Here is a 57,671-nt window from a genome sequence, read left to right on the forward strand (position 1 = left end):
TCCCCACAAATCAAAGAAGCCTCTGAATCGCAGATCAGGCGCTATGCCGTAAGTGTGGGGGAGGCGCACCGCTTACGTCGCATTGAATGGGTGCCGTAAGCAGTTACCTCCAGCCCAATCGAAGACACCCAGTCCCGCACGATACGGGCATACTGGCGCGTTGGAATATGAAGGCGCTCGTGGAAGCGCCCCGGCCAGAGAAATTCGGACCCGACCATCAGCGGATCTTTCATCCACGTCGCGACCGATGCCCGTGTGCCCTCCGAGATTTCAAACCGAACCGGTTTTTGGGTTTTGCTTTGCAGAACGGATGCGCGGGCTTTGATCTGCCCTGAAGCCATTACATCCACGACTTTCATCCGGACGAGGTCGCAGCCGCGCAACTTGCTGTCGATGGCCATATTGAACAAAGCCAGATCGCGATGGTTCTCGGCCAATTCGAGCCGGACGCGGATGGCCCAGACATGTTTGGGCTTCAGCGGGAGCTTTTGACCGACGATGCGACCTTTGTTCCAAGCAGTACGAAGTGCGCGAATGGCCGGTAAATTTGGTGTTTTCATGATAGATCCTCCGATCCACCATTCCCTCCCATAGCGACAACCAGACGTTGACAGCGCTTTATATCACAAGATGTGCAAAAGCAGCAAAGGTCCGAAAAGAGCCCAAACTGTTAGGTTCTGCACTACCCACTAATGGCAGCTTGTCGGGAAATACGAACTATGATTGGTTGTTCGCCTATCACACGGGAAGGTACTGAATGCACAGCGATTTGGATATTGTCAGGCAGATTGCAAAATCTCTTGAGGACGAACTATCAAAACACCCGTTTCTAATAGTGAATGAATCAGAACTACAGGCTTATCTTCAACAAAGCTTATTGGAGGCATTTCCTGAGATGCCTAATCTCACCCTACATGAAGATGTGATTGACCGACGGCTGGGCAGCGATAAACGATGTCGAAGAGTTTATCGTGAGGCAAAGATCAAACCTGGGAGAAGTGCAGAACCTGATATTGTCGTTTTAAGAAATGCACCTCAGGTCATTTTAGGAAAGGGAAATGGCGCACCATCTCGGTTCCTGACGCCGTACTCACTCATCATCGAAACCAAAATGGATGCTTCACCCAACGACGTTCTGGCGGGAAAAAGTGGGAATCTCATAAATCAACTTACCCTCCGCAATGACCTAGGGAAATGGCACGTTCCATCTGAAGCGCAAGATGTCATCAGCGTAGTGTACACCGCACAACCCCAAAAATACGAGGATTGCAGCAATACAGTTGTTATCAAGCGCACTCTACCAAAAAATCGTGCTAAGGCAGCCACTGTCGAGGCGACCCACAACGCATGCCAAGCCTACAAAGAGGTAGAGACGGCGCTTTTTGAAGAGTTCCGGCGAGAGCCGTTCAAGTTTCTGCGCGAAAAAGATTTTGAAACGTACCTATTTGTTAAAATGCGAACAGCCGTGGACGTCAATCCAAGTGAACTCCATCCTGTCCACACGCAATGGTGGTCGGCGTGGAAAAACTTGCTGGGACGAAAAAGGCGTCACGACCTTGTGGTCCTTGCGCCAAATCGAGAGGATCTTGCGCTGGAAGTTGAACTTAAGACATCACATTCGGATCAACACAATTGGTTCCGCAAACAGCAATTACATGGCGAGTGCGACGCGATGCATCGACTTGTCGAACACGGGAAGTTGAATCGTGCTGTTTTTCTTATGTATCGTTTCGGAGCACCTAAATGGGAACCCGACGCTGAAGAAGTTTGCAATCGGTTTCCAAATGTATCTTTGGACTATCGCTGCTCAGATTGACGCCTTTCGCGTAGCCCCAATGGCCATTAGAGGGTGCCGCTAGTTTGATTGGCGAGAAAATTGGGATTATCCCAGATGAAGTGAGCAGTATTCGGGTATTTTGGATCATATTTTCCTTCGGCCTATGTGCCCTCAGGAAAGCTGCCATTGGCGCAACCGCAGCGAAAGCCCGTTCCGTCCCGCTGACCGACGTTTCTGCCTACCAAAATGCTGCACCATGCACCAATGGCCGCTTCGACGGGCCGCATCGCAGCATCTTGAGGTGGTGATGAAAGGCAGCAATGGTGAAGGTTTTCTGATGCGGGTCGCGGCGGAACGGAGCGATTTTGCGCGACCACGACCCGCGTTGGAAAACCTCCCAAGGTGGAAGCCGCGGGGGTCTTGGCCCCGTCTATGGGGAAAGTGTGCAGTCGGTTGGGGCGACCGTTGCATCAGTGCTGTGGCTGAAGTTGTGCATGGTGCCCGATGCGCTCGTGCGGTCGGCTGGGGATGCCGAAGAAGCTGTGTGTTTCGGTGTCATGGCCGCCTTTTGTGACGCTGGAGATGAACAACCACACGCCGTTCGGACCAAATCCGCGGAGTGCAGTTGGTCGTTTTCCGTGACGACTGACAAGCGATGTGTCATGCTGCCTGCTCCCTTGGTGGTGCGCGCGACATCGGTTTTTGCCCGCGTCGGAATATCTCGATGATACGCATGGCGCCGCCACAGCAGGGACATGGCTCGCGCAGGGTGAGTGGAGCGATCTCTGGCTCTGTTTCCGGCGCTGCCACCTGTTCAGGCGGCGGGACGTAAATCAAGGCGCGGATATTCCTAATGTTGGCTTTGCGGGTTGTGTTGGCCAGCAAACCGTAGTGCCGGATGCGATGGAAGCCGTCGGGCAGGACGTGGATAAGAAACCGGCGGATGAACTCCGGTGTCGCCAGGCGCATGACCTTTTGGCGGATGCCCGATTTGATGCGGTAGTCCTTCCACCGAAAGGCCACGGTCTCGGCATCCGCACTGACCAGGCGGGTGTTGGAAATCGCGACGCGATGCGTATAGCGGCTCAGATAGGCCAGCACCGCCTTTGGACCCCCGAAGGGCGGTTTGGCATAAACCACCCATTCGGCTTTGCGGAAGGGGGCAAGCCAGGCCGCGAAGGGTTTAGCATCTGACAAACCGGCCAGATCGCCGAAGAAGGTGAGTTTGCCTGCGTGATGCAAATCCATCAGCCCCTCCAAAAACAGACGTCGGAACAGCCGGGCCAGCACCCGCACATGCAGAAAGAACCCCGGGCGGCAGGCGACCCACCTCGTGCCGTCAGGCGACAGGCCGCCACCGGGGACGATCATGTGGATGTGGGGATGATGGGTCAGCGCCGATCCCCAGGTGTGCAGCACGCTGGTCATGCCCACCCGCGCGCCCATGCGCTTGGGGTCTGCCGCGATGGTCCTCACCGTCTCGGCGGAAGCCTTGAACAACAGCCCATAGATGGCCTTCTTGTTCCAAAACGCGATCTGGGCGATCTCGGCTGGCAGGGTGAAGACGACGTGGAAATATTCCACCGGCAGCAGATCCTCGGCCCGCGCCTCCATCCAGTCGCGTGCGGCCGGGCCCTGACATTTGGGGCAATGTCGGTTCTTGCAGGAGTTATAGGAGATATGATGGTGGCCGCACTTGGTGCAGCCCGCCACATGCCCCCCGAGCGCTTCGGTTCGGCAGGCTTCAATCGCCGACATCACCTTGAGCTGGGTCAGGCTGACATGCCCCGTATTGGCCTGCCGCCACGCAGGACCGTGAGCGCGAAAGATGTCAGCGATCTCCAGCCTGGGCCGGGGCAACGCCCGGACCGGTCACTCCAGACTTCGCTTCACCGTCTGATCCTGCAATTTGGCCAGCATCTCGTAAGGGCTGACCGTGTCGCGGATCGTCTTGGTGGCGACATGGGTGTATCGCGCGGTAGTCGTCAGCTTGGCGTGGCCGAGAAGCACCTGGATCACCCGCACGTCCGTATTGGCCTCCAGCAGATGCGTCGCAAAGCTGTGCCGCAATGTGTGCAGGGTCGCGACCTTCTTGACCCCGGCCATATGCTTGGCCGAGGTGAAAGCGCGGTTCAACTGCCGTGGCGAAATCGGGTTGATCTTGGGCTTGCCAGGGAAGAGCCAGCCTTCCGGTCGTGCCTCGCGCCACCAGGCACGTAAAAGCTCCAACAATCCTGGCGATAGCATCACCTTGCGGTCTTTCTGCCCCTTGCCCAGCTCGACATGGATCAGCATCCGGTCGCTGTCGATGTCGCCGACCTTGAGGTTGCAAACCTCGGCGGCGCGCAAACCTGCGCCATAGGAAATGCTGAGCGCGGCGCGATACTTCAACCCAGGCCCGGGTGCGGCCATCAGGATGTCGGAAACCTCCTCGACGCTGAAGACCACAGGCAGTTTGCGCGGTTCGGTGCGGAATTGCATGTAGCGCTTCATCTCTTCACGCCCGCAGGTCATGCCGAAAAAGAACCTCAGCGCCACGATGCGCGTGTTGAAGGTCGATGGTGTGACTCCAGCATCCGTCATATGGAGCTGATAGGCGCGTAGATCCTCCGGCGTCGCCGTATCTGGTGATCGCCCAAGGAACGCCGCAAAATCCTTGATTGCCCGAATATGAGACTTTTGGTGTTTGTCACCCATCCCACGGATGCGCATGTCCTCGATCATCCGCTGGCGCAGCGGGCTCATCTTCTCCTGTGTCATGGGAACCTCCTGATTGACGAGTGAGAAACCCCAATCGTCAGGCAGGTCGGTCAGATCGCAAAATGCACATCGTTATGGGGCGTGTCACGCCATCAGCCAAATGTGCCAATGCCGCGGAGCGGCTTCGTCCTTGGGCCGGTCGCGCCAATTGGCTTAGCTCGGCCTTCTCGACTTTGCAAAGGTCACTTTCTGCGCATTGCTGCCGTTCGTGGCGGGTGCAACGAATGACGGCTCACCGTCCTGGTGTTGATGGACGCGAACGGCCCATTGCTTCCGCTTACGACGCTATTCGTCACCGCAGCGCAGCATTCGCATTGCTGCCATTCGTTTCTCTTGCAGCACTTACTAGCGAGAACAGACGATGCAGGCGCGCTTCATGACGAAAACTTCCAATTGCGTATCAGTCGGGAGAGCGTGCCTCGTGTTTCAGCCACTCCGCAAACAGATCAATTCGCGGGTCCGAGATTCGGCTGTCGGTCACGATGTGGATACCGTGAGGCCGTTCCACTGTAAGCGGATTGAGGTGGATCAGTCGCCCCGCCTGCTCGTCCGCTGAGGTCATGCGGGGGTCGGCCAGTATCACGGATTGGCCCGACAAGGCTGCGTCAAACATGAAGGCCCGGCTTTCGTATGTGAATGCGTCGACACTTTTTCTGGTCCCCGCACCGGCCGCTTCGGCCCAAGCCACCCAGTCATCGCGCCAATGATGCGCACAAGCAAGGGGTAGGCCAAGAATATCCTCGGGGGCCATCGGCAGGCCAATGCCTTCCACAAGTTGCGGCGCGCAAACCGGACGAACTTGGTCCCGGAAGATCAGGGTGGAGGAAAGGCCTTCCCAAGCCCCGGCGCCAAATCGAACGGCCGCATCGAAATCCGTATTTCCCAGATTTTCATAGTCGAAGGACAGGGATGGCTTGATCGTCATGCCCGGATGCAATGCGAGAAATCGTGGCAGTCTCGGCAAGAGCCAGCGATTGCCGAAGAAGGGCGCGACGGTGATCCTGAGGCAGCCGCTCAGATCTGACGTGCGGGCATTGGCAGCCGCTGTTTCGAGATCGTCCAACGCCTGCCCGACGGTTGCGGCGAGGGCACGCCCGGCGTCGGTCAGAATGATCTTTCGGGTCTTTCGATGAAACAGGGCGGTGTTCAGTGATTGCTCCAGCGCCTTGATCTGATGTCCTACCGCAGCCGGCGTAACGCAAAGCTCTTCGGCACCGAGCTTGATGCTCTCATGTCGCGCCGCAGCCTCAAAGGCTCGGAGCTGGTTGAGGGATGGCAGGCGCCGGCTCACGAAAGAGATACCTTAGATTTTCTAAGTCATCCGTCAAACTAAGTTCGTTTGCCACGAATAGCCAGCAGAACCTATCCTTGGCTCAAGGCCTGAACGGGCCATGCACAGGAGGTTCTCATGCCAGACGCCCCCCCGGAACTGCCACATCACTCTGCTGATATATTCCTGACTGATGGCGGGACGGAAACTTGGCTGATGTACAAGCGCGGGTTCGAGTTGCCGGAATTCAGCGCCTTTCATCTTCTCAACGACAAGAAGGCCACCTCAGCCATACGCGAATATTACCGGGCTTTTGCCGATATCGCCGTGACCCTCGGAACCGGATTCATATTCGATAGCCTGACCTATCGCGCCAGCCGGGATTGGGGCCAACTTCTTGGCTATTCCGAAGAAGGTCTGGCCGAGATGAATCACAAATGCCTTGATCTCTACCGCAACATCGCGATTGAGGCCGGGCTGGCGCACGAACACGTCGTAGTCAGCGGATGCATCGGCCCAAAAGGTGATGCCTATCATTCCAACAAGGAATTGACCGCCGAAGGCGCTGAAGCCTATCACACCGCGCAGATCGAGACCTTCAAGGCAGGCGGCGCGGACATCGTGACCGCTCTGACCTTGAACGCTACCGCCGAGGCCATCGGTATCGCCAGGGCCGCTGCAACTGTCGGGGTGCCGTCTGTAATCTCCTTCACGCTTGAGAAAAATCGCAAGCTGCGCAGCGGTGAAACCCTCCGCCAAGCTATCGAGGCGGTGGACGCCGCGACCGGTAACGCGCCCGCCTATTACATGATCAACTGTTCACATCCGGTGGACTTCGGACCAGCTCTGGCCCCCGAGCCATGGGCTGATCGGATCCGCGGCTTGCGGGCAAACGCATCGTCCCTCGATCACGGAACGCTCTGCCAACTGGGGCATCTCGAAGAAGGCAATCCGGACGAACTGGCGCAGCAATATCGAGCCCTCAAGGTGGCCTTCCCCCGGCTGAACGTGTTTGGCGGGTGCTGTGGCACCGACTTCGTTCACGTGAGGGAAATCGGTAAGGCGATACTCGCCTCCTGATAACTGCACTGTCCGAGCCAAACCCGTGTCTTGGTACATGAGTGGCTGCTTTCGTCCTGCTCTAGCATGACCCGAAAACTTGCAGCGAATGACCAATCTCCGCCCCTTTAGGAACAGCTCCGTTCGGCCCGTCGCAGTTAATCAACGCAATAGCAATATGCTGCGGTGCAGCCCGCCATTGCTGTCATCCGTTCTTCGTGCCGCACTGTGCCAACTCAATCCTCGATGAACCAACAACTTTAGCAGCTATAGCTACGGCGCTTGCCTTAGCTGGATAGCCCAACGGTTTCGGAGTGCGTGATAGTGCCGACGAAGCAAGCCTTCTCAGTGACCCTGCTTCAGGTAGCTTGGACAGGGTCACGTCCAACCGAGCGCAACAGCACCGCGGCGACCAGATCGCCCGTGACGTTGACCGCCGTGCGGCTCATGTCGAGCAGACGGTCGACGCCCAGAATAATCACCATACCCTCGACGGGAATGCCCATGTTGGTGGCGACGCTGACCAGAATGGCGATGCTGACCCCCGGCGTGCCGGGCGCGCCGATGCTGGAGGCCACAAGAGTGCCCACGATCACAGCGATCTGAACCGAGGTCAGTTCCACACCGGAAAGCTGCGCCAGAAACAGGATCGCCACCGCCTGATACAAAGCGGTTCCGGCCATGTTCATTGTCGCCCCAAGCGGCACGACCAAGTTGGCGATGCCCTCGGGTACGCCAAGTTCGCGAGCAGATTGGATTGTCACCGGCATCACCGCTGACGAGCTTGATGTCGAAAAGGCCAGCAACAGGTTGCTGCCCGCCGCCTTCGTAAGGCGCAGGGGCGTGATCCCGGCAAAGACCAGCGCGATCAGTAAGTAGAGGCACAGCAGCACCGCAAGCCCCAGCAGCACGGTCCCGACATAGCCCGAGATGCCCAGCATGGTTTCGAACCCCATGCGCATCACCAGTTGCGCCATCAGGCCGAAAACTGCGAAAGGTGCCAGAAACATGGCCCATTTCACGATATTCATCGAGATCGACAGCAGCGCTTCCATCAGCGCCAGGAAGGGCCGTGCGCGCTCGGGCTGGACCTGCGTGACCGAGACGCCCACCAGCAACGCCAGCACGACCACCGCCAGCATGTCCCCCTGCACGATCGAGGCTGTGGGGTTCGTCGGAAGAATATCGACGATCATGTCCGGCAAAGACACCTGAGCGGCCGGCGCTGGCAAATCGGGTATGTCACCGGTTTGGGACGGCACGCTTGACGCGGAAGGCCCCTGTGAAAACCCGGCGAGCCCAACGCCGGGCCGCAACCACTGAGCAAGCGCCACACCAATCATGGCGGCGACTGTCGTGGTCGCAAGGATGAAAGCGGCCAGCCGCAACCCGACCGAGCGCAGCTGTTCGCCCGACCCTGCCCCCGAGAGCCCCTCGACAATCGACGAAAAGATCAGCGGCACCAGCACCATGGCGATCAGGGCCAGGAAGATGCGCCCCGGCAGCGCCAGCCAATGCCCGATGATCTCGGCCGTGTCGGGGAGAACAAACCCGGCGGGTTCGCTCAGCAGCAGGCCAAGGCCAAACCCCAGGACCATCCCGAGCATGACCTGGGCCCAGAGCCGGGAGGTAATCCAGACTCTCAGCTTGAAACGCTGCTGCGAGATCCGCATCGTGCTGTCTTGTCTATCACTTGCCATGGCTGCGCCTTCTAAATCGGGGGGCCGGCGAATTCAAACCGCGCAAAACAAATTCCCGTTTGGGCATCTATTATGTATCAATCCAGCGTTCTAAAAGCGGCGGTTTCGCGAAGAACAAACAAGCTAAACACGCCGCCCCATCACGGAATGTCTATTTTCTGCACCGAGCGGCCCATCAGTCAGCCTGAAGCGCGCTTTCAGTTTCCAATGATTTCGACCCGGCGATTCATGCTCCGCCCTTCAGCGCTCGTATTATCAACGATTGGCTCAGTTTCCTTGCGCCCTTCGGCGGATATGGTTGTGTCCTTCAGGATCGGCAATGCTCTCAGGTAATCGCGCACAGCCAGCGTTCGGCTTTCAGACAGGGCAAGGTTATACTCGTCACTTCCCGATGAATCCGTATGCCCGATGACCCGGAATTCGCGCAGAAGGTGCTCAGGCGTTTTCCAATGGTGGATCAAACGTAATTCCTTTCAACCGGTGATCCGCACACACGGCCCTGAGTGGTCCTTTATCGCAAGTGTAGCGAACGACCGCCTGGCCGCCCTACTTGCCGTTCTGATCCTGTCTGAGAACCCCTTCAGCCCCCTTGACCTCTTCGAAGACCAGTTCAGGCACGACGACTTCCCAATTAGCGCGTTTCATCAAGTGATGAAAACGCTCATCGGCATCGTCTTTGCGCCAATGTATGATAGCCGCGATCTCGCCTGTGACGAATTTCGTGCCGTTCGGTGGCGCGAACGCTTTTGACATCCGCCCGAGGGCACGCCCCCGAGCATCCTCAATCTGCCAGCGATCGCCGACCCTGGAGAGCCTTACTGGCGCGCCGACCTGTGCTTCGGAAATCGCGTTATGTACAACGTGCCGGTCACCTTGGCGTCCCGCGAATGACAGGTCGACCATCTTCATTTCGGGCGATTGAAAAAACCGGCGTGGGCCGGGAACCGTCGCCAAGTCTGGCACCACATGCCGCGTGACCACGGAAGACGACTCGGTGGGAAGGTATTCGTGATTGTCGTTGCTCATGACGATCAAATTGCGCCGCGCACGTGTCATGGCGACATAGAACAATCGTCTCGGCGCGTCCTGATCCTCGTTTCGCGAGGGTCGCTCCCAGCCGCCATCCATGATCACGACATCATCGAATTCGAGGCCCTTTGCACGGTGTGCCGTCAACAATTTAAGGCCGCGCTGCTCGCCCCATGAATCCTTCGACCATTCTGCAAACCATTCAATCACGTCCGGGGTCGTGAGCGCTTTCCCGTCAATGTCGCGCGCAAGCTGTCCAAGTCCCTCGCCGATCCGGTCGGTCCAACGGCTTGAGGGTATCCCGTTCAAGGTTTCGGTCAGGTCGCCCAAGCTGACCATGGCCCCGTCCCTCTCGCGCAGGCCGCCGATAAACCCCTGCATCTCGCGGGTGCGCCATATACTTGGCAGGTTCTCGTTCGCCATTTCGACGGGAATTCCCTGCGCCTCAGCGAAATCGCGGACCGGCAGAAGTTTGCGCCAATCACGAGAAATGATTGCAGCCCCCTTCCAGCTCCAATCCGGGATCAATTTTGACAGACGGATCATCTCGTTGACCGCCGCAAGAGCCTGAGCGTCATTCCCAGCCGGACAGCTAAGGATTTGGACCCGCCCCTGAGCAACCGGATCGAGGCTTTCCATGACACCCCCAGCCGGGTCTTTTTGCCGCGATTGGTTGACTGTAATCCCATGCCCGACTTTCATGCGTTCCCGAGATCCCTCGATCACGGCGTTCGCTGCACTGATGATGTTCTTCGATGAGCGGTAATTGTCCGTCAGAAAGACCGGCCTGGCTGAATAATCATGTTCAAACTGCCGAATGTGACGCACCGATGCACCTGCAAACGCATAGATATTCTGGTCGTCATCGCCGACCGCGAAAAGGCTGATCCGTTGATCGGGATCGTCGATGCTGCGACCGGCCACCGCCGCGATCAAGGCGTATTCCTCGGGCCCCACGTCCTGATATTCGTCCACGAGAATCCAGCGAAACCCCTGGATCAAAGTCTCTCGCAAGGCTTCGGCCTCGACTTTGTCCAGCCCGTCGCCACGCAAGAGACGTGCCGCATCGGTCAGAAGCGTCTTAAAATCGGGCTCATCAACCCCTGCCCGTCCGGCGAAACTTGCGCCAACCAACCGCATGGCCAAGGCATGGATAGTCAAGACCGTCACGAATCGAGCATCTTCGCCGATCAGTCGACGCAAGCGTTCCCGAATCTCGGCTGCGGCGTGACGATTGTAGGCAAGTACCAGAATACCGCTTGGATCTTCGCGCTTGATACTGACCAGATAGGCGACACGATGGACCAGCACGCGTGTCTTACCCGAGCCCGGCCCCGCGAGCACAAGCACATTGGTCTGTTCGCGGTCATCACGCACGATCTGCTCTTGTGTCGAATTCCCCAGTTTGTCGACAATCTCGGCATAGGACTGGGGGGTCGCCTGCCGTCTGAACTCTGATATTTTCCCCGGCATCCAGGCTTTCATGAAGTCGGACTGCTCCATCGCGAAATAGTCATGCGCGAGCCGCTGCGCCTGATCGATATCGTCTATGCCTTTGGTCGCGTAAGCCGCCATCACGTGGGTCTGGACGGTCTGCTCACTGTAGTGGTCTTCGAGCGGCGCGAAATGCTGGGTGGTGAAGCCTCCACCTTTCGGATTGATATGCAACGTCATGGCCGAGCGGAATACGGACAATCCCTTGCCCAAAGTTACGACCTGCTGTTCGTGAAGCCACAGGAGCGCGCGGTCCATGAGCTTCGACGGGTCATTGACTGACGAGCGCAACAGCGCGTCGCTGTTAATCGCTGCAAGAAGGTCACCAAGCGTGGTCTCGACAGGAATATCTTTCCCACGCAGGCCCGCCTGAACCTTGTCGATCAAGTGTGAAATTAGCCGCTCTGCGGCCTGCCTGCGAAGCTGAGCGGTCTGCTCGATGACCGCCCATGATCTTTGCATCCGCACCACGAGACTGCCTTTGGACGCCTTGCGCAGGCCGATATTGCCTCTGCCGCCATCCATATCGCGGCCATCCTGCGCAATCCCACGCAGTAACCCTTCGACAATATCCGGCCGCACAGAGGCGTGGCCCAACTCTCGCAGAGCCTGCGCCACAGAGGCCAGATGGCAGGGCCAAGCCTCGTCGATTTCCACGTCTGGCGCTTGCTCTCGCAGGGTCGAAATCAAATCTGCTTCCAACCGTGACGCTGCTTCGAACCGTTTCGGCGAAGCATTCTCAATACGCACATGCACGAAGATTGTGATGTTTGTATCATCCTTTGCAATCCCCAAGGCTTCGAGGTCTGCCAGGGCCTTGCGCACGCCCGACACAGTCAAGCCACTGACCCCGCACAGCTCGTCGGTGGTGATCCCCTCTTCCTGCGGCGCGTTGATAATATGCTGCACGATGGCGGCCAGGTCCTTCCGCCGACGTTCGGTGATCTCGGCGGATGCGAGGATTTCGCGGACCTCCTGCATACTCCGCACCCGCAACGAGGCGGGAAACACCTGCACCCGGTTTTCTTCGCGGTTCAGAAGGTGCGCCTCTTCCAGCCAAGCGACGGCTGTCTTCACTCGCGTATCGTCGGTATTGCTGTCCCGCTGGAAATCCCGGTCTTTCTCCTCGTGAACGATCTCACCGGGGGTGGCGACGATTTCACCATCTTTTCCGGTCCGAATATTGAGGCGCCGAAGCGCCTTCAATATCGCGCCAATTTCGTGCCGCGCGAGTCGAGACCGCGCGCTGAGGCTGAACTGACGATCGACGTCTTCGGTATTGAACAAAAGGACGCAGTTTGCAGGCTCACGGTCCCGCCCGGCGCGCCCCGCCTCTTGCACGTAGTTTTCCAGCGACCCCGGCACATCCCCGTGAACCACCAGACGGATGTCCGGCTTGTCGACCCCCATCCCAAAGGCGTTGGTGGCCGCAATCACGCGCAGATTTCCGACGCGGAAGTCCTCCTGGATCTCACGCTTGTCATCGGCACTAAGACCCGCATGATACCGTTCAGCGGCGATGCCCTGTTGTTTCAGAAACTCCGCCACGCGCTCGGTGGCGCTTCGGGTCGCACAATAGACGACCGCCCCCGACACGCCCTCGCGCGGAAGCTGGGCTTCGATCGTGTTGAGGATATCCGTCATCTTGGTTGCCCGCTGCGTTGGCAGCACCTGGAAGCTCAGATTCGACCGCGATGCGCCACCGTCGATCAACGCCAACTCGGCCCCCAACCGCTCTTTGAAGTGACTGCGGATGTCCTGCACTACGTCCGGCTTTGCCGTTGCGGTCAAACAAAGCACCGGAGCCGGTTCGTCGCCGGAGCTTTCCTTGATAAATCGCGAAACGTAGCGATAATCGGGCCGGAAATCGTGCCCCCATTTGGACACGCAGTGCGCCTCGTCCAGCACCCACAGCCCCACCTCGCGCTGTGCCAGAACGGACCGAACTGTTGTGCTGCGCAGTTGTTCGGGCGAAATCAAAAGGATCGCAGCATCCCCAAGCCGCACCTTGTCGAGCGCATCCTGACGCTCGGGCAAAGACAATAGCCCGTTAATCGTAACCGCCGACGAAATTCCGGCCCGGACCAAGCCCTGAACCTGGTCCGCCATCAGCGCGACAAGCGGCGATATAACGACCGTCAAGGCCCCGGTCTTGTCAAACCGAGACAGCGCCGGGATCTGATAGCAGATGGATTTTCCCGTGCCCGTCGGCAGGATGCCCAACAAGTGGCCGCCATCCATGGCCGTCTCTACGATCTTCTGCTGCAGCGGGCGTCCGCCCTCGTCGACCGGTTCCGGGCGGAAACTTGGGAAGCCGAACCAGCGTTCGAGTGCACGGATGGGATCGTTGTGCTCTGTGCAATAGGCACAGCGCAGGTCACGACAATTCGTGTCCCTCAGATCTTTGACGAGCCGGGCTGCGTCACTGAACTGCGCCCGCACCCAGGGCGGCATGACAGAATCCCCACCAGCGACCGAAATCCAGGCAAGGGCATATGCCATCGGCCACCCCAGCCCAGTGTCCTGGTGTCGCTCGAGCACAGCGTCCACCTGCGCGCCGCAGGCCGCCTCTTTTAGAAGCACCCGAATGGCCCCGTGCGCTTCCGCTTCGGTCGGGATAGACGCCCCGCGCACGTCGCTGAACAACCGATCAAAGCCGTCGCTACCGGGCCCTCGGCAGCAAAGCCAGTGATAGGCCATCATCGTCTCTGGCGACGACGTGTTCAGTGAAATGAAGGCGTCGATCTGGTTGCGAAGGACTTCGAACACAAGACGCGCGTCGAACTCGGGATCATTGACGTGACCAGTTTGAAGCCGCCCATCGTGGTAGTGTTTGACCAGATGGTGATAGGGATTGCGCGGAAAGGCCAAGGGGTTTAGCCACAGTGTGTCAATCGGTCCATCCGCGAGCTTTGCGAAGCGCGGCGACACCGCCATGAGATGCGGCAAGTCATGACGCAGAATATTGTGCCCAATGACATGCGCAAAGCCCGCACAGAAAAGGTCGAGTTTTTCAAACGCGGGCCTCGGGTCACCTTTCCGATGAACAATCCCCTCTCCTTCACCTTCCGGCACGGCGGCAAAGGCGAATATCCGGGCTTCTTTGGGATCGACTTCCAGATCAATTGACAGACAGCGCGACAAGATTTCGGATGGGTTCCGCTGCATTTGAATATCGATATTGTCCGCCGGATCAGTCCTTGATGTTTCAGGTTTCTGTAGCCAGTCACGGGCAAGGACTTTCGATATACCTCGGGAAATTATATTTTTCATATTGGCATGTTAGTATTCATTTCCAAGGAGCGGGACCATCGGCCGCCATTTGACCAAAAATGTTCTCTCGATGCCATGCCAGATTTGCCGGGTGCGGCCAGTTTCTTTCGTCTTTGGGCATCCAGATCTTTCCATCCGGACACAAAAGCCGATCAACGACGGCACCCGGCACTTTATTGCGCGACACAAGGATTGTCTCACCATCATTGGCGACTGAGATCAGCCCACGATCGAACATCCAATGCAATGTGCCTGAAAGCGCCAGCCCGTTCCTCACAGAGTCGCTGCCGTTATGTTCAACGGGGCGGATATGGGCGGATTGGATATGCAAATAACCCGACGATCCTCAAAGAAGGGCTGAAACGAGTGTCCGCGTTTTTAGCCAACCAGTCTTAGGCCCATGCCACGTCAAAAGGATTTCCAATGCTCCCCTCAATTTGCGCAGCAATTGTCACGCCCATAACATCCTCGTTCGACGTGGATATCCCAAAGCTCGCTGCCCATGCGAAAGGCGTATTGGACAACGGCTGTGATGGCGTAGTGCTGTTTGGCACAACAGGCGAGGCCGCATCATTTGGACTCGCACAGCGCCAGGCAACGCTGAATGGGCTGATCAAGCATGGCGTTCCTGCAACCAAAATTATCGTCGGAACAGGGTGCTGCTCATTTGCCGACACAGCTCTGCTGTCACGGCACGCCTTGGGACATGGCTGCGCAGCCGTGTTGGTCCACCCGCCCTACTTCTTCCGCCCTGCAGAGGACGCAGGCGTTTATCGGTTTTTTGCGGGCCTTGCTGACACATTGGGCGAGGCAGCGCGTGACATACTGTTCTACCACTTTCCTGAAATGACAGGCGCACCCATTTCACACAATGTCATCGCAGACCTGTTTGAGGCTTATCCTTCGGTGTTTGCAGGCATCAAAGATAGCACCGGCGTGATCGAGCACACGCTTAGCCTCGTGCAACAGTTCCCGACCCTCAAGGTGTATTCTGGCGACGACGACTTGTTGTGGCCGGTTCTGACCGCTGGCGGTCACGGCGTGATCACCGCCACCGCCAATTTGACGCCACACCTTTTGGCGGAAGTTAAATCGGGATGGCACGACAATACCCAGGCGGCACAAGACGCCCAGACCGTGTTGGCCGGACTGTGGAACAAGACACTGCTATCCTATCCCGTCAGCGAAGCTGTTAAGGAAATTATCGCCCACTTAACGCAAGATGGCAGTTGGCGGAACCTTGCTCCACCACTTTCGCGCCTTAGCATGAAACAGCGCACTCAATTGTTGAAAGATGTTTCGCCCTACATGCCCCATTTGCAGGTTTTGTGATGACGTTCACAAGCCTTTGGGAATCATGTTTAAAGGGGACTGGTTGTCCAATGAAACGTCATTTAGTTGAGTCCGAGGTTCTGCCACCTGCGTGAAAATTCGATTGGTTGCCTGTAGCCGGACCTTCGCTGCCGCCTGCACCATGGTCTGCTATGGACCGAGATCGACAGCCTTACAAAACCGGATGGCATTAGGGAAATCTCGATGCCAAGATACTTCTGACAGATATTTTGACGCAGACTCGCCAGGGATCAAACCGGGCTGTCACTGCGATGACCAGAACATCCCGGTTTCGCAGGCGCTCTCTTTTGGTAAAGCCTGAAGTGCGTCCCAGTGTTCGACAATCTTTCCTAGCCGGAACGAGGCGAAAGATGTCGATACCAGCATATTCCAGCCCTACGGGGCAGGCTTGGTAGCAATGTAGAATAACATCATTGCCTTCGGCAAAGGCACGCTTGACCTGCACTCGTTTGCCGGGAAACCCGGAGGCCATGCGCTCAAAAAAGTGATGAAGCCTTCCTTGCCAGTGTCGATATACGGCTTGTGTTGGATGTAGTCCTCGCCGGCTTGGCGTTCGACCGCCATGCGGGGCTCAAGAGCGCCGCCATCGCAACATCAAACTGCACGGGTCGAGCCCAGACTACGCAGAAGATGAATTTTTGAACGGCGACGGCGCCGCGTTCTGCTGATTTTTGCTAACTGCAATGAGCCAATCAAGGAAAATCTTCACCGCCGAATTAGCGGAGTAATCGCCGGTCACGCCAGCGCAGTACCAGGTACACAGCATGTCATCAGGCAATAGTCGCACCAGGTTCCCTTGGGAGATCTCGTTTGCACACAATATATCATCAGCAAGAAAAACCCCCTCGCCATCTGCCGCGGCGTCGATGGCCAGAGACAGATCCGAATAGACGTATCCGGTTCGCCAGGCCGTACTGTCAGGCACGTGTTCACTGAACCATCGGCGCCACATCAACCTGCTGTTGTCATGGATCAGGGGTAAGTGGTTGAAATCGGAAATCCTTATGACACCGGGGATCTTTTCCAGAAAGCCCGGTGAGCAGGCAGGGTATCCGTATATCGGGAAAAGCCGGTCGGAAATATGGACAAACTCTTTCAGCCGCTCTTCGAAATGAATGATGACGTCGATGTTCGAACCTTGCAGCGATTTCTGATCCCAGCCTGAAACGAGCCGGATTTCGATCTCCGGATGCTGGTCACGGAACTCCGAAAGACGTGGTCTGAGCCATCGGGATGCAAATGCGGGTTCTGCACTGACATTTATCGGCAGTTTTTTGGTGGAGCGCTGTACAAATTCGCAAGCTTCGAAAAGGATTTCGAACGCATCGTTGACGCGCGGACGCAGGGTGGCACCTTCGCTGGACAGAAGGACGCGGTTGCCGTGGCGCTCGAAGAGCTTCACCTGAAGCCAGTCTTCCAGTGCGCGTATCTGCTGGCTGATAGCGCTGTGGGTGACGCCAAGCTCCCTAGCGGCTTCGGCAAAGTTCTCGGTGCGAGATGCGGCCTCAAAAGCACGCAATGCGGCAAGCGGGGGGAGTTTGCGTCTCATTTCTTCAGCGTAAGCTGACCTAACGCTGTCGTAAAGAACTTTGAACTCACGCGTCACCTGCCAAGCATTTATTTTTGTGGAAAGAAGGATTTTCGGTCCCGACCACAAGTCGAAGCCGCCTTGGAGGGGAAATGAATACGGATACGCCAGCACTCGTTGTTCAGGATCTGCACAAAAGCTTTGGGGCCGTCGAAGTCCTGAAAGGCGTCAACCTTCACGCGAATGAAGGTGACGTCATATCGATGATCGGATCATCAGGATCAGGGAAAAGCACCTTTTTGCGCTGCATCAACCTGCTTGAAATGCCGAACTCCGGCAGTGTGGCTGTGCATGGTGAGGTCATCAAGATGAGCCCCGGGCGCCATGGTGGAGCAAAACCGACAGATCGGCATCAGGTCGAGCGTATCCGGTCCCGTCTTGCCATGGTGTTTCAGGGATTCAACCTCTGGGCCCACATGACCGTGTTGGAAAATGTTGTCGCAGGCCCAATTCACGTTCTCAAGCAGTCAAAGGCAGAAGCCACCGAGCGTGCGGAGGAGATGCTGCACCGTGTCGGCATGTTCGAGCGCCGCAACTATTATCCTGCCCACATTTCGGGCGGCCAGCAACAACGGGCGGCCATCGCAAGGTCATTGGCAATGGAACCCGAAGTGATGCTGTTTGACGAGCCCACATCGGCGCTTGACCCCGAACTGGTCGGTGAAGTCCTGAAAGTGATGCGCTCACTTGCCGATGAAGGGCGCACAATGGTCGTTGTCACCCACGAGATGGCATTTGCGCGCGACGTCTCTTCACAGGTCATCTTCCTGCATCAGGGATTGATCGAAGAGGCCGGCGACCCGAACGAAATATTCGAGAATCCAAAGTCCGAACGGTTCCGGCAATTTCTGTCGACCACAAGGAATTGATCCTACTGCGGCGACTGCTTTGGCGCTGCACCAAATTACTCAACAAGGGAGCAAGACAATGACACTCAAGAATATCATATATGCAGCACTGACAGGTGCGATGGCGCTTTCTGGTAGCCAGGCATTTGCGGCCGACACGCTGCGGATCGGCGTCGAAGGTGCCTACCCGCCGTTTTCCATGAAAGAACCGGACGGCAGCCTGTCGGGTTTCGACATCGACATAGCACTGGCCCTCTGCGCGCAGATGCAGCGCGAATGCGAACTGGTCGAGCAGGAGTGGGACGGCATGATCCCGGCCCTTGCCGCGCGCAAATACGATGCGATCGTTGCTTCCATGTCGATCACCGAAGATCGCAAGAAGATGGTCAGCTTCTCCGAGAAATATTACCACACACCCACGCGGTTCATTGCCAAGAAAGGCTCTGATATCGAGTTTACCGCTGAAGGCACCAAGGGTGTCCGCATCGGCCTGCTGCGTGGCACGACCTACCAGTGCTACGTGGAAAAGCACCTGCCCAACGCGATTGTCAGCCTCTATGCCAATCAGGAAGACGTGTATGCGGATTTGGCCAGCGGCCGTCTGGATGCGCAAATCTCGAATTCCATTCAAGCCGTTGATGGGTTCCTGAGCACGGATGCAGGTCAGGACTTCGATTTCATCGGTGGTGATCTGGATGACAAGGCATGTCTGGGCGAAGGCGTTGGTATCGCCGTGCGCAAGAACGACCCGCTGGCCGCCGAGCTTTCTGCTGCGATCGAGGCGATCCGCGCCGATGGAAGCTATAAAGCGGAGAACGACAAATACTTTGCGTTCGATATCTACGGCAACTGATCTGCACAGCACCTGAGTGTGGGGGCGGCCCGGATTGTCGCCCCTACTTCATCAAGAAACTTGGCAACGGGAGTCGCCGATGGATACGGTTTTTGAATATCGTGAAGTCATCATCAGCGGAACACTGGTCACGATTTCGCTCGCCATTCTGTCGCTTCTTTTGTCAATCCTGTGCGGGCTTGCTGGCGCATTTCTAAAGATGTCGCAATCGCGCGCACTGCAAAAAGTAGGCAATGCCTATACGACGCTGATCCGGAGCGTGCCGGAACTTGTGTTGATGATGCTGATTTTCTATGGCGGCCAAGTTGCCTTGAACAACCTGGGCGCCGCGACTGGCCTTTGGGACTACATCGAAATCAATCAATTCGTGGCAGGTGTTCTGACGCTGGGCTTCATATTTGGCGCCTACATGGCCGAGACATTCCGCGGCGCCATTCTGGCCATTCCCAAGGGGCAGTTGGAGGCTGCAATTGCCGCGGGCATGAGCCCCTACAAGGTTTTCACGGTGGTCACCTGGCCGCAGATGGTGCGATACGCCTTACCCAGCTTTGCCAACAACTGGCTCGTGCTGGTTAAATCCACGGCGCTGGTTTCAGTCATCGGTCTGCACGATCTTGTCTGGAACGCCGTCGCTGCAGGCAGATCCGTGCAGCAACTGTTCTCTTTCATGATTGCAGTGCTTCTCATCTACCTGGTCATCACAGCCATTTCCGATGTGGCCCTGCGATGGGTGGAGCGCAGGTACAGCGCCGGCATGGTCAGGGGGTAGATCCATGGAACCGGAGCGCACGTTTTCCGATTACCTCCGCTCTTTCAGCGAAGGTGCGTCACCACTCGACTTCATGCTGGTCTATGACCATCTGGATCGGTTTTTCTACGGCGCCCTTGTCACACTTGAGCTGACGTTCTTGGCGCTGGCTCTGGGCGGATTGCTCGCCATTCCGATGGCCATTGCGCGCGCCTACAAAACGCCTTTCCTCAATCCTGCCATATGGGGTTTCACTTATCTGTTTCGCGGCACGCCGCTCCTAGTTCAGCTTTACCTTATCTACTACGGTCTGGGCCAATTCGAGACGGTGCGCGAGAGCTTCCTGTGGGACCCGCTGCTCAGCAGCCCCTGGTGGTGTGTCTTGATCGCGTTCGTCCTGAACAGTTCTGCCTACACAACCGAATTCCTGCGCGGAGCGATCGAAACAACCCCGGCAGGAGAAATTGAGGCCGCCAAAGCCTGTGGAATGAGCCCGTTTACCCGGATGCGTCTGGTTGTGCTGCCAAGTGCATTTCGCCGGGCCCTGCCCGCCTATTCGAATGAGGTCATCTTCACGATCCACGGCTCAGCCATTGCCAGCCTCGTCACCGTTCAGGACCTTCTGGGCGCGGGGCGTTGGCTGAACGGGCGCTACTATCTGGCCTACGAAGGGTTCGTGACCGCGATGGTCTTTTACATGGTCATCGTCTTCATCATCACGCGCATCTTCAAGCTGGCCGAGAAGCGGTATCTCAGGCACCTGCGCGCGCGCGATACGGCCGACCCGCCAGCATTGGTCGCGCAACCCTGACCCACACTCACCCTCGAAAAACCAATATGCCCCCGGTTCCGATTGGGGCAAAAAAAGGAAAAAACATGGCCAATCCGAACGGTACAAAAAGAGACATCATCGAAGGCAAGGCAGCGCTGATTGTCATTGATATCCAACAAGGCACATTCGTGCAAAAGGAAGTCCGTTCCATTGACCATATGCCGGACTATGCAGAGCGCATGGCGCGCACCCGGATCGTGATAGACAAGGCGCGCGAGGTCGGCATTCCCGTCGTGTTCATTCAGGAAATCCATCGCGCCGACTTGATCGACTTTGGCCGCGAACTTGATGGGGATGAAGACATTCATTGCCTTGACAGCAATCCCGAAACCGAAATTGCCAAGGACGTGCTGGGGTTTCGCAAAGATGACTATCTTATCCAGAAACGCAGATATTCCGCATTCTATGGCACGGATCTTGAAATCCTATTGAAGGGTCTGAAGGCCGAAACTCTCATCCTGACAGGCGGATTGACAGACGTGTGCGTGCACTACACCTTTGCCGACGCCCATCAGGGAGATTACTTCTGCCGTGTCATTGAAGATTGCGTCGCCGGGTCCAACACCGCAGCGCATGAGGCCTCGCTGCGCGCCATGGAATATCTGCAGACAGGCGCGGTACGGTCTCTGGACGAAGTGCTGACCGCGATGAGCGCGCAGAACAGCTGACCGCGCATCCGAAGGAGGCAACCTTGGCCAGTCCTCAAGCACGTGCTGCCGTCCTGGCTCTCTTTGCGTCCGCGATGCTCAGCTTTATCGATAATTTCGTGGGCCGGGTCGCCGAAGAGGCGGCGATCTGGCAGTTTCAGGTCGTTCGCGCGCTCATCGCGATCCCACTTCTGCTGACTTTTGGACGTATGACAGGGCAGGCACTGCGCCCGGCCAATTTTCTGAACACCGCCTTGCGGAGCCTGTCCGTATCCGTCGGCCTGCTGGTATATTTTGCAGCGTTGGGAGTGTTGCCGGTCGCGCAGGCAGGAGCCGGACTATTCAGTGCGCCGATATGGGTGCTTCTACTGTCCGCTCTTCTCTTCAGGGCGCGGATCACGCTGTTTCAGGTCCTCGCGATACTGGCGGGATTTGCCGGGGTGTTGATGCTGCTGCAGCCAGATCCCGAAACGCTGAACATGCTGTCGTTTTTGCCCCTGATCGCCGGTCTGTTTTACGGGTTGGGCATGTTGCTGACCCCGTATCTGTGTGGTGACGAAACGCCAGTCGCCTTGGCGATTGGCATCTTCATCGCCATCGGGACGATCAGTCTGGCAATGCTGTTCTACTTCAGCCTGTTCCCCGTCGCGGACGCGACCTTCCTGACCGGGGGCTGGGTACCACCCACTCCAAGGTTCTTCTGGCTCACATCCTTTCAGGCCGCAGGCGCCGTTATCGCGGTAACCTGTATCGCCGAAGCCTACCGTATTGGCACTCCCTCGAAGGTCGCGGTGTTCGAATACTCCTTCCTGATCTTCGCCAGCATATGGGGCTTCATGCTGTGGGGCGTGATGACCAACGCGCTCGCAATGATCGGAATCGCGGTCATCCTGATATCCGGCACGGCTCTCACTTTGAGGTCATGAGCCAAGTTCTTGCCCACAATGACGCAGTTTATCTCGCAGGACAGGTAGCAACCACAGGCGCAAGTCTCGCGCTGCTATCCTCCGATTGACTGAACCCGATACATAAACTTCTGGCCGAAGTCGGTTCTGGCAAGTTATTTGGCGTTGGTCCCGTCGATACCCTTCTGGTCAGATATCCGCCAATTCCTGCACTGCGCTCCTACTGCCAATCAAATCCTGCGCGATCGACGGGTGATTGCCCTGCTGAAGCCCCGCCGTAGCATCAGATCGCTTGACCAAAGATGGCACTGAGCCAGCGCTAAATTCCTTACTACTACCCAAATCGGCAAAAACAGTGTATATGTCGCTACCATCGAACCAACTTGCAACTGGTCGATCATACGATATAGGGAACTGTTACCAGTCGGCCGAATCCTGAATGCAGGTCCGACTCCAAATTAGAGAGATGGTGTCTACCACATGCAGGTCAGTGTTCGCGACAACAATGTCGATCAAGCCCTCCGGGTACTTAAGAAGAAATTGCAGAAGGAAGGCGTTTTCCGCGAAATGAAGCTCAAGCAGCATTTCGAGAAACCCTCCGAGAAGAACGCGCGGCAGAAAGCTGAAGCGATTCGCCGTGCGCGCAAGCTGGCGCGCAAGAAATTAGAGCGCGAAGCTGGGTAAAATCTACCCTTACCACTGAGAATACAAAACCTCCGGTGCCCAAGCGCAGCGGGGGTTTTAGTCCTGAGAAAATTCTTCTCAGAAGGCAGCCCGAGACATTGAAGTCAGCGGAACGTCGTTGAAGACGGGAAATGCTGCACGACGTACCAATGTCTTCAATGCGAAAGCGGCGGATCGGCGACACCGCCCGAAAACCTCAACAGCCTGACCGCCTGCCCTGCAAAGAAAACGGGAGGCCGAAGCCTCCCGCATGACGTTTGAAAAGAGCCGTGTTTTGTCAGGCCGCTTTGCGACGACGCCCCGCGAAGCCAAGACCACCAAGGGCAAACACGAGCAGCGGCAATGCTGCTGGCACCGGCACCGGCGTGACCTTGATGGCAGTGGAGCCGAGCAGTTGGTTCTGGGTGTTGAAAATGCTGAGCCTGATATCGTAGATGCCCAGTTCGACTGGCGCCCCCAAAATGAAGCCATAATTCACCGAATTCTGCGCCACTGTCGCACCTGCGACCGGTGTCCCGGTATTATCGTACGTTCCGCCGCCATTCGGTGTCGCGTTGGTGCCGTAATAGGCGTCAAAATCGAACGGGTCATACGAAAGAAAATTCGTTCCTGCGGTCGGATCGATATCGACCTCGAGCAGGGCAGATGCACCGCTTGCGATCAGTTGGCTGATGCTGCGCTTGGTCGCCTCAGTGTTGACATGCCATTCAAAGTTGAACACCGAACGGTTCGCCGGCGTCCCCGCTGTCGGTGCGAAAGAATAGGTGTCGACACCATCCCAGTTAAACGTGTTCTCCGGCAGGCCAGCGTCGTTGTACCGAAGCTTGGCTCGGAGGCCGATTTCAACGTTGCCACGAGCTGTGGTAACGTTGGACACCGTGAAGCTGCCGTTGGCATTGCCACTTCCGAAAATAATATCGGGGGCAACCGAACTTGCTTGCGCCGCGGTTCCAAGCAACACTGATACGAAGGCTGCAACCGCACTATTTTTCAAAACTCTCATCGTTAACTCCAAATTACTATTCACGTAGCGCCCCCGGTCATGGTGCAATTTGTCCTCCGGACAGATGCTGAGCCGATCTCAGTAACGGCGACTCCCACCAGACGTACAGAGCTGCCGTAACACATTTTGGCCACGATCTCCAGCCTCGTGTAATTTCCCCTCTGAACGGCCCCATTATGTTGTCCAAGCGTCAGCTCGCCAAACGATGGTAGCGGCGTTCAAACCTTCGATTGAATTGTTGTGTACAGCTTGGCCCGGTAACTTCGGAGGACCGCCCCCGCCGTTTGTGTGTGTGGGGGGGGGGGCGGTACGATACAAATCCCGTGGCGACCGGGGGCCTCCGGGCGCAAGACCTGAGAAGGCGCCGATCGCGCCCCGGTCGGGGCTGCTTACGTGTTACGCTTGCGCAGGACTCTCAGCCCACCCAAAGCGCCCAACAGAAGAAGCGCCGTTGCAGGCAGGGGCACGGGGGTAAGCGTTGGCACCTCGTTGACACCGACACGGATCTGATAGCTTCCGTCGTTGTCGTCATATGCGCCCGGCACGCCATTGAACCCAAATGCATCCGGCACCCCGAAAAACAGGCGCGTGGCGCTGACTGGTGCAACGAATTCGTGAAAGACGCCGCCCGAAGTCTGGCCATCTCCGATGAAGAAGATTTGCCCGATCTCGGGGGAAAGGGTCGCGAAATCCGTCCCGATCGTTCCAAAATCAAGCGTGGCAGGAGGCGCAACACCCGTCGGGATGCTATTTGCCAGAAAAACGCCAACCAAGGCGCCCTGCGTCCCCTTGTAGCCGCTGATGCCGCCGAAAGACGAGATCGAGCTGGATGTTAGGGTAGAGTTCCCCTCGGGGCCGAAAAGAACGCCCGGACCGTTGAAGAAGTTGATCCCCCCGACAACCGGGTCGAGCACGCGCACCACGTCGCCCCCCGCAACCGCGATAGAGTCGGGAAGCGTTTCCAGTGCTTCTTCGGGTGTTGCGCCGGAATGGCGCAGCATCCCATCTTCTGTCGCCGGTGAACTGTCCCCCCAAGGCGCACTCGCCGCAGGAATGGGGATGTCGGTGCGACCTGCCAGGAAAATGGCATCCGTCCCATCAACATTCACTGTAAAGGTTGCCGCGAGCGCAGGCGTCGACAGCCCAGCCACCATCACGGCTGAAATCAGTAATGACCGCATAGTAAATTCCCCCACCACCAAAAAAGTATATAATATTACGTATTGATACCTCAATTTCTGCGAAATTTCAACTAAATGGCAAATGCTAGGCGCCTGCACCTCTCTGGTAGGGCGTACCTGTCAGAGCCTCCGCGGCCGCGACGCAGGCCAAAGAATGCCTTGGCAACGATACCGTCCATCGGACCCGTATGGCCCCCGCGCAGTGAAACAGGCGGACGGCATGACGCCCGGGCCGAAAACGGGACCAGCCACACCTGAGCATACCACGCTGAATATACCGGCGGCGCGGCTGATCCCCGGAAGGCTGATCGGTCTGGAGGGGATCAGCCCTCTTTCACGCCTTTTTCCACCTGCTCGCGGGCGCTCGCCACGTTGCCCCCAAGCGACGCCGGGGCATCAGATCAGGGGGCCGTCCCTCTGTCCCAATCCGACGGTTTCGGCAGTTGCTCGAACGTGTGTTCCGGCACCGGTGATGGAACGGTCCATTCCAGCGTATCGGCATATTCGTTCCAGTAGCTCGCCCGCGTCTCGCGCCGGCCTGCCAGAAGGGTGTAGAAGATGATCCCGATGAACAGCAGGAGCGATGCGAAGGACAGCAGCGCGCCCCAGCTCGATACCTCGTTCCACTTGGCGAATGCCTCGGGGTAGTCGATATAGCGTCGCGGCATCCCCTGACGCCCGAGAAAATGCTGCGGAAAGAAGGTCAGGTTGGCGCCGATGAAGAACATCCAGAAATGCAGCTTGCCCGCCCATTCCGGATATTGCCGCCCCGACATCTTGGCGAGCCAGTAGTAAACCCCGGCCAACAACGCAAAGATCGCTCCAAGGCTCATCACGTAGTGAAAATGCGCGACCACATAATAGGTATCGTGATAGGCGCGGTCCAGGCTGGCCTGCGCCACCACGACGCCCGTCACACCGCCGACGGTGAACAGGAAGATAAAGCCCATGGCGAACAGCATCGGCGTCTTGAACTGGATCGAGCCACCCCACATCGTCGCCAGCCAGGAAAAGATCTTGATCCCCGTCGGCACCGCGATAGTGACGGATGCGATCTGAAAAAAGCCCTGTTGGGGCAGCGACATGCCAGAGGTGAACATATGGTGCGCCCAGACGAGGAACCCCATGCCGCCGATGGCGATCAGAGCAAAGACCATCGGCAGATAGCCAAAGATCGACTTGCGCGAGAAAGTCGCAATCACGTGGCTGATGATGCCAAAGCCGGGCAGGACGACGATATAGACCTCCGGATGGCCGAAGAACCAGAACAGGTGCTGATAAAGCATCGGGTCGCCGCCGCCCGAGGGATCGAAGAATGTCGTGGCAAAGTTGCGGTCGGTCAACAGCATCGTCACGGCCCCCGCCAGCACCGGCACCGCCATCAGCAGCATCCACGCGGTGACAAAGATCGACCAGGCAAACAGCGGCACCTTGAACAGCACCATCCCCGGCGCGCGCATGTTCAGGAAAGTGGTGATCATGTTGATCGCACCCAGAATCGAACTGGCGCCCGAGACGTGAATGGCAAAGATCGCAAGGTCCATCGAAATGCCGCCGTCATGGACCGATAGCGGCGCGTAGAGCGTCCAGCCCACACCGGCCCCGTGCGAGCTGTCCCCACCGGGCGCAAAGAACGACGCGATGGCCAGCCCCGCGCCCGCGACGAACAGCCAGTAGCTGAGGTTGTTGAGCCGCGGAAACGCCATGTCCGGCGCACCGATCATCAACGGCATGAAGTAATTCCCGAAACCACCGAATAGCGCCGGGATCACCACGAAAAACATCATCAGGACACCGTGATAGGTGACAAGGATATTCCAGAAATGCCCGTTCGGCGTGCACTCTGCCGCCGCAGGCCAGAAGCGCAGCCCTTCCAGGCACATGTACTGCACGCCCGGCTCCATCAGTTCCAGCCGCATGAAAACCGACAGCTCCGCCGCGATCAGCCCGATCGCCCCCGCCGTGAACAGGTAGAGGATGCCAATGTCCTTGTGGTTGGTCGACATGAACCAGCGGGTAAAGAGGCCGCGATTGTCGTGGGGATGGGATATCGTTGCTTCGCTCATCGGGTCCTCCGGGCGGGGTGAATGATCGGAGTCAGGCGTTGGACGTGGCTTCGAATCGAGGGAAAAGAATGTTGTTTTCCAGGTGGATGTGCTCCATCAGATCGGTCTTGAACTGGGCCACGCCGGCATAGAGCGCCTGCCAGGACCGGCAGGCGCCACCGGGCGGTGTCTGGGCCCGGGTCAGCGTGTCGATCTGTTGCAGGACCGTGCCGTGGTCGTCATGGTCATGACGCATCTGGCTGATCGGCACATCAAGGGCCCCAGCGCCCTGCCGCCGCATGGCCGGAAAAAGGATCAACTCCTCCTTTTTCATATGCACTTCCATCTCGCCAATCGCCTGTTGCAGGATTTCGGCCAGCCCCAAGGGCACCTCCGGGTGATCGGAATGCACCGCTTCGACCTTGCGCGACAGCGCCACCAGCTCGGGCAGTTGCCGCCGATGCGCCTCGTGATAGCGGGTCTGGATATGAGCGATCAGCGCGTCGGTCTCATGTGGCACCTCAGGTTGCGCGCTGGCATCCAGCGCCGCCAGTGCATCGGTGATCGGCGCCACGTCCAGCCCACGCTGATCTGCCACCTGTTGCAACGACGCGTCGCCGTGGCAGCAAAAATCTATGTCGTACTTGCGGAAAATGCCGGTCGCCCCCGGCAGGTTGGCCGCGATCTGGCCAACGGGCTGGGTCAGTAACGGTTCAGGAATAGAGGTCATGGGACGCACCACTGTCTGTCGCGCGTGGCGGGACGGGAGCCATTCTCGTCGCGCTGACGCATCGAGTCTAATTGGAGTTTGCAATACCATTTATCGCGCGCTAGAATCGGTATTGTCAATACCAATTTAAAAACCGCCTTCGATGAGGAGGAAACTCACATGACAACGATTGAAATCGCTCCGGACCTGATTCAGGTCGACGCGGACATTGTCGCGAAAGCGCTGAAAATCACCCCGCATGACCTCCAGCAGAGACTGCGCGAGGGGACCGTCACCAGCCGCTATGAAACCGGTGAAGGTGCGGATGCAGGTCGCGTGCGGTTGACCTTCTATTCCGACAGCCGCCGCGCCCGGATCACCGCCGACGCCTCCGGCGCGGTCCTGTTCTGCAGCGCCGCCGATTACCGGCGGCGGCCCGCTCGCCATCCGCTTTGACACCTCCGGCCACGGGCAGCGCCGTCAAGGCGAACGACCCTGAATCTTAGCAATGAGCCCCGCAATCGCCGCACCAACCGGAAAGGAGACTCCATGTCAGACCTGCTTTTCCCCACCAACACCGCCGCCCTGTCAAAGCGCCGAAAGGCCCTGACGCCAGACACGACAGCCGCGTTCGAAGCGTTCACCCGCGCCGCCTTTGCCGATGGTGCGCTGGACGGCAAGACCAAGCAACTGATCGCCGTGGCGGTCGCCCATGCCACCCAATGCCCCTACTGCATCAAGGGCCACACCAAGGCGGCGCTGCGCCAGAACGCAACCGAGGCCGAGATCATGGAGGCGATCTGGGTCGCCTCCGAAATGCGCGCAGGGGCCGCCTATGCCCATTCGGTGCTGGCCCTCGACGAGATGCAAAAGGCCGCAGCCAGAGAATGACCCCCACCCCATTGCCAGCGCCACAGCGGGCGGCCGCAGGACACCGTTTCAAACACCATCACAGGAGGGCCGCGAATGACTGCCCAATTCTCTCTTGAACCGACATTCGCCGAAAGGAAACGCACTCAGATCAGGGATGCCGCCGGCATCATCGGCATCGACGAGGCATACCTTTCGCTCATGGTCGATGAGTTCTATACGCGCATCCGTGCCGACGCGCGTCTCGGCCCGATCTTCGAGGCCGCGATCGGCGATGACTGGGGCCCGCATCTGGACCGGATGAAACGGTTCTGGGCCTCCGTCGCGCTGAATGCAGGCAGCTATGCCGGCAAGCCGGTGGTGGTGCATCAGCGCCTCGCCGGGGTCGTGCCGACAGATTTTGACCGATGGCTCGCCCTGTTCGCTGCAACATTGCAAGATACGGCCCCCACGCCAGAGGCGATCCAATACCTGTTGCTCCGCGCCAGGCGGATCGCGCGCAGCCTGCGCATGGCGATGTTCGACACGGACACCACCGGCGTGCCCTCGCTGCGATAATCTGCTGCGCCACGACAAGCCAACGGGCCAGCCGTGGCGCGCCCCTTGCAGCGGGCGGCAGGGTATGAGCAATTGGCCGCATTCCCGTGTGAGTCCCCGTTAGTGAAAGACCCCCGCCATGACGACCGCGACCCGTTCCGGAGCCCATTTGACCGTGCTGTCGGTTCTGGGAATTAGCCATCTGCTGAACGACATGATGCAATCGCTGATCCCGGCGGCCTACCCGATCCTCAAGCAGGCCTATGATCTGGATTTCGTCCAGATCGGCATGATCACCCTGACATTCCAGATCGCAGGGGCCATGTTGCAACCGGTGATCGGCATGGTAACCGACCGGCGGCCTGCCCCCTATTCGCCGGTGGTGGGGATGATGTTCACGCTGTCCGGTCTGGTCTGCCTCGCCTATGCGCTCAGCTATGCGATGATCCTTGTCTCGGTGGCGATGATCGGCATCGGCTCGTCGATCTTTCACCCCGAGGCGACGCGGATGGCGCGCTATGCCTCGGGTGGTCGGCAAGGGCTGGCGCAGGGCATCTTTCAGGTCGGCGGGCAGGCCGGCGGCGCACTCGGGCCGGTTTTCGCGGCCCTCATCGTCGTGCCCTGGGGGCAGCCCAGCCTTGCGTGGTTCGCGGTCGCCGCTCTGTTGGCGATGATGCTTCTGACATGGATAGGCAGCAAACAGCGCCAGCTCAGCGCCGAATTCTCGGCAATGCGGGCCCGCAAGAAGAAGGGCCCCGAGGCAGCCGCACACGCGCCGATGACGATCGGCATCGGTCTGGTCGTGCTGACCTTCCTGATGTTCACCAAGAATACCTATAACGAAAGTTTCCGCTCCTTCTACACCTTCTACCTGATGGAACGGTTCGACCTGTCCATCCCTTCCGCGCAAATGATGCTCTTTGTCTTTCTGCTGGCGGCGGCGGTCGGCGTGTTGATCGGCGGGATACTGGGCGACCGGATCGGCCGGTACCGGATCATCTGGATCTCGGTCCTGGGGCCCCTGCCTCTGACCCTGATCCTGCCCTATGCCGATCTGTTCTGGACCGGCGTGCTGACGATCATGATCAACCTGATCATGGCCAGCGCCTTCGCCTCGATCCTGATCTACGCGATGGATCTTCTACCCAATCGGATCGGGCTGATCGGCGGGCTGTTCTACGGGCTGAACTTCGGGCTTGGCGGTGTCGCAGCGGCGTTCCTCGGCGTGCTGGCAGACAGCTACGGTGTCGAGACAGTCTATCTGATCTGCTCATTCATGCCGCTCGCGGGCTTGCTGACGTGGTTCCTGCCCCGGCTCAACGAAGACGGCTGAAAGCGGATTCCGCAGCGTTCGTGCCCAGCGCGCCCAACCGGCATTACACATCCCGATATGGCGCTTTGGCAGCCCGGAACAGGGTCAACAGGTAGGCACCAAAGGCCAGCATCCAGGCGAACAGGGCAATCCAGGCAAAGATGACCGGCAACGCGGCGAGAAAATGGAACTCCATCGCGCGCGCCATCTGCGCCGTCCCCACCGCATACATCCCCAGCGGGAACACCGCGCCCCAGTAAAGCGGGTCATAGTGCAGCGGAAACCGTTTGTAGACATGCCGCCAGATACCAAGGATGACCAGCATCGGAATCCACCATGTCCCAGTCGCCCAGTAAAAGACGGTGAACCCCTTCATGAACGGCACGATGGAATGCAGGAACGGCGCATCGTCGGAATTGAGGATCAGCAACGACCCCGCCAGCGTCGAGATCGCCATCGCCCCCATGTTGATCCAGTATGGCGGTGACAGATCGCCGGGCGAGAACCGGAAAAACGTGTAGCGGTAAAAGATCAGCGACATCATCCAGATATAAAGCATGCCGCCCCATAGCCACATCGACAGCGCCAGAAAATTCAGATCCAGCCGATAGGGTTGACCGACCCGCACCGCCAGCAGCGATGACAGCACGGCAATCGATTGGGTCGCGACCACCGCCAGCAGCCAGGCGCCGCTGATGCCCTTGTCCAGGGGCGGCTTGTCCTCCTTGACGGTGAAGGCGGTAAAGATCGTGTAGGTCAGGCCGAACCACAGGACCACGGCCATTCCCCACAGCACCGAAGCCGCGAAAAGGTTATGCGCCAGGATCAAGCAGGCGCTACCCAGAACGCCCGAGGCCGCGACCATGGTAAAGAACCCGGGCCCCCGAAGGTGGTCGATCATATCCGCGAAAACACGGTCGCGGTGGCGCAACAGGCGCAGCCCGGTCAGCCCCCACAGGACCACGTAGGCGATGATCGCGACCCCAAACAGCACCCGGGCCACGAATGGCAGGCCGATCTCCTGCGCCGCCAGCGCCACGATACCCGTTGCCATGACCATGCCGAAATAGGCCGGTGACAGCACCTTGAGCGCCGGATCAAGTACAGCGGAAAAATAAGATGGCGGATGTGGCTGGCCGGGAGCGGCGGACACGGTTGTTATCCCGATTGGGGTTTGTCCAGGCAAGTTAACCAGCATGCCATGAGCGCCGCAAGGATATTGGCGGAAGAAAGCCACGCCCGCTCCTGCCATAAGCCCCAGCTATGCCTGCGATTATTCGAACGCTCTGCTCAGCAGGGCAGACAGCTGCTATGGTCGGGCAAACATTGGATCGGAGCAGGCAATGATCGAACGGCACCAGGATATCCGCGACGCAGTCACGAAACTATGCGAAGGGTTTCCGGGCGAATACTGGCGCAAGCTGGATCAGGAGCGGGCCTATCCGAGCGAGTTCGTGACCGCGCTGACCGAGCAGGGCTATCTTTCGGCGCTCATCCCCGAGGAATACGGCGGCATCGGCCTGACCCTGTCGGCAGGCTCCGCGATCCTCGAAGAGATCCACCGCGCGGGCTGCAACGCGGCGGCCTGCCATGCGCAGATGTACACGATGGGCACGCTGCTGCGGCACGGCAATGACGCGCAGAAGCAGCAATATCTGCCCAGCATTGCCGACGGATCGCTGCGGCTTCAGGCGTTTGGCGTGACCGAACCGGGCAGCGGCACCAACACGCCCGCGATCAAGACCACGGCGCGCAAGGACGGCGACCGCTATATCATCAACGGCCAGAAAATCTGGACCAGCCGGGCGGAATATTCCGATCTGATGATCCTGCTGGCACGCACCACGCCTGCGGATCAGTGCAAGAAAAAGACAGACGGGCTGTCGGTCTTCATCCTCGACATGAACGCCGCAAAAAAGAACGGCCTGCGCATCTCGCCCATCCGCACGATGATGAACCATGCCACCTGCGAGGTGTTCTTCGACAATGTCGAAGTGCCCGCCGAGAACCTCATCGGCACCGAAGGCAAGGGTTTTGGCTATATCATGTCGGGCATGAACGCCGAGCGGATCCTGATCGCCTCGGAATGTATTGGTGACGCCAAATGGCTGATCGACAAATCATCCGCATACGCTTCCGAACGCGAGGTATTCGGGCGGCCCATCGGCCAGAACCAGGGTATCTCCTTTCCCATCGCGCAGGCCTATGCGCGGATGCGTGGCGCCGAACTGATGGTGCACGAGGCCGTGCGCCTCTACGAAGAAGGCCAGAACCCCGGCGCCGAGGCCAACATGGCCAAGATGCTGGCCGCCGAGGCCAGTTGGGAGGCCGCGGAAGCTGCGGTGCAGACCCATGGCGGCTTCGGCTTCGCCGAGGAATACGACATCGAGCGCAAATTCCGCGAAACCCGCCTCTATCAGGTCGCGCCCATCTCGACCAACCTGATCCTGTCCTACCTGGCCGAGCATGTGCTGAAGATGCCGCGCAGCTACTAAGACACGCTCGGAATCAAGGCCCCTTGGGGCCGCCGCGCGATCACCAGACGCTCACACCCCGCGCGGCGCCGCCGCTCGCCTCAGCCGGTCGTTGATCGCGCGGCCCAGCCCGGTTTCGGGGATCGGAGCCACGGCGATGATCTCTGCACCGCCCGCATCCAGCGCGTGCAGCATGTCAAAAAGCTGCGCCGCCGCCTCGGTCAGATCGCCCGAGGCCGACAGCGTCTGATCGCCCCGCACTTTCGGCCCGAACCCCAGCAGGACCTCCCCCGCCCGCGCCTCCCGCGCGTTCAGCCGCATCCCGGCGCGCGGCGCGTAATGCGAGGACAACTGCCCCGGCGATGTCAGCGCCGCCCCGGCGACAGGCGCCGCCAGCGACACGCCCAGCGCCGCCTCGATCGCCTCGGCAGGCAGCCCGCCGGGGCGCAACAGCGTGGGCACATCGCCCAGACCGACAATGGTTGATTCCACCCCTACCGGACAGGCCCCCCCATCGATGATTCCCGCGATCCGGCCCGACAGCCCCGCCACCACATGCGCCGCGCGGGTCGGGCTGATCCGCCCCGACGGGTTGGCCGAAGGCGCGGCAATCGGCCCGCCGAACGCCGCCAGCAGCGCCGCGCCCACCGGGTGATCGGGGGCGCGCAATGCCACGCTGGGTTGCCCAGCACTGACCAGTGGGCTCAGTCCGCCCCCCGCACGCAACGGCAATACCAAGGTCAACGGGCCGGGCCAGAACACCGCCGCCAGCCGGTCTGCCAGATCGTTCCATTCCGCATAGCGCTGCGCCGCATCCGCATCGGCCACATGCACGATCAGCGGGTTGAACTGCGGCCGGTCCTTGGCGGCAAAGATTCGCGCCACCGCCTCGCCGTTGCAGGCATCCGCCCCAAGGCCGTAGACCGTCTCGGTCGGGAAGGCGACCAGCGCCCCCTGCCGCAAAAACTGCGCGGCCTGCTCGATCCCTTCTGCATCCGCAGCCAGCAACCTTGTATCTTGATGGGTCTCGGCCAAGGCGGGGGTTCCTTCATTTCTTGTGACGCGGCGTTCTGCTTGATGGTGCATCCCGCCGCGATACGCTAAATCCATATCAAATCGTGACTACCGCGCGCCCGCGCCATTGCCAAGCAGCACGCCGCGCGCCGTTGAGGAGATGCCAGATGCCCTATCGTGCCCCCGTCGAGGAATACCAGTTCCTGTTCGAGCATGTCGTCGGCCTGCCCAAAGTGACCGAAACCGACCGCTTTGCCGAAGCCACCCCCGACATGACCGCCGCCATCCTGACCGAAGCCGGGAGGATGTGCGAAGACGTGCTTGCCCCGCTGCAACGCGCCGGTGATCTGCACCCCGCGCATCTGGAAAACGGCGTCGTGCGCACCAGCCCCGGCTACGCCGAGGGCTACAAAGCCATCGCCGAAGGCGGCTGGGTGTCGATCAGCGCCAGCCCCGAACATGGCGGCATGGGCCTGCCCATGACGGTCACCACGGCCGTGAACGAGATGATGAGCGCCGCCTGCCTGTCACTGCAACTCAACCCGCTGATGACCCAGGGCCAGATCGAGGCGCTCGATCACCACGGCAGCGACGCCATCAAGGCGCTCTACCTGCCCAAGCTGGTGAGCGGCGAATGGGCCGGCACGATGAACCTGACCGAACCCCAGGCCGGCAGCGACGTGGGCGCCCTGCGGAGCCGGGCCGAGCCGAATGGCGACGGCAGCTATGCGATCACCGGGCAGAAGATCTATATCAGCTGGGGCGACAACGACTTTACCGAAAACGTCTGCCATCTGGTGCTGGCCCGCCTGCCCGACAGCGCGCCCGGCACTAAGGGGATCAGCCTGTTTCTGGTGCCCAAGATCATCCCGAACGCCGATGGCACGCTGGGCGCACGCAACAGCCTGCACGTCGTCAGCCTCGAGCACAAGATGGGCCTGCACGGCAGCCCCACGGCAGTGATGCAGTATGACGGCGCCACCGGCTGGCTCGTGGGCGAGCCGCAGGGCGGGATGCGCGCCATGTTCACCATGATGAACAACGCCCGTCTGGGCGTCGGCGGTCAGGGCATCGGCGCGGCCGAGGGCGCCTATCAGCACGCGCTGGCCTATGCGCTGGAACGCAAACAGGGCCGCAGCCCGGTCGCGGACGGCACCGGCACGATCCTTGACCATGCCGATGTCCGGCGGATGCTGCTCACGATGAAGGCCGACATCTTTGCCGCCCGCGCCATCGCGCTCAGCTGCGCCGTGGCCATCGACATGCAAACCGCCGGGCAAGACCCCGCATGGGGCGCGCGGGCGGCGTTGCTGACCCCCATCGCCAAGGCGTTCGGCACCGCGACCGGCGTCGCCGTGGCTGAAATGGGCGTGCAGGTCCATGGCGGCATGGGCTTCATCGAGGAAACCGGCGCCGCGCAATACTACCGCGACGTGCGCGTGACCGCGATCTACGAGGGCACCAACGGCATTCAGGCGATGGATCTGGTCGCCCGCAAGATGATGGATCGCGGTGCCGCCGCCTTTGCCCTGCTGGACGAGATCGACACCACCGCCAAGGCCGCACAGAGCGCCCTGACCGATCTGGCCGCACCGGTGGCCGACGCGGCCCGCACCTTGCGCGAAACGGTTCAATGGCTGGTGGCGCAGGACGACCTGAACGACCGTTTCGCCGGCGCCGAGCCTTTCCTGCGTGGCTTCGCGCGGGTTCTGGGCGGGCATTTCCACCTGACCGCCGCGCTGGCAGAAGGCGGAAACGGCGCCCACACCAAACTGGCGCGTTTCTACATCACCCGCATGTTGCCCGAGCATATCGGTCTGTTTGCCCATGCCCGCACCGGGGCCGCAGATCTCTACACCCTCAGCGCCGATGAGCTGAGCCAGTGACGCATGTAGCCCCCATCGGCTTGCACTATCCCTGGCCCGATGCGCCCGCCGAGGGCGAGGCGCTGCAGGTAGCGCCCGGCATCCTGTGGATGCGCCTGCCCCTCCCGATGGCGCTGGATCACGTCAACGTCTACGCGCTCGATGACGGCGACAGCTGGAGCATCGTCGATACCGGCTTTCACACGCGCCGCTCGGTCGCCCTGTGGGAAACCCTGCTTGCGGGCCCGTTGCAGGGGCGGCCCGTGGGCCGGGTCATCCTGACGCATCACCACCCCGATCACGTCGGCATGGCCGGTTGGCTGATGGAGCGTTTCGGGGCGGAACTGGTGACCAGCCGCACCGCGTGGCTGATGGCGCGGATGCTGATCCTCGACGTCGAAGAGCGCCCGTCACAGCAGGCGCTGGACTTCTGGCGCAGCGCCGGCATGGATCCCGAGATACTCGCCGCACGCGAGGCCGCGCGCCCGTTCAACTTTGCCGACACCTGCGCCCCGCTGCCGGTGGGGTACACACGGCTCCGGCAGGGCGACACGCTCCACGCGGGCGGGCGCGACTGGGACGTGCATATCGGCAATGGCCATGCGCCCGAACACCTGACCCTGTGGGGCCGCGAGGGCGATCTGGTCATCGCGGGCGATCAGATCATCTCGTCCATCAGCCCCAATCTGGGCGTCTATCCGACCGAACCCGATGCCGATCCCGTGGGAGATTGGCTGGAGGCATGCACGCGGCTCGCCGCACTCGCCACGCCGCGCCACCTTGTGCTCAGCGGTCACAAGCTGCCCTTTACCGGGCTACCGATACGAATGCGCCAGTTGGCCGAAAATCACACCGGCGCGCTGGCCCGGCTGGAAACGCATCTGCAAACCCCGCACACCGCCGCCGAATGCTTCGCGCCACTCTTCAAACGGAAAATTGATGAAGGAACCTATGGGTTTGCCCTTGTCGAAGCCGTTGCACATCTCAATCATCTGCATCAGGCTGGTCGCATCAGCCGCACGCGCCGTGCAGACGGGGCGTGGCTGTGGCAAAGTGGAGGGTGAACATTGGACAATCTAATCATGACGTCGGCTGAAGTCGCAGAAGGGGCAGCCCTGCCGCGCTGCCACGAAGTGCATACCGACCCCGACAAACCCAATGCCGCGATGAACGCTCCCGCGGCGATGAGCCAGAAATCGGTGGAAGAGAAAAGCCCGGCACAATGGGCCTACGAGCGGCTGATTCTCTATATCCAGAACTTCGAGAAGACCCTCGATAACGAACACGAGATCGCCATGGGCTTTACCGGCGGCGACGCCGGCATCCTGCGGATCGAGGGGATGGGGTATTTCGACCCCGATATCGTCACTTTCTACGGCAGCGACCCGGCGGGCGGCAAAACCCAGCTGGTACAGCATGTCAGCCAGTTGAACGTGCTGTTGCGCGCCGTAACCAAGCCCGAGCCCGCGGCAGAGCCCACGCGCATCGGGTTTCGCCTGGCGGCTGATCTGAGCAAGACGTGACACCGGCACGCACCACCGGCTTTGGGCGTGACAGCCTCGCGCAAATCCGCTAAGCACCCGTTGAATCCGAGACGAAAAGGGCATGAAATCACATGGCAGAACATAAACACGGCGAAATGAATATCGACGTACAGGAAAAAACATTTAACGGTTTCATCACTTGGTCGACACGCGTCGCCCTGTTTTCGATCGCCGCGCTGATCTTCATGGCGCTCGTCAACAGCTGAACCGGCTCTGCTGCCAATTCCGCGCCTAAGGCGCCGCTGACCTGACAGGAGAGACCCCCATGCGTTTCTGGTTAATCGCGCTTTGCGCCATGTTCGCCCTCAGCGGCTGTGCCGCCGAGAGGGTCTGGGCCACCGACGAGGAAGTGTCGCGCGCCGCCTACAGCTACGATGGCCCGACGCGGCTGACCCTGTTCACGATGGTCAACAACCGCACCGGCAACGGCGCGCATACGTCGCTGATGATCAACGGCAACCAGCGGGTGATCTTTGACCCCGCCGGATCCTTCAAGCACGAGACAATCCCCGAGCGCAACGATGTGCTCTACGGCATCACGCCCCCGGTCGTGGACGTCTATACCCGCTATCACGCGCGCAAGACCTACCACGTGCGCATCCAGACGCTTGATGTCAGCCCGGAGGTTGCCCAGCGCGCGATCGCACTGGTGCAGAATTACGGCGCGGTGCCTGCCGCCCAATGCGCCAAGAGCACATCCGAGATCATGGCGCAGCTCTTTCCCGGCCAGATCGTCGCCGGCTGGTACCCCAAGAAGCTGGCCGAGCAGTTCGCGCGCGTTCCGGGCGTGACGGAAAAGGTGCTTCACGAATACGACGACGACGACAATTCCAAGGTCCTGGCCGAATGGGACCCCTCCAAGTGGGACAAGGAAACGCTGTAATCCCTCTCACCCGAGAGTGTTCGAAATGAAAAAGGCCCCGCATCAACTGCGGGGCCTTTGTATTTCGTGGGGCAGATGGGCGCTCCAGTGGCTCGAAGCGCAATGCCCGATCCGAGCCCATAGTTTCGGGATTCTAGCAGACTTATCCACATCCCTTCTGCTAGGATCAGATCGGTTCCCGCAGCCAGTAGCCGAATGGCTTTGGCCGCTTTATAGTCTTCGAAGTGATAAAAACACTCAGCGGCATCCATATTCTCAAACTCTAGAGCAACGGCAATCCCGCTTTTCGGACCCTCTTTTATCGTTGGGTTTAAACTGGTTACAAGTATTGTGCCGCCGCACTTAGAAACCGTGGGGCGAGCCAATACTCCAAACTCTTGCATTTTTTCAAAGTCGGGGGCGCGAATGTGAGCGATCAAGTAACCTTTAGGCATGTCAGTAGTCCCTCTGCCGCTTCTTGATACTCTATCAATCTCCGAATGGCGCAACTCCGTCCGCATGGCAGTCACTAAGCTCACTTGAAGCAGCGCGGCCACGCCGACACCCGCTCTGAGGAACTTTCGCTGCGGCACCGATCAAGCATATGAACGGCATAAATGGTCCGGAGCAAGCTCACATCGCCGCCCAGGAGGATGCATCGCAGCGCCTCCGCAGCGGTCGTTCTCGCAACGCCTGGCATTTGCAACGGTTGAGGGGGCAGAAGTTCGGACATTGCCGCTGTTCACGATCACTGCGCCAATGTCCGCCTCACAGACTGGTCGGGGTCGAAGATATGATCTGTTATCCCGCGCCAGATCTGCGTCGCAGAGCCGCGAAACCGACCAAGCCGCTGAGCAACAATGGCAGGGTTGCCGGAACTGGAACGGGGGTCATCGGCGCGCGCGGTGTATAGTCGACCGCGTTGGCTTGGCTAAAACCTGCGTCCATTACAACTGTAGCGCCGGGGGCGAGGCTAAGCCCGAAGATGTAGCGGATCTCGGCGTCAAGAAGGGCGGTCGTCGTGCCCCCGTCGCCTATGGCAGAGGTGCTGGCACTGAAGGTCAACCCGCCTGTGTCAATTAACAGTTGCTCCGCAGCGACGGCGCCGGGGGCGGTGTCTTCTATCGTCGTCAAATAGGGGGATATGGGGAAGTACGAAACCTCGGCACCGTTGCTGGGAGAAAAGAGCAATTCGATCCCGGCAGAGGCGCGCGCAAACCCGTCAATGCCGGTGTATTGCGCGCCCAAAGATGCATCAAACTGGCCAGCGATATTGAACGAGATTAGATCATTGGTCGTATTCGTAAAAAGATAACTGCGCGCACTGCGTTCAAAAGAAGCGGCGGATGCCGCGATGGGGTCGGAGGTTATAACAGCATTGGCCTCACCCACTTGATGGACAGAGCGGCGGGTTATGTCAGAATTATCATCATCGGGGTCATCTTCTGTGAGAATCGTAGTGTGATAGTGGGCGAGAGCCCCCTCGGTCCCGTTTGGCAGGATGGTCGTGCTCAACCATGATCTTTCGGCCGCGAGCGGTGGATCCGAGAACTGATTCCCGATGACCACTTCGCTATCATCAACGGCGTTGCCACTAGGATGATCAACGAAGGTGGTCGCATCGTTGTCAATGATGAGGGCGTTGGGCCCAAAACTTATGTCGATCCCTTCCGGTGAACTGCCGTTGTTGATGACGAAACTGTGGCTCACCTCTAATTCGCTAAACGCCGATATGGGGGTGGCCTGTACCGCAGTCGCCAACAAAAGCGTGGCAAGCACAGAGGAAATGGTGATTGGTTTCATGGTACATGACCCTCTAGTGTTTCGATGCAATGAAATAGGGCGAACAAGGATATTCAGCCGCCGACCAAGACTGGAATTCGTATGTCTCAAAGTTCCGAAATAGTGCCCGGTCAGGCAACGGAACGGGCGACGGGGAGCAGGGGCCAAAGAAATTGGTCGCTAAGGCCACTCAGCAGAAACAGATGTCGGAAACGCGAGGCTTCAAGGTCAGGGAAAGTCGGCTCGTGATTTCATGCCCTATTCACGGTTTCATTCACCAATGACATTAGCGACGCCCTCGCCGAGCAATATCCCCATTTGGGGACATTGGTTACCTTTCGGGGATTGAATAACTGTCCGCCCCAACCTCAACAGCACGTCCCCCAGCCCGTGCCAGAAGCCAAGGCCATCCAGTGAGGTGATGGTAGTGGCCATGCTCTGCCAAGGCTGTCAGCGTTCCATTGGGCAATCGCTCCACCAGCAGCGCGGCACCGGCCAAAGGCGTCACGTTATCGAGCGCACCGTGATAGATTTCCACAGGCACGGATATATCTGCAGCGTCGAAATCCCAAACCTGGGCGTTCAGCACATTTTCCTCGACCATGCCCGACATGCCTGCGGCTGTCCGCTCAGAGAGCATTTCGGCCATGCGTATCCGGATGAACGGATTTGAGAGGGCGACGATGTCATGCGCACTTTTGGTCTTGCTCAGGTAGCGATCAAAGTAGCGATCTACATTTTGCATTATCGAACGGATCATAAAGGGTAACATTTTGCGAAACATTCCCGGCCATTTGCGGCCCAGAACGCCGAACATCTGGTAAAACTGGTCCAAATCGCGCCAGTTGGGCGGAAGATACTCAGGATAAGGTGCCGCGGACAAAACAACGCGATCTATGCGATCCTGCAAATCATGTGTAACGGCCATCGCAGTGGCCCCACCAAATGACACACCAAAGACCGAAAACCGATCCACCCCAAGATAGTCCAGCAATTCTTCAACGTCGCCGCTGAAATCGCGCAAACTGGTCATGGGCTTTGACGAGGACCGAAACCCGCCGGGCCGGCACGGGGTAATCAGACGGATATTGTATCTTTCAAGATGGGCCAGCACGCCGACAGGATTGCCTACAGCATCGATCGTGATCCCAGCCAATGCATCAAAATGCACTACCGGCCAGCCGGATTCAGGACCGAGTGTAAAATATTCCAGATTTCGGCCATCTTGCAGGCGTATCAGTCTGCGCACCCTGTGCACTTCTTCCTGCGAAGCGCCGCGTTTGCGCAGGATATTCATCGGTCCTGAATACAACTTCTGGATTAAGTCGACTTGCGAACGGACGCCGGATTTTTCGTAGATCCGTTTGAGGTAGGTCCGTCCGCTTTCGTAAGACAATTCAATCTGGGCGGCAGCCTTCTTGAGGTCGCCTTCTCGCGCGATCGCGAATAACAGGTCGGCCTCGCGTTTGGTCAAGCCGTGTTCAGCGGCAAAGGCCCGCAAACCATCGCTTTCACTTGCATCGGCCACCAGCAAAACAGCTGCAGCGATGGGCGGGAAGCCCATGCGCACAGCAACCAGCCGTGGCAACAAAAGCAAGTCGGTGGTCGTCCCGCTCGGCAAGGCCAATGCGTTAGGCTCATCAACAAGGTTTACCTGGTTGACCCATTGTTTGAGCGAGCGTTCGACTTCGGTGAGGGGGCAGCGCAACAAAGGTGCGGTGGCCTTGTCAAAAATTCGTGCAATCTCGGGCTTCATCATTGTCGCACTATTTTTGATAATCGTCTCGCCACCTTCGCCAATCAAGGCAATCCCAAATGAAAATGTGTCGAGAACCGCGCTGAGCTGCCCCTCACGTTCCTGCAGATCAACGATGCGTTCGGAAATGCTGAAGGCACGCTTGAAATGCGTCGCTATATCCTCGATGGAGGATTGTTCGCTGGACGTGGGGAGGGTTTCGTAAGCGTTTTCCAGCTGCTCGGAAAGCCTTAGAATTAATTCCGGCCAAATCGAGTTATCGAGCGAGGCATCGTAAACCAAATGGATAAGCGTGTCTGAGCGGTTTGGCATCTAACGCACCTCGATGGCTACCAATCGATGGATTGTCTTGAGCCGCGGCTGAGAGAAACACGTTGGGCGCCAAAAAAGAAAAACTACCGAATACAAGCCATCCTGAAATTACCCTTGAGCTTAGTCGGGACTTGGTCCTCTTGTCAAAATCGGGTGGGTTTGAAGACTCAAACGGCCCTTCGCCGCCAAGCAACCGTTAACGCGGCGGGGTATCACGGAATTCCGCACCGCATCCGAAACTTGCTTCGATGTGATTTCCGCTGAAGATCAGTGGCTATACAGGTGACGTGTGCAGCGCCGTTTGATGCTTCGCTCCCAACAGGTCGCTGAAATAGTCGACGTGCGAGAACGTAATTCTGCCGTTGGCAGTGAATGCGCCCTTCGCTCGTCAACAAGGGTCCGAGCTATTAACGCCGTCACTAACGGCGGCTCGATTACATGTGACGATCAGAGATACCGCCCCCCAGAGGGCGGATTTGGAGGCATCTCGGAAACGAACCTGAGTTGCCTCCTATGAAGCCATTTGCGTTGCAGGCAAGGACACGCCTCCATGCAGACCGACGCATCGCTTTGCTGTTTGCGGGAAAGTTTCGCATTTGCGGCGAACGGCAAGAGGGTTCATCTAGCCGATCTTTAATTCCAGTCCCCGAAGTTTCTTTCAGGAGCCGGCTGGTCGGCATGGTGTTGCCGCCTAAGGGCTCAGCACCATGCACGGCATCATTTACTGAAAAGGCCCCGCGTGAACCGCGGGGCCTTTTGCTGTTCCAGTCCGGAGCGTCACCCGGCTCGCGCCGTGCAGGCACAAGGCGGGTGCGCCACGTCTTAGCCGAACACCTTGGTCAGCGCATTGTCTGTCGCGGTCACGATCTCGTCGATATCGTCCTTGGTCGCGATCAGCGCGGGCGAATAGCACAGCGTGTTGTTCAGGCCGGGGATCGAGCGGTTGGTCATGCCGATCACCACGCCCTGCGCCATGCAGTCCGCAACCACGGCCGCGACCATCTTTTCTGGCGCAGGTTCCTTGCTGGCGCGATCCGCGACCAGCTCGGCCCCCAGGAACAGACCCTTGCCGCGCACATCGCCGATCACCTTATGCCGGTCGGCCAGCGCATGCAGCTGATCGAGCATGTAATCACCCATCTTCGTGGTGTTCTCCAACAGGCCCTCTTCCTCGATGATGGCGATGTTCTCCAGTGCCGCCGCAGGCCCCGCCGTGCAGCCGCCAAAGGTGGAAATATCGCGGAAATAGTTCATCGGATCGGTGCTGTCGTCGCGGAACAGCTCGAACACCTTCTCGTTGGTCACACAGCACGCGATCGCCGCATAGCCCGAGGCAACGCCCTTGGCCATAGTCACGAAGTCGGGCTTCACGCCGTAATGCTGATAGCCGAACCATTCGGTGCCGGTACGGCCCACGCCGCAGACGACTTCGTCGATATGCAGCAGGATGTCGTACTTGGCGCAGATTTCCTGCACGCGCGGCCAGTAGCCTTCGGGCGGGGTGATCACGCCGCCGCCTGCCGTCACCGGCTCAAGGCAGAGCGCGCCTACGGTGTCGGCGCCCTCGGCCAGAATCACCTCTTCGATCGCGTTGGCCGCGGCCACGCCGTAATCCTCACCGCTCAGATCCCACTGCGCACGGTATTCCATGCAATGCGGCACCCGCACGAAGCCGGGCACGAAGGGACCATATTGCGCGTTGCGCTCGTCCTGCCCGCCCGCCGACATCGCGGCAATCGTTGAGCCGTGATAGTCGCGGTCGCGATAGAGGATCTTGTATTTCTTGCCGCCATAGCGCTTGTGCGCGATCTGGCGCACCATCTTGAAGGCTTTCTCGTTCGCCTCTGACCCGGAGTTGGTGAAATAGACCCGGCTCATCCCCGGCATCTTCGAGATCAGCTTCTCCGAGAACATCGCGCCCGGAATCGACCCTGTGGAGCCGGCAAAATACGGCAATTTGATCAGCTGATCGCGCACTGCGTTTGCAATCCGCTCGCGACCGTAGCCCACGTTGACGGTCCAGACCCCGCCGGACACCGCATCAAGATGCTCCTTGCCCTTCTGGTCCCAGACCCGCATGCCCTTGCCTTCGACGATGATACGCGGATCGGCCTTGGGGTCGGCGCCGGTCCAGGGCGCGTGCTGGATCAGATGATGCCAGACATGCGCGCGGTCGGCTTCGACGACCTTTTCAATGTCATTGTCCAGAAACTTGCCGTCCATGTCGTTCCTCCATCAGGTTCAGCCCCCCAGCACCAATCCGGCGCGCACGCGGGGGGCAGTGTTGTTTCACTACGCCTATACCACCTTTGAGCAGCCCTGAGCGATAGGGCCAGATAGAATCAAACTTAGGTCCAAAACGTGCATTCTAAATTCGAAAAAACGCCAAAATGGCACTGAAAGTCTCATAAATTTTGTCAATTTGTTCCGAATTACCTTTTCGAATAGCCGAAAAGAACCGCTCCCCCGGCATAAAACCATTGATCGGAATCGTGTTTTCCGTTCCGATGGGTCCCTAAGTTATCGCCGGGATACGCTCTCCGGCGGCAACCTGTGGGGAATCACCGCATCAGACGGAACCTCACTGCTTGTCCAAGCAACCAACCAACGGGAGAATTCTTGATGAAATTGAAAACAAAAATCATGTCCGCCGTCGCCGGGGCCGCCGTACTTGCGGGGGCCAACGCGGCAAGCGCGGACATCACCGTGGGCTACTTCCTGGAATGGCCGATGCCCTTCCAGTACGCCAAGGCCACGGGCATGTATGACGAGGCGCTTGGCACCACGGTCAACTGGCGCGCCTTCGGGGCCGGCACCGAGATGTCGGCAGCGATGGCTTCAGGCGATGTGCAGATTTCGATCAGCCAGGGCGTGCCCCCCTTCGTGGTCGCCACCTCCAGCGGCCAGGACCTGCAGATCGTCGATGTGGCGGTCAGCTATTCGGACAATGACAACTGCGTCGTCGCCGAAGCCCTGGAAATCGACAAGGACAGCGCGGACGAGCTTGCCGGCAAGAAGGTCGCCGTGCCGCTCGGAACCGCAGCCCATTACAACTTCCTCAAGCAGATGAGCCACTTCGGCATTGATGTCGGCAGCATGGAAGTCGTCAACATGAACCCGCCCGAAGGCTCCGCCGCCCTCGCGCAGGGGGCTGTGGACATGTTCTGTGGCTGGGGCGGCAGCCTGCGCCGCGCGCTGGAGCATGGCAACGTGCTGCTGACCGGTGCCGAGAAGGAAGAACTGGGCATCCTCGTCTTCGACGTGACCTCGGTGCCCGCAGCCTACGCGGCAGAGAACGCCGAGCAACTCGCGACCTTCCTCGGCGTGACCGCCAAGGCGAATGACATGTGGAACAGCGGTCAGCACACCGATGAAATGCTGCCCGTGATCGCCAAGGACGCAGGCATGGACCTCGACGCGACCAAGTCGACGATCGACACTTTCGTGTTCCCCTCCCGCGAGGAGCAACTGGGTGCGAAATGGCTCGGCGGCGGCGCGCAGGAGTTCATGAAGGGCGTGGCCGATGTGTTCGTCGAGGCAGGCAGCATCGACGCGGCGCTGGATACCTATGATGACGCGGTCAACGTCGGCCCCCTCGAAGCCGCAGGCATGTAAGCTGCGCGGTTTGCAATCACGGGTCCGGGGCACATGGCTCGGGCCCGTTTTTCCCTTGATGACAAAAAAAACAATAAGGGGGCGGGGAATGTCCACATTGAACATCGAACACCTGTCGATGCGCTTTGATCTGCCGGATGGCGGTCATGTGCAGGCATTGCAGGACGTATCGCTGGAGCTCAACAGCGGTGAATTGTTGAGCGTGCTGGGGCCATCTGGCTGCGGCAAAACCACACTCCTGAACATCGTCGCGGGCTTTCTGGCGCCGACCGAGGGCAAGATCGTGCTGAACGGCAAGACCGTGCATGGCCCCGACGCGGAACGCGGCATGGTGTTTCAGCAAGGCGCACTCTTCGAATGGATGAGCGTCCGCGACAATGTCAGTTTCGGCCCACGCATGAAGGGCCAGCGCCGCGCGGAATACGCCGCCAATGTCGATCACCTGCTGGAGGTCGTCGGCCTGCGCGATTTCAAGGAAAAATCCGTCTACGAGCTATCCGGTGGCATGCAGCAACGCGTCGCGCTGGCGCGCTGTCTGGCTAATGACCCGGACGTGATCCTGATGGATGAACCGCTGGGCGCGCTCGATGCGCTGACCCGCGAAAAGATGCAGGGTCTCGTGCTCAAGCTCTGGAAGGAAACCGGCAAGACGATCATCCTCATCACCCACTCGGTCGAAGAGGCGCTGCTGCTGGGCGAGCGGCTGCTGGTCATGGCGCCACGCCCCGGCCGCATCCACAAGGAATACCAGCTGCCCTTTGCCGATATGGGCGTCGGTCAGGACCTGCGAGAGGTCAAGAAACATCCCGAATTCAACCAGAAGCGAGAGGAAATTCTGTCGATGATCTGGGACATGGAAGAAGAGATCATGGGCCGGACCGAGGAGGCAGGCGCATGATTATCCTCGTCATCTATATCGCCGTTTTCGTGCTTTCCTTCTTCATCGTCCGCAAGGGCGTGAAATCACTCATGCACAGCCGCGCCGATTTCACCTCGCTCAAGACCGTGACCTTCGGCGACGAAAGCGCGGTGCGGCCCGATCGCTGGGCCAGCGTCATATCGGTAGTCACAATCTTTCTGCTGTGGGGGGCATTCACCGGCTCAAAATGGGTGCCGATCCACGCCCCCGGCCCCTTTGTCGGTGACAGCGAATTCACCTACACGGTCGAGGCCGCAGACGGCAGCCGCGATGATGCGACCGTCCATGCCCGCGTGTTCAAGGTGGGCGAAGAGGTCGAGCCGCTCGAAGTCGAGCCCGGCGATGGCTTTGCCAAGAACGACAGCATCACCGTGGGCGCCTGGCGCTCGACCCTGATCCGCGTCGACAGCAATGACGAGCTTACCCGCAAGGATGGTGCGAACGTGGTCGCCATTGATGGCCAGCCCATCGCACCGGGCGGCGAAGTGCATGTCGATGCCGGGCGCATTGCCATGACCGCCAAGGGATCGCTCAACTTCGCGCCCCCCACCGGCATGCAGATGGAGCCGATCTGGCTGCCGCCGCCCGAAGCCGTCGTGGCCCGCATCGGTGAAATCTCAAAAACCGGCTACCAGAACTTTACCTTGTGGGAACACCTCTACTGGTCGCTCTTCCGGGTGATCGTGGGCTTTGCACTGGGCGCTTTGGTGGGCATCCCGCTGGGCTACGCGATGGGCCTCAGTGACTGGTTCCGCGGCTGGTTCGACCCAATCGTGGAATTCATGCGCCCGGTTCCCCCGCTGGCACTGATCCCGCTGGTGATCATCTGGGCGGGCATCGGCGAGAGCGGCAAGATCATCCTGCTGTTTCTCGCGGCACTCTGGATCATGACCATCTCGGCGCGCGCGGGCGTGTCGGGCGTGGCCATCTCCAAGGTGCACGCCGCCTACTCGCTGGGGGCCAGCAAATGGCAATTGATGCGCCACGTGATCGTCCCCAACTCCCTGCCAGAGATCTTTACCGGCGCACGCGTTGCCATGGGCGTCTGCTGGGGCACGGTGGTGGCCGCCGAACTGGTGGCGGCGGAAAAGGGCGCCGGCATGATGATCATGGTGGCATCCCGGTTCCAGCTGACCGACATCGTGATCATGGGCATCATCTTGATCGGCATTATCGGTTACGGCATCGACATCCTGATGCGCAAGGCCGAAGACTGGCTGGTCCCGTGGAAAGGCCGCGTCTGATCCCTGATCCAGACGGCTAAGAGACAGAACCGGCGGCTCCTACGGGGCCGCCGTTTTCCTTTGCCCCCGCAGCCGCTCAGCGCTTCAACAGCTCTTCACGGACTTCCATGCGAGGCCGCCAATTGTACCGTTTATCGGCTTTTGTAGGCGCCCAGAACAATGCGCCGCTGTTGCGCCATGGGTCCAGCACGATGCCATCATCAATCGTGTCCCCCACTTTGCTGATGATGGCCGTATGGTGGATGATCCGGAACGGCTCGGGCGGCGAGATCGCCCAGTGAATTGCCAAGGTGCTGAAGCGTTCCTTTTTCAGCCGCTTGTTGAGGTCTTCAGCCCAATCATTGCAAAGCCCTCGCGACCGCAGGCCATTGATGACCTTGGCATTATGGACAAGCGGCGGGTCGGTAACCTGGTACTCCTGCGCGAGTTGCAGCGAATACCGGTACGCGACATCGGCGGCGCGCGCGGCCTCTTGCGGTGCCACGTCCTCGCCCAGCCCCTGAATCGCGACCGCCAGCTCGTCGATCTCTTTTTGATCCACTGTGTCGACGATCGGGCGAGCCGCACAGCCGCCGAGTGTCAGAACGGCCATGGCAACAACCAGCCAAGAGTAGATTTTTTTCATGGTTTCAATCCAGACGGCTTCCGGGCGGGGCTGCCCCGTTAACCAGCTATCATTTACCATTCATTCAGAAAAGTGTTGAAACCACTTTGCCGCGAATGATCCCTTGCGTCGGTTTTCCCTGGCAGCACGCGCCCCGGCGCTGCGGCTCGCAAGGCCGGTCCGCCTCACCGTGCGTCATATCCCTGCTTTTGCGCCTTGTAGAGCTGCGCATAGAGACCGTTCTCCGCCAGCAGTTCGGCATGTTTGCCGCTTTCCACCAGCCTGCCCTGCTCCAACACGAAAATCCGGTCCGCATCCGCGATCGACGACAGCCGATGGGCCACGACGATGGTGGTCTTGCCGCGTGTCAGCCGGTCCAGCGCGGATTTGATCCGCGCCTCTGTCGCCTGATCCAGCGCCGATGTGGCCTCGTCCAGCAGCAGGATCGGCGCGTCGCGCAGAAACGCCCGCGCAATGGCGATGCGCTGTTTCTGCCCGCCTGACAGCTGCGCGCCCTTGGGCCCGACCGACGCATTGCCGCGCCGCCGGATCAATTCGGCGATCTCGGCGTTTTCGGCCGCCTGCCAAACCTGCTCATCGGTGGCGTCCGGGTTCACGTAGCGGATATTCTCCCAGATCGAATTGTTGAAGATCACGATATCCTGCGCCACCACAGAATAGGCGCCGCGCAGGCTGCTCAGTTTCAGCCCATCAATGGGCTGCCCGCCGATGGTGATCTGCCCGCCCTGCACGTCGTAGAGCCGCGACAGCAGCGACAGAATCGTCGTCTTGCCCGACCCCGTGGAGCCGACAATGGCCGACACCTGCCCGCCCTTGAAATCCAGGCTCAACCCGTCGAACAGCGGCTGGTCGGGACTGTAGGAAAACGTCACGTTGTCAAAGACGATATCGCCGCCGGTGTCGAAATCCTCGACCGCGTCCGGCGCATCGGTGATCGTCGGCACCTCGTCATAGAGCCCGCGAATCCGGTCCAGCAACACCATGTTGGCCTGCAATCCGCCAAAGAACAGCGCCAGCAGCCGGGCCGGATCAAACACCATGACCATGCCCAGCAGAAACATGATGATGCCCGCGCCATCAACGTCGAAATCGGGGCTGAGCACCATGTAGCCGCCGCCGCCGATGACCAGCACATAGACAAAGGCCGAACTCAGGTCGATCGACGGCATCACCAGCGCCTGGGTGATCTGCACCCGGTTCATCAGATCGCGGATATGGCCGGTCCCTTTCAGCAGGCGGGCGGTTTCCACCCCCTCCTGGCTGGCAATCTTGACGGTACGCATGCCGTTCACCGTCTCTTCGATCCCGTTCATGTAATCGGCCAGTTCCGTCTCGGCCTGCCCCTGGGTGATCTTGACCCGGTCCGAAACGAAATTCATCACCCAGATGATGAAGGGCAGCACCACGACGGCGGTGGTGAACAGGATCGGGTTCTTGTAGATCAGATAGCCCGACACGATAACCACGGTGATCGCATCACGCAGCGCATTGGCCACCGCCTGCCCGATGAAAACGCCCAACAGCTGCGTCTGCTGCACCAGTCGCTGAATGACCTCGCCGGATTTGGTCCGCTCGAAATAGGCCAGATCAAGCGACATCATGTGGTCGATCAGATCGCGCCGCATCTGGAAGATCGCATCGTTGCTGACCCATACCGTGATCCGCGGCACCAGATAGGACATCAGTGCCCGCAACCCGAAGAGAAAGAACACCGCGACACAGACCCAGACCAGATCCGTCAACGTACCGCTGTCAAAGATCACCCGCAGCCCGTCTTCGGTCATCGCCAGGAATTGCTGATAGATGACGCCCTGCACAAGGATCATCAGCAGCACCAGCAGCAGCCAGGGCAGCTTCTGGCGCAGGTAGCGCGACCAGAGCCAGCGCAGATTGGCGCGATCACGCTCTGTATAGAGCGGCGCACGTTTGGGTCGCCGGGCTTTGGTCATGGCAGATATCCGTCGGTTGCGAGCGCGTTCAGCACGCTTTAACCGGTTCCGCGGCCAAGGTCATCCCGCAAAGGCGGATACCCCTATTCCCAGCAACTGACCAGAACCGTCATGCCGTTGGCCCGGTCGGTCAGTTCGGCCGGCGGGATCGCGCCTGCGTCAGCCGCGACCGACACCCGCACGCCTGCCTCTTTCAGCACCCGTTGCAGCGCCTCGGAATCCGCGGCAAAGCTGACACCGTCGGGCAGTTGCCGTCGGCCCTCCGTCCGCGGCAGCAACATGCCAAGCACCCCGCCACCCGTGTCAAAGACCGGCCCGCCAGCATCACCGTCAAGCGCGACCAGCTCCAGCCGGTTCAACCCCGGCTCGCCGTTCAGCCCGCGCAGCTCCGCCACCTCGCCATAGGTCAGCGATGGCGCGCCCAGCACGCCACCATAGGAAAACCCGGCGACAGCCACGTCCGATTTCAGGCGCGGCGCGCCCTGCCGGAAGGCAGCGACATTCATCGGCGCCAGCGCGGCCGTGGGCCGCAGCACCACGATGCCCAGCGCATCATATTGCGCCGCGATCTCGGCGTCGTATTCGTCGTCGATGGTGATATGCCCGCAATTGGCCACAACTTCGGATGTGGTGATCACGGTGCCACTTGCATCCACGTAGAACCCTGATCGCGACAGGATCGGCTTGCGAATTTCCAGCCCGGAGATCAGATCGATGCTCTGCTCTTCATTATAGCCCGCCGCCGGATCCAGCACTCCGCTGATCCGGGTAAAGCTCTTCTGCATTTCCGACAGGATGCGCGTACGGCGCTCTTCGTCTCCGGCGGGCCAGACAAGGGTAAAGCCCTTGATCTGACCATCCTTGAGCGTCACCTCGGTATGCGAGATCATCGTCGCGCTCTCGCCAATCAGGGTGAAACTGTTGCTGTTTCGCTCGCGCGGGCCATTCTGCGGCACGATGCGCAGCGTCTGCATGATGTCATAAAGGCCAAACAGCGTGTCTTGGTTGCCTTCCTGACTGATCATCAGAACCCGCGCGGGAATATCGCCGCTGGCGTCGAAATGGGCAAAGGGCGGCTCGTACCTGGAGAACTTCACGACGCCGGTGGGCACGATCATCTCGATCCCGATCTGCGGGTCGCTCACCATCGCCAGCCCCATGCCATTCAGCACCGCATTGTACTGGCCCAGCAGTTGCGCGCGCTGCCTGGTGGTCAGGATGCCGGTCTCTTCATGGCCGTTATCCGCCTGCCATGCGGCCATTGACCGGCGCGTGCCAGCGCCAAACGCGGCGTCAATCGCCCCGGCATAATGCCCGCTCCATTTCAGTGCGACCTGCAGCGCCGCCTTTTCGTCCCGGCTCAGGCGGCTTTCGCTCGCACGCGCCTCGCGCGGGGTTTCGTCCACGATTTCGGGTTCGGGTTCGGGCTGCACCTCGGCCACCGTGGGTTCAGTGGTATCGGTGGTATCGGTGCCTTCGGCCAGGGTCTGCACCTGCGGATCTTCGGGCAAGGCGGGCACGACAGCGGCTGACGCGGTCAATTGATCCACGCCAACGGGCCATATCTGACGTTCGAAATCATCCGCACCGGCAATATAGCTGTCTCGCGGAATGCGCCCCTGTGAACGTAGCGTGGCCAGCACGCGTTGCGCCTCTTGCGGGGGGTAAGGCCCCAGCGCGACACCGTACCACCCCGAGCCGAGATAGAATCCGTTCACGTCCTGCAATTCGCCTGACCGGCGCTGAAGGGCCTCGTTGATGGCATTTAGGCTGGGCTGCGCCTCGATCTGAACCCAGACATTCGTCTGACCGCTGGATGATTGCTGCGCCTCCGATGTCTGAGCCACCAGAAAGAGCACGCAAACCGCCGCCAGAATTGTCCGTATCATAGATTATTTTACCCTTGCCTGTCGCATTTCGTTTGATTTCAGAGAGTTTTATCAAATCTGCGGTGCGATGCATCTAAAATATGCGCCTGAATTAGGCGTTAGGGGCCAATTGACCCTCAATGATCCGCGCCGTAGGTAGGTCGGACAATTTCAGGGGCATATCCCAAGGGACGATCATGGCGGAAAACGGACACATTCCTCGCAGCTTTCAGGAAATCATCCTGCGTCTGCAAGCCTATTGGGCCGAACAGGGCTGCGCGATGCTGCAACCCTACGATATGGAGGTGGGCGCCGGCACGTTTCACCCGGCCACAACGCTACGCTCGCTGGGGACAAACCCGTGGACAGCGGCCTATGTCCAGCCCTCGCGCCGCCCGACCGACGGGCGCTATGGCGACAGCCCCAACCGCTGGCAGCATTATTACCAGTACCAGGTAATCATCAAACCCAGCCCGCCGGATCTTCAGGCGCTCTATCTCGGCTCGCTCAGTGCCATCGGCATCGACATGGACCTGCACGATATCCGCTTTGTCGAGGATGACTGGGAAAGCCCGACGCTGGGCGCCTGGGGCCTCGGCTGGGAAGTCTGGTGCGACGGAATGGAAGTTAGCCAGTTCACCTATTTCCAGCAGGTCGGCGGCCATGACTGCCACCCGGTCTCGGGCGAGCTGACCTACGGGCTGGAACGGCTGGCGATGTATGTGCTGGGCTTTGATGATGGCAACGAAATGCCGTTCAATGCCCCCGACGCCCCGATCCCGCTGACCTATGGCGACGTGTTCCGCGAAGCCGAGGCGCAATATGCGCGCTGGAATTTCGACGTGGCCGACACCGATATGCTCTTGCAGCACTTCCTTGATGCCGAGGCCGAATGCGCCCGCATCCTGGACGCGCCCGAGATCGACCCCAAGACCGGCCGCCGCATCGTCATGGCGCTGCCCGCCTATGACCAGTGCATCAAGGCCAGTCACGTCTTCAACCTGCTGGATGCGCGCGGCGTGATTTCCGTGACCGAGCGCCAAGCCTATATCGGCCGCGTTCGCGCATTGGCCAAGAAATGCGCCGACGCATTCGTGCAGACCCCGGCCGGCGGGTGGGCGGCATGACCCTGCACCGCTCCAACGCGCCGCACCGACACGATACCGACGTGATACCGACGCGCAACCGACGTGCCAAAACCGGGATTTCCGACTGATGGGAAAAATCCTCGCCTCGTCCATCATCGTCTGCGCGCTCATCGCCGGAGCCGCGATGTATTACCTTCAGGTCTATGCCTTCTACGACGAGGTTGCGGCCGACGGGCGCACCGATGTGCAGCTCACCTCGCTGGTCACGGGCCTGCCCGAGCCGGTACTCTACGACGATTTCCGCGCCATTGACGCCACCAGTTCCCCGATCCGCTACCGCGCCTGTTTCACCACGACGATGAGTCACGCCATGCTGACCGAAACCTTTGTTCCCTATGACAAAGCCGAGCCTCTGGTCGCTCCGGGCTGGTTCGACTGCTTTGATGCCAAGGCGGTGGGGGCAGCCCTGGAAGAAGGCCGCGCGCGGGCCTTTCTGGGCACCGAGAACATCCAGTACGGTATCGACCGGATCGTCGCGATCGACGAGGACGGGCGCGGCTGGGTCTGGCACCAGATCAACCGCTGCGGCGCCATCGTGTTCGACGGCCAACGCGCCCCCGATGATTGCCCTGCCCCGCCCGACGCCGCCTACTAAGCCCCACTGGACCCCATCCCGCCTTGCCGCTATCCAGACGCCCAAACCCCTAGAAAACCGGACCTGACGCGCCATGCCTGATCTGCTGATCGAACTTTTTTCCGAAGAAATTCCCGCGCGCATGCAGTCGCGCGCGGCGGACGACCTGCGCACGCGCGTGACCGACGGGCTGGTAGAAGCCGGGCTGACCTACGCAGGCGCCGCCGCGTTCTCCACGCCTCGCCGCCTGACGCTGACCGTGCAGGGCTTGCTCGCCGCATCCCCCACCACCACCGAAGAACGCAAGGGCCCGCGCACCGATGCGCCTGAAAAGGCGATCGAGGGCTTTCTGCGCGGTGCCGGTGTCAGCCGCGACGCGCTGGAGGTCCGCGACGAGAAAAAGGGCCAGGTCTATTTCGCCAAGATCACCAAGCAGGGCCGCCCCGCCGATGTCATCGTGGCCGAGGTGCTGGAAGGCGTCATCCGCAATTTCCCCTGGCCCAAATCCATGCGCTGGGGCTCTGGCAGCCTGCGCTGGGTGCGGCCGCTGCACTCGATTCTCTGTATCCTGACCGACGACGCGGGCGAGGCCAGCATCGTGGAAATGGACGTGGACGGGATCAAGGCCGGCAACAGCACCGAAGGGCACCGTTTCATGGCCCCCGGCGCGTTCACCATCTCCTCCTTCGATCAGTATCAAAGCACGCTGAAGGCGCGGCATGTCATCCTTGACGCTGCCGAACGGGCCGAGGCGATCTGGCAGGACGCCACCAACCAGGCGTTTGCCGCCGGGCTGGAAGTGGTCGAGGATCGCGGCCTGCTGGCCGAGGTCGCAGGGCTGGTCGAATGGCCCGTGGTGCTGATGGGCGAGATCGGGGCCGAGTATCTGGACCTGCCGCCAGAGGTGCTGCAAACCAGCATGCGCGAGCATCAGAAATTCTTTTCGGTGAAGAACCCCAAGACGGGCCGCATCGAGCGGTTCATCACCGTCGCCAACCGCGAAACCGCCGATCACGGCGCGACCATTCTGGCGGGCAACCAAAAGGTGCTGTCCGCACGGCTGGCCGATGCCAAGTTCTTCTGGGAGAACGACTTGCGCGTCGCCGAGACCGGTGGCCAGAAGTGGCTGGACGCGTTGGGCGACGTGACGTTCCATAACAAGCTGGGTTCTCAGGCCGAACGGATCAACCGTATCGCCGCACTTGCGCGCGAGGTCGCCCCCGCCGTGGGTGTCGACCCCGACCTGGCCGAGCAGGCCGCCCGCTGGGCCAAGGCCGATCTGAGTTCCGAAATGGTCTATGAGTTCCCCGAATTGCAGGGGCTGATGGGCCGCTATTACGCCAAAAGGGCCGGAATGCCAGCCGAAGTGGCCGCTGCCGCAGAAGAGCATTACTCGCCGCTGGGGCCGTCCGACGATGTGCCGACTGCACCTGTTTCCGTGGCTGTCGCGCTGGCGGACAAGCTGGACCTGCTGACCGGGTTCTGGGCGATTGACGAGAAGCCGACAGGCTCGAAAGACCCGTTTGCCCTGCGCCGCGCGGCGCTAGGTGTTATTCGATTGGTGGTGGAGAATGGGGTTCCCATTCCGCTCTCGGAGGCTGGCCGAACTGTCCTTATGGTCTGGTTGGATTGGACGCCGAGCTATCCAAACAATTTGCTCAATTCTGAAATCAACCAGTTGCAGAACAAGCTCAAAGAAACCGATGCTCAGGAAGCGCTTTTCAAGGATCGCCTCTCCTTCTTCCACGACCGCCTCAAGGTCTACCTCAAGGACCAAGGCATCCGCCATGACGTGATCGACGCTTGCGTCGCCATGCCCGGCAATGATGACCTCGCGCTGCTGGTCAAACGCGCTCAGGCACTCAGCGACTTCCTGAAAACCGAGGATGGCGAGAACCTGTTGCAAGGGTTCAAACGCGCCAACAACATCCTGACCCAGGCCGAGGAAAAGGATGGCGTCGAATATTCCTACGGCGCGGACATCAAGTTTGCCGAGATGGACGAGGAACGCGCGCTGTTCGCGGCACTTGACGCTCAAGGACCAATCATCACCGAGGCTCTGGCATCAGAAGATTTCGCCGCCGCCATGTCCGCGATGGCCGCCCTGCGCGCGCCGATTGATGCGTTTTTCGAGGCCGTGCAGGTCAACACCGACAACTCTGTCGTGCGCCGCAACCGGCTTAACCTGCTCAGCCGTATCCGCAAGACCTGCCTCGACGCAGCAGACCTCGCCCGGATTGAAGGGTAATTCGCAGGCCGGGCTGAAACCCGGCCTGCGCAGTGCACTCTTGCCATAGCCCGCGCGCGCCGTATGCTGCACCTACACAGAAAGGTGCCGCAGTGCAGCAACCAGACCCGGACATCACGCTGATCACCCCCGACGCGCCCATCGCGGACCGGACGCATGGCGGGCGTGCGAAATGCTTGCAGCGATTGGTGCGGCTGGATCTGCCGGTACCGCGGACGGTCGCGCTGTCATTCAAGGCGGTCAAACGGATCGCGTCGGGCGACATGCCGGACATGAACGCGCTGATCCGTCTGATGGGCGACAGCGCGCTGCTATGTGTGCGCCCGTCCTCCGAAGACCCTGACTGGGGCGGACCACGCGCGATCCTCAACATCGGCATGACCGACGCCGTGCGCGCCGCCCTTGCCCCCCGGATCGGGGCCGAAGCGGCAGCCAAGCTCTATTTGCGGTTCGTGCAATCCTACGCGATCCACGTGGCGCGGCTGGATGCCGATACGCTCGACGATGTGTCCGACGACCCCGAAGAAGGGCTGGCAGAGGCCCTCGCCGCCTATGAAGACGAGACCGAAGAGCCATTTCCCCAGGACCCCGCCGTGCAACTGGGCGAAGTGTTACGCTCGATGGCGCGCGCCTGGGGCGGGACCACCGCGCGCCTGCTGCGCCAGGCCAAGGGCGCGCCGGCCGATGCCGGGCTGGGGCTGGTGGTGCAGGAAATGGTCATCGGTGTCGGGCGCGGTGAATGCGGCTCTGGCGTGCTACAACTGGTCAACAGTCTGACCGGCGAACGCCAGATGACCGGCCGTTACCTCAGCCAGAGCCAGGGCCGCGATGCCCTGAGCACTGGCGCCAATGCGCTCTACCTCGAACGCGATCCGCGCGGCCCGTCCCTGGAGGAACTCGCGCCAGAGGCCTTTGCGCAGCTCAAGGATCACACCGCGCTGATGCGGACCCGCCTACGCGAAGAGATGCAGGCGGAATTCACCATCAACAACGGAAAGCTTTACCTGCTCGACGGGGTGCGCGTGGCACGCAACGCCCGCGCCGCCGTGAGCATCGCCGTGGCACTGGCCGAGGATGGCATCATTTCGCGTGAAGAGGCCCTGATGCGCATCGAGCCGCGCGCGCTGAACGAATTGTTGCACCGTCAGGTTGACCCGAACGCACCACGCGACCTGCTTGCCAGTGGCATCGCCGCCAGCCCGGGGGCTGCGACCGGGCAGATCGTCTTTACCGCCACCGCCGCGCAAGCCGCAGCCGCACGCGGTGAGGCTTGCGTTCTGGTAAGGAGCGAAACCAGCAGCGAGGACATTCGCGGCATGCATGCCTCGGTCGCCGTCCTCACCGAACGCGGCGGCATGTCCAGCCACGCCGCAGTGATCGGGCGTGGAATCGGCC

50 protein-coding genes (1 of these 50 running past the window's edge) are annotated in these 57,671 nt (G+C 59.8%); 28 read left to right on the forward strand and 22 right to left on the reverse strand.

Features of this window, described 5'->3' with window-relative positions:
• Nucleotides 1–41: 41 nt before the first annotated feature.
• Nucleotides 42–560 (reverse strand): integrase, encoded by a 519-nt coding sequence (locus tag O3306_RS06190; RefSeq protein WP_272004639.1) that lies wholly within the window; start codon nucleotides 558–560, stop codon nucleotides 42–44.
• 197 nt (nucleotides 561–757) lie between these two features.
• On the opposite strand from O3306_RS06190, the gene O3306_RS06195 reads away from it, so the two are divergent.
• Nucleotides 758–1,816, forward strand: coding sequence for a hypothetical protein (locus O3306_RS06195; RefSeq protein ID WP_272004641.1), 1,059 nt, complete (start codon nucleotides 758–760; stop codon nucleotides 1,814–1,816).
• Between the two features lie 621 nt (nucleotides 1,817–2,437).
• Here O3306_RS06195 and O3306_RS06200 read toward each other — a convergent pair.
• The 3 genes from O3306_RS06200 to O3306_RS06210 form a co-directional block, all read right to left on the reverse strand.
• A complete protein-coding gene (locus O3306_RS06200; protein WP_272004643.1) occupies nucleotides 2,438–3,637 on the reverse strand; it encodes an IS91 family transposase in 1,200 nt (399 codons plus the stop codon).
• Nucleotides 3,638–3,649: 12 nt separating this feature from the next.
• The gene (locus tag O3306_RS06205) at nucleotides 3,650–4,537 is read right to left on the reverse strand and encodes a tyrosine-type recombinase/integrase (protein WP_272004645.1); all 888 of its coding nucleotides are present in this window, start codon (nucleotides 4,535–4,537) and stop codon (nucleotides 3,650–3,652) included.
• A 400-nt stretch (nucleotides 4,538–4,937) separates the two neighbouring features.
• Nucleotides 4,938–5,828 (reverse strand): LysR substrate-binding domain-containing protein, encoded by an 891-nt coding sequence (locus O3306_RS06210; protein ID WP_272004647.1) that lies wholly within the window; start codon nucleotides 5,826–5,828, stop codon nucleotides 4,938–4,940.
• 117 nt (nucleotides 5,829–5,945) lie between these two features.
• On the opposite strand from O3306_RS06210, the gene O3306_RS06215 reads away from it, so the two are divergent.
• A complete protein-coding gene (locus O3306_RS06215) occupies nucleotides 5,946–6,887 on the forward strand; it encodes a homocysteine S-methyltransferase family protein (protein WP_272004649.1) in 942 nt (313 codons plus the stop codon).
• A gap of 338 nt (nucleotides 6,888–7,225) precedes the next feature.
• Here the strand turns inward: O3306_RS06215 and O3306_RS06220 are convergent, their stop codons facing one another.
• The 3 genes from O3306_RS06220 to O3306_RS06230 all read right to left on the reverse strand — a co-directional run bounded on the left by O3306_RS06220 (nucleotide 7,226) and on the right by O3306_RS06230 (nucleotide 13,858).
• A complete protein-coding gene (locus tag O3306_RS06220) occupies nucleotides 7,226–8,566 on the reverse strand; it encodes a dicarboxylate/amino acid:cation symporter (RefSeq protein ID WP_272004651.1) in 1,341 nt (446 codons plus the stop codon).
• Nucleotides 8,567–8,763: 197 nt separating this feature from the next.
• Entirely contained in the window at nucleotides 8,764–9,027 is a 264-nt protein-coding gene (locus tag O3306_RS06225) for an OmpA family protein (protein WP_272004653.1), read from the reverse strand.
• A gap of 85 nt (nucleotides 9,028–9,112) precedes the next feature.
• Complete coding sequence (locus tag O3306_RS06230; RefSeq protein ID WP_442969983.1) at nucleotides 9,113–13,858, reverse strand: RecQ family ATP-dependent DNA helicase; 4,746 nt, start codon at nucleotides 13,856–13,858, stop codon at nucleotides 9,113–9,115.
• A 183-nt stretch (nucleotides 13,859–14,041) separates the two neighbouring features.
• On the opposite strand from O3306_RS06230, the gene O3306_RS06235 reads away from it, so the two are divergent.
• On the forward strand, nucleotides 14,042–14,218 hold the full coding sequence (locus O3306_RS06235; RefSeq protein ID WP_272004657.1) for a hypothetical protein: 177 nt from the start codon (nucleotides 14,042–14,044) through the stop codon (nucleotides 14,216–14,218).
• Between the two features lie 160 nt (nucleotides 14,219–14,378).
• Here O3306_RS06235 and O3306_RS06240 read toward each other — a convergent pair whose 3' ends face one another.
• Nucleotides 14,379–14,693: an HNH endonuclease gene (locus O3306_RS06240; RefSeq protein WP_334312342.1), complete on the reverse strand. Its 315-nt coding sequence runs from the start codon at nucleotides 14,691–14,693 to the stop codon at nucleotides 14,379–14,381.
• A 92-nt stretch (nucleotides 14,694–14,785) separates the two neighbouring features.
• Here O3306_RS06240 and O3306_RS06245 point away from each other — a divergent pair, with 92 nt between their 5' ends.
• Nucleotides 14,786–15,694, forward strand: coding sequence for a dihydrodipicolinate synthase family protein (locus O3306_RS06245; RefSeq protein ID WP_272004659.1), 909 nt, complete (start codon nucleotides 14,786–14,788; stop codon nucleotides 15,692–15,694).
• 640 nt (nucleotides 15,695–16,334) lie between these two features.
• Here the strand turns inward: O3306_RS06245 and O3306_RS06250 are convergent.
• On the reverse strand, nucleotides 16,335–17,264 hold the full coding sequence (locus O3306_RS06250) for a LysR substrate-binding domain-containing protein (protein WP_272004661.1): 930 nt from the start codon (nucleotides 17,262–17,264) through the stop codon (nucleotides 16,335–16,337).
• Nucleotides 17,265–17,395: 131 nt separating this feature from the next.
• Between O3306_RS06250 and O3306_RS06255 the strand changes: the two genes are divergently transcribed.
• The 7 genes from O3306_RS06255 (at nucleotide 17,396) to rpsU (ending at nucleotide 22,820) form a co-directional block, all read left to right on the forward strand.
• A complete protein-coding gene (locus O3306_RS06255; RefSeq protein ID WP_272004663.1) occupies nucleotides 17,396–18,172 on the forward strand; it encodes an ABC transporter ATP-binding protein in 777 nt (258 codons plus the stop codon).
• Nucleotides 18,173–18,230: 58 nt separating this feature from the next.
• Entirely contained in the window at nucleotides 18,231–19,004 is a 774-nt protein-coding gene (locus tag O3306_RS06260; protein WP_272004665.1) for an ABC transporter substrate-binding protein, read from the forward strand.
• A 34-nt stretch (nucleotides 19,005–19,038) separates the two neighbouring features.
• Nucleotides 19,039–19,773, forward strand: coding sequence for an ABC transporter permease (locus O3306_RS06265; RefSeq protein ID WP_272004667.1), 735 nt, complete (start codon nucleotides 19,039–19,041; stop codon nucleotides 19,771–19,773).
• Between the two features lie 4 nt (nucleotides 19,774–19,777).
• Nucleotides 19,778–20,563 carry an ABC transporter permease gene (locus tag O3306_RS06270; protein ID WP_272004669.1) on the forward strand — a complete coding sequence of 262 codons (786 nt, stop codon included), beginning with the start codon at nucleotides 19,778–19,780 and terminating at the stop codon, nucleotides 20,561–20,563.
• Nucleotides 20,564–20,628: 65 nt separating this feature from the next.
• Complete coding sequence (locus O3306_RS06275; RefSeq protein WP_272004671.1) at nucleotides 20,629–21,252, forward strand: cysteine hydrolase family protein; 624 nt, start codon at nucleotides 20,629–20,631, stop codon at nucleotides 21,250–21,252.
• 23 nt (nucleotides 21,253–21,275) lie between these two features.
• A complete protein-coding gene (locus tag O3306_RS06280; RefSeq protein ID WP_272004673.1) occupies nucleotides 21,276–22,157 on the forward strand; it encodes a DMT family transporter in 882 nt (293 codons plus the stop codon).
• A 459-nt stretch (nucleotides 22,158–22,616) separates the two neighbouring features.
• Nucleotides 22,617–22,820 (forward strand): 30S ribosomal protein S21, encoded by a 204-nt coding sequence (gene rpsU, locus O3306_RS06285; protein WP_093119624.1) that lies wholly within the window; start codon nucleotides 22,617–22,619, stop codon nucleotides 22,818–22,820.
• A gap of 277 nt (nucleotides 22,821–23,097) precedes the next feature.
• Here the strand turns inward: rpsU and O3306_RS06290 are convergent, their stop codons facing one another.
• The 4 genes from O3306_RS06290 to ytfE form a co-directional block, all read right to left on the reverse strand.
• Nucleotides 23,098–23,835, reverse strand: coding sequence for a VPLPA-CTERM sorting domain-containing protein (locus tag O3306_RS06290; RefSeq protein ID WP_272004678.1), 738 nt, complete (start codon nucleotides 23,833–23,835; stop codon nucleotides 23,098–23,100).
• Between the two features lie 377 nt (nucleotides 23,836–24,212).
• Nucleotides 24,213–25,004: a hypothetical protein gene (locus tag O3306_RS06295; RefSeq protein WP_272004680.1), complete on the reverse strand. Its 792-nt coding sequence runs from the start codon at nucleotides 25,002–25,004 to the stop codon at nucleotides 24,213–24,215.
• 401 nt (nucleotides 25,005–25,405) lie between these two features.
• Nucleotides 25,406–27,070, reverse strand: a complete 1,665-nt coding sequence (locus O3306_RS06300) for a cytochrome c oxidase subunit I (RefSeq protein ID WP_272004682.1) — start codon at nucleotides 27,068–27,070, stop codon at nucleotides 25,406–25,408.
• A gap of 31 nt (nucleotides 27,071–27,101) precedes the next feature.
• Nucleotides 27,102–27,779, reverse strand: coding sequence for an iron-sulfur cluster repair protein YtfE (gene ytfE / locus O3306_RS06305; protein ID WP_272004684.1), 678 nt, complete (start codon nucleotides 27,777–27,779; stop codon nucleotides 27,102–27,104).
• 159 nt (nucleotides 27,780–27,938) lie between these two features.
• On the opposite strand from ytfE, the gene O3306_RS06310 reads away from it, so the two are divergent.
• The 4 genes from O3306_RS06310 (at nucleotide 27,939) to O3306_RS06325 (ending at nucleotide 30,498) form a co-directional block, all read left to right on the forward strand.
• A complete protein-coding gene (locus O3306_RS06310; RefSeq protein ID WP_272004686.1) occupies nucleotides 27,939–28,214 on the forward strand; it encodes a DUF6522 family protein in 276 nt (91 codons plus the stop codon).
• Between the two features lie 93 nt (nucleotides 28,215–28,307).
• Nucleotides 28,308–28,649 (forward strand): carboxymuconolactone decarboxylase family protein, encoded by a 342-nt coding sequence (locus O3306_RS06315; protein ID WP_272004688.1) that lies wholly within the window; start codon nucleotides 28,308–28,310, stop codon nucleotides 28,647–28,649.
• A 75-nt stretch (nucleotides 28,650–28,724) separates the two neighbouring features.
• On the forward strand, nucleotides 28,725–29,186 hold the full coding sequence (locus tag O3306_RS06320; RefSeq protein WP_272004690.1) for a group III truncated hemoglobin: 462 nt from the start codon (nucleotides 28,725–28,727) through the stop codon (nucleotides 29,184–29,186).
• Nucleotides 29,187–29,304: 118 nt separating this feature from the next.
• Entirely contained in the window at nucleotides 29,305–30,498 is a 1,194-nt protein-coding gene (locus O3306_RS06325) for an MFS transporter (protein WP_272004692.1), read from the forward strand.
• Between the two features lie 43 nt (nucleotides 30,499–30,541).
• Here O3306_RS06325 and O3306_RS06330 read toward each other — a convergent pair whose 3' ends face one another.
• Nucleotides 30,542–31,630 (reverse strand): tellurite resistance/C4-dicarboxylate transporter family protein, encoded by a 1,089-nt coding sequence (locus O3306_RS06330; RefSeq protein ID WP_272004694.1) that lies wholly within the window; start codon nucleotides 31,628–31,630, stop codon nucleotides 30,542–30,544.
• 190 nt (nucleotides 31,631–31,820) lie between these two features.
• Here O3306_RS06330 and O3306_RS06335 point away from each other — a divergent pair, with 190 nt between their 5' ends.
• A complete protein-coding gene (locus tag O3306_RS06335; RefSeq protein WP_272004696.1) occupies nucleotides 31,821–32,972 on the forward strand; it encodes an acyl-CoA dehydrogenase family protein in 1,152 nt (383 codons plus the stop codon).
• 51 nt (nucleotides 32,973–33,023) lie between these two features.
• On the opposite strand, the gene O3306_RS06340 is transcribed toward O3306_RS06335, so the two are convergent.
• Entirely contained in the window at nucleotides 33,024–33,986 is a 963-nt protein-coding gene (locus tag O3306_RS06340; RefSeq protein WP_272004698.1) for an L-threonylcarbamoyladenylate synthase, read from the reverse strand.
• A gap of 146 nt (nucleotides 33,987–34,132) precedes the next feature.
• On the opposite strand from O3306_RS06340, the gene O3306_RS06345 reads away from it, so the two are divergent.
• The 5 genes from O3306_RS06345 (at nucleotide 34,133) to O3306_RS06365 (ending at nucleotide 38,257) form a co-directional block, all read left to right on the forward strand.
• Nucleotides 34,133–35,851 (forward strand): acyl-CoA dehydrogenase, encoded by a 1,719-nt coding sequence (locus O3306_RS06345; protein WP_272004700.1) that lies wholly within the window; start codon nucleotides 34,133–34,135, stop codon nucleotides 35,849–35,851.
• The gene (locus tag O3306_RS06350; RefSeq protein ID WP_272004702.1) at nucleotides 35,848–36,894 is read left to right on the forward strand and encodes an MBL fold metallo-hydrolase; all 1,047 of its coding nucleotides are present in this window, start codon (nucleotides 35,848–35,850) and stop codon (nucleotides 36,892–36,894) included. Before O3306_RS06345 ends, O3306_RS06350 begins: the two co-directional genes overlap by 4 nt.
• Before the next feature lie 3 nt (nucleotides 36,895–36,897).
• Nucleotides 36,898–37,353, forward strand: coding sequence for a DUF6173 family protein (locus tag O3306_RS06355; protein WP_272004704.1), 456 nt, complete (start codon nucleotides 36,898–36,900; stop codon nucleotides 37,351–37,353).
• Nucleotides 37,354–37,445: 92 nt separating this feature from the next.
• Nucleotides 37,446–37,580, forward strand: coding sequence for an aa3-type cytochrome c oxidase subunit IV (locus tag O3306_RS06360; protein ID WP_272004706.1), 135 nt, complete (start codon nucleotides 37,446–37,448; stop codon nucleotides 37,578–37,580).
• A 59-nt stretch (nucleotides 37,581–37,639) separates the two neighbouring features.
• Nucleotides 37,640–38,257 carry a hypothetical protein gene (locus O3306_RS06365; RefSeq protein WP_272004708.1) on the forward strand — a complete coding sequence of 206 codons (618 nt, stop codon included), beginning with the start codon at nucleotides 37,640–37,642 and terminating at the stop codon, nucleotides 38,255–38,257.
• Here the strand turns inward: O3306_RS06365 and O3306_RS22450 are convergent.
• The 4 genes from O3306_RS22450 to O3306_RS06380 all read right to left on the reverse strand — a co-directional run bounded on the left by O3306_RS22450 (nucleotide 38,179) and on the right by O3306_RS06380 (nucleotide 44,309).
• The gene (locus tag O3306_RS22450) at nucleotides 38,179–38,757 is read right to left on the reverse strand and encodes a DUF1330 domain-containing protein (protein ID WP_442969984.1); all 579 of its coding nucleotides are present in this window, start codon (nucleotides 38,755–38,757) and stop codon (nucleotides 38,179–38,181) included. The genes O3306_RS06365 and O3306_RS22450 overlap by 79 nt on opposite strands.
• A 280-nt stretch (nucleotides 38,758–39,037) precedes the next feature.
• The gene (locus tag O3306_RS06370) at nucleotides 39,038–40,039 is read right to left on the reverse strand and encodes a VPLPA-CTERM sorting domain-containing protein (RefSeq protein ID WP_272004710.1); all 1,002 of its coding nucleotides are present in this window, start codon (nucleotides 40,037–40,039) and stop codon (nucleotides 39,038–39,040) included.
• A 310-nt stretch (nucleotides 40,040–40,349) separates the two neighbouring features.
• On the reverse strand, nucleotides 40,350–42,086 hold the full coding sequence (locus O3306_RS06375; protein ID WP_272004712.1) for an alpha/beta hydrolase: 1,737 nt from the start codon (nucleotides 42,084–42,086) through the stop codon (nucleotides 40,350–40,352).
• 822 nt (nucleotides 42,087–42,908) lie between these two features.
• Nucleotides 42,909–44,309: an aminotransferase family protein gene (locus O3306_RS06380; RefSeq protein WP_272004714.1), complete on the reverse strand. Its 1,401-nt coding sequence runs from the start codon at nucleotides 44,307–44,309 to the stop codon at nucleotides 42,909–42,911.
• A 399-nt stretch (nucleotides 44,310–44,708) separates the two neighbouring features.
• Here O3306_RS06380 and O3306_RS06385 point away from each other — a divergent pair, with 399 nt between their 5' ends.
• From O3306_RS06385 to O3306_RS06395, 3 genes are all read left to right on the forward strand, one after another.
• Nucleotides 44,709–45,701, forward strand: coding sequence for a taurine ABC transporter substrate-binding protein (locus tag O3306_RS06385; RefSeq protein WP_272004716.1), 993 nt, complete (start codon nucleotides 44,709–44,711; stop codon nucleotides 45,699–45,701).
• Nucleotides 45,702–45,789: 88 nt separating this feature from the next.
• The gene (locus O3306_RS06390; RefSeq protein ID WP_272004718.1) at nucleotides 45,790–46,599 is read left to right on the forward strand and encodes a taurine ABC transporter ATP-binding protein; all 810 of its coding nucleotides are present in this window, start codon (nucleotides 45,790–45,792) and stop codon (nucleotides 46,597–46,599) included.
• The gene (locus tag O3306_RS06395) at nucleotides 46,596–47,864 is read left to right on the forward strand and encodes an ABC transporter permease (RefSeq protein ID WP_272004720.1); all 1,269 of its coding nucleotides are present in this window, start codon (nucleotides 46,596–46,598) and stop codon (nucleotides 47,862–47,864) included. Before O3306_RS06390 ends, O3306_RS06395 begins: the two co-directional genes overlap by 4 nt.
• 76 nt (nucleotides 47,865–47,940) lie before the next feature.
• Here the strand turns inward: O3306_RS06395 and O3306_RS06400 are convergent, their stop codons facing one another.
• From O3306_RS06400 to O3306_RS06410, 3 genes are all read right to left on the reverse strand, one after another.
• On the reverse strand, nucleotides 47,941–48,489 hold the full coding sequence (locus O3306_RS06400) for a hypothetical protein (protein ID WP_272004722.1): 549 nt from the start codon (nucleotides 48,487–48,489) through the stop codon (nucleotides 47,941–47,943).
• A gap of 164 nt (nucleotides 48,490–48,653) precedes the next feature.
• Complete coding sequence (locus O3306_RS06405; RefSeq protein WP_272004724.1) at nucleotides 48,654–50,438, reverse strand: ABC transporter ATP-binding protein; 1,785 nt, start codon at nucleotides 50,436–50,438, stop codon at nucleotides 48,654–48,656.
• Nucleotides 50,439–50,521: 83 nt separating this feature from the next.
• Entirely contained in the window at nucleotides 50,522–52,327 is a 1,806-nt protein-coding gene (locus O3306_RS06410) for a serine protease (protein ID WP_272004726.1), read from the reverse strand.
• 176 nt (nucleotides 52,328–52,503) lie between these two features.
• Between O3306_RS06410 and O3306_RS06415 the strand changes: the two genes are divergently transcribed.
• From O3306_RS06415 to O3306_RS06430, 4 genes are all read left to right on the forward strand, one after another.
• On the forward strand, nucleotides 52,504–53,433 hold the full coding sequence (locus O3306_RS06415) for a glycine--tRNA ligase subunit alpha (protein ID WP_272004728.1): 930 nt from the start codon (nucleotides 52,504–52,506) through the stop codon (nucleotides 53,431–53,433).
• Between the two features lie 88 nt (nucleotides 53,434–53,521).
• The gene (locus O3306_RS06420; RefSeq protein ID WP_272004730.1) at nucleotides 53,522–54,049 is read left to right on the forward strand and encodes a DUF6446 family protein; all 528 of its coding nucleotides are present in this window, start codon (nucleotides 53,522–53,524) and stop codon (nucleotides 54,047–54,049) included.
• Between the two features lie 73 nt (nucleotides 54,050–54,122).
• Nucleotides 54,123–56,276 carry a glycine--tRNA ligase subunit beta gene (gene glyS, locus O3306_RS06425; RefSeq protein WP_272004732.1) on the forward strand — a complete coding sequence of 718 codons (2,154 nt, stop codon included), beginning with the start codon at nucleotides 54,123–54,125 and terminating at the stop codon, nucleotides 56,274–56,276.
• 92 nt (nucleotides 56,277–56,368) lie between these two features.
• Nucleotides 56,369–57,671: the 5' portion of a putative PEP-binding protein gene (locus O3306_RS06430; RefSeq protein WP_272004734.1), read on the forward strand. Its footprint extends 1,238 nt past the window's final position; 1,303 of the gene's 2,541 nt are visible here — the first part of the coding sequence; the start codon lies at nucleotides 56,369–56,371; its stop codon lies beyond the right edge, outside the window.

Source organism: Roseovarius sp. ZX-A-9 (assembly GCF_028369135.1).
GTDB lineage: Bacteria > Pseudomonadota > Alphaproteobacteria > Rhodobacterales > Rhodobacteraceae > Roseovarius.

Excerpts from the sequence above, each read along its gene's own strand:
- O3306_RS06190 (WP_272004639.1), bottom strand. The coding sequence starts at position 560 with ATGAAAACACCAAATTTACCGGCCATTCGCGCACTTCGTACTGCTTGG.
- O3306_RS06195 (WP_272004641.1), top strand. The coding sequence starts at position 758 with ATGCACAGCGATTTGGATATTGTCAGGCAGATTGCAAAATCTCTTGAG.
- O3306_RS06205 (WP_272004645.1), bottom strand. The coding sequence starts at position 4,537 with ATGACACAGGAGAAGATGAGCCCGCTGCGCCAGCGGATGATCGAGGAC.
- O3306_RS06215 (WP_272004649.1), top strand. The coding sequence starts at position 5,946 with ATGCCAGACGCCCCCCCGGAACTGCCACATCACTCTGCTGATATATTC.
- O3306_RS06220 (WP_272004651.1), bottom strand. The coding sequence starts at position 8,566 with ATGGCAAGTGATAGACAAGACAGCACGATGCGGATCTCGCAGCAGCGT.
- O3306_RS06235 (WP_272004657.1), top strand. The coding sequence starts at position 14,042 with ATGACGCAGAATATTGTGCCCAATGACATGCGCAAAGCCCGCACAGAA.
- O3306_RS06245 (WP_272004659.1), top strand. The coding sequence starts at position 14,786 with ATGCTCCCCTCAATTTGCGCAGCAATTGTCACGCCCATAACATCCTCG.
- O3306_RS06250 (WP_272004661.1), bottom strand. The coding sequence starts at position 17,264 with ATGAGACGCAAACTCCCCCCGCTTGCCGCATTGCGTGCTTTTGAGGCC.
- O3306_RS06255 (WP_272004663.1), top strand. The coding sequence starts at position 17,396 with ATGAATACGGATACGCCAGCACTCGTTGTTCAGGATCTGCACAAAAGC.
- O3306_RS06260 (WP_272004665.1), top strand. The coding sequence starts at position 18,231 with ATGACACTCAAGAATATCATATATGCAGCACTGACAGGTGCGATGGCG.
- O3306_RS06270 (WP_272004669.1), top strand. The coding sequence starts at position 19,778 with ATGGAACCGGAGCGCACGTTTTCCGATTACCTCCGCTCTTTCAGCGAA.
- O3306_RS06275 (WP_272004671.1), top strand. The coding sequence starts at position 20,629 with ATGGCCAATCCGAACGGTACAAAAAGAGACATCATCGAAGGCAAGGCA.
- rpsU (WP_093119624.1), top strand. The coding sequence starts at position 22,617 with ATGCAGGTCAGTGTTCGCGACAACAATGTCGATCAAGCCCTCCGGGTA.
- O3306_RS06295 (WP_272004680.1), bottom strand. The coding sequence starts at position 25,004 with ATGCGGTCATTACTGATTTCAGCCGTGATGGTGGCTGGGCTGTCGACG.
- O3306_RS06300 (WP_272004682.1), bottom strand. The coding sequence starts at position 27,070 with ATGAGCGAAGCAACGATATCCCATCCCCACGACAATCGCGGCCTCTTT.
- ytfE (WP_272004684.1), bottom strand. The coding sequence starts at position 27,779 with ATGACCTCTATTCCTGAACCGTTACTGACCCAGCCCGTTGGCCAGATC.
- O3306_RS06310 (WP_272004686.1), top strand. The coding sequence starts at position 27,939 with ATGACAACGATTGAAATCGCTCCGGACCTGATTCAGGTCGACGCGGAC.
- O3306_RS06315 (WP_272004688.1), top strand. The coding sequence starts at position 28,308 with ATGTCAGACCTGCTTTTCCCCACCAACACCGCCGCCCTGTCAAAGCGC.
- O3306_RS06320 (WP_272004690.1), top strand. The coding sequence starts at position 28,725 with ATGACTGCCCAATTCTCTCTTGAACCGACATTCGCCGAAAGGAAACGC.
- O3306_RS06325 (WP_272004692.1), top strand. The coding sequence starts at position 29,305 with ATGACGACCGCGACCCGTTCCGGAGCCCATTTGACCGTGCTGTCGGTT.
- O3306_RS06335 (WP_272004696.1), top strand. The coding sequence starts at position 31,821 with ATGATCGAACGGCACCAGGATATCCGCGACGCAGTCACGAAACTATGC.
- O3306_RS06345 (WP_272004700.1), top strand. The coding sequence starts at position 34,133 with ATGCCCTATCGTGCCCCCGTCGAGGAATACCAGTTCCTGTTCGAGCAT.
- O3306_RS06360 (WP_272004706.1), top strand. The coding sequence starts at position 37,446 with ATGGCAGAACATAAACACGGCGAAATGAATATCGACGTACAGGAAAAA.
- O3306_RS06365 (WP_272004708.1), top strand. The coding sequence starts at position 37,640 with ATGCGTTTCTGGTTAATCGCGCTTTGCGCCATGTTCGCCCTCAGCGGC.
- O3306_RS22450 (WP_442969984.1), bottom strand. The coding sequence starts at position 38,757 with ATGCGGACGGAGTTGCGCCATTCGGAGATTGATAGAGTATCAAGAAGC.
- O3306_RS06370 (WP_272004710.1), bottom strand. The coding sequence starts at position 40,039 with ATGAAACCAATCACCATTTCCTCTGTGCTTGCCACGCTTTTGTTGGCG.
- O3306_RS06375 (WP_272004712.1), bottom strand. The coding sequence starts at position 42,086 with ATGCCAAACCGCTCAGACACGCTTATCCATTTGGTTTACGATGCCTCG.
- O3306_RS06380 (WP_272004714.1), bottom strand. The coding sequence starts at position 44,309 with ATGGACGGCAAGTTTCTGGACAATGACATTGAAAAGGTCGTCGAAGCC.
- O3306_RS06385 (WP_272004716.1), top strand. The coding sequence starts at position 44,709 with ATGAAATTGAAAACAAAAATCATGTCCGCCGTCGCCGGGGCCGCCGTA.
- O3306_RS06390 (WP_272004718.1), top strand. The coding sequence starts at position 45,790 with ATGTCCACATTGAACATCGAACACCTGTCGATGCGCTTTGATCTGCCG.
- O3306_RS06395 (WP_272004720.1), top strand. The coding sequence starts at position 46,596 with ATGATTATCCTCGTCATCTATATCGCCGTTTTCGTGCTTTCCTTCTTC.
- O3306_RS06400 (WP_272004722.1), bottom strand. The coding sequence starts at position 48,489 with ATGAAAAAAATCTACTCTTGGCTGGTTGTTGCCATGGCCGTTCTGACA.
- O3306_RS06405 (WP_272004724.1), bottom strand. The coding sequence starts at position 50,438 with ATGACCAAAGCCCGGCGACCCAAACGTGCGCCGCTCTATACAGAGCGT.
- O3306_RS06410 (WP_272004726.1), bottom strand. The coding sequence starts at position 52,327 with ATGATACGGACAATTCTGGCGGCGGTTTGCGTGCTCTTTCTGGTGGCT.
- O3306_RS06415 (WP_272004728.1), top strand. The coding sequence starts at position 52,504 with ATGGCGGAAAACGGACACATTCCTCGCAGCTTTCAGGAAATCATCCTG.
- O3306_RS06420 (WP_272004730.1), top strand. The coding sequence starts at position 53,522 with ATGGGAAAAATCCTCGCCTCGTCCATCATCGTCTGCGCGCTCATCGCC.
- glyS (WP_272004732.1), top strand. The coding sequence starts at position 54,123 with ATGCCTGATCTGCTGATCGAACTTTTTTCCGAAGAAATTCCCGCGCGC.